This window comes from Curtobacterium sp. ISL-83 (assembly GCF_018613895.1).
GTDB lineage: Bacteria > Actinomycetota > Actinomycetes > Actinomycetales > Microbacteriaceae > Curtobacterium.
The window spans coordinates 1-56127 of record NZ_JAGGPH010000017.1 but is presented as its reverse complement, the minus strand read 5'-3'; the positions used below and the strand labels follow the sequence as shown (position 1 = coordinate 56127).

At 71.2% G+C, this 56127-nt stretch carries 56 protein-coding genes and 2 tRNA genes (1 of these 58 only partly in view); 22 read left to right on the top strand and 36 right to left on the bottom strand.

Going from position 1 to position 56127, the window contains the following annotated elements:
• The 8 genes from J7E22_RS16115 to galU all read right to left on the bottom strand — a co-directional run.
• Positions 1-77, bottom strand: partial view of a hypothetical protein gene (locus J7E22_RS16115; RefSeq protein WP_251009274.1) — the 5' end (the start) only. It extends 457 nt beyond the left edge of the window; the window shows 77 of its 534 coding nt (coding positions 1-77); the start codon lies at positions 75-77; the stop codon falls past the left edge of the window.
• Positions 78-384: 307 nt separating this feature from the next.
• Entirely contained in the window at positions 385-921 is a 537-nt protein-coding gene (locus J7E22_RS16110; RefSeq protein WP_308159284.1) for a hypothetical protein, read from the bottom strand.
• Positions 922-937: 16 nt separating this feature from the next.
• A complete protein-coding gene (locus tag J7E22_RS16105; RefSeq protein ID WP_214982853.1) occupies positions 938-2809 on the bottom strand; it encodes an alpha/beta hydrolase in 1872 nt (623 codons plus the stop codon).
• Entirely contained in the window at positions 2806-3189 is a 384-nt protein-coding gene (locus J7E22_RS16100) for a hypothetical protein (RefSeq protein ID WP_214982852.1), read from the bottom strand. The genes J7E22_RS16105 and J7E22_RS16100 overlap by 4 nt, the downstream gene beginning before the upstream one ends.
• A 47-nt stretch (positions 3190-3236) precedes the next feature.
• Positions 3237-3309 (bottom strand) — tRNA-Ala (locus tag J7E22_RS16095).
• Between the two features lie 73 nt (positions 3310-3382).
• A complete protein-coding gene (locus J7E22_RS16090; protein ID WP_214982851.1) occupies positions 3383-4489 on the bottom strand; it encodes a hypothetical protein in 1107 nt (368 codons plus the stop codon).
• A gap of 98 nt (positions 4490-4587) precedes the next feature.
• Entirely contained in the window at positions 4588-5247 is a 660-nt protein-coding gene (locus J7E22_RS16085; RefSeq protein ID WP_214982850.1) for a GNAT family N-acetyltransferase, read from the bottom strand.
• 88 nt (positions 5248-5335) lie between these two features.
• Positions 5336-6226 (bottom strand): UTP--glucose-1-phosphate uridylyltransferase GalU, encoded by an 891-nt coding sequence (gene galU / locus J7E22_RS16080; protein WP_214982849.1) that lies wholly within the window; start codon positions 6224-6226, stop codon positions 5336-5338.
• 113 nt (positions 6227-6339) lie between these two features.
• Between galU and J7E22_RS16075 the strand changes: the two genes are divergently transcribed.
• The 3 genes from J7E22_RS16075 (at position 6340) to mscL (ending at position 7859) form a co-directional block, all read left to right on the top strand.
• Complete coding sequence (locus J7E22_RS16075; protein ID WP_214982848.1) at positions 6340-6924, top strand: 5-formyltetrahydrofolate cyclo-ligase; 585 nt, start codon at positions 6340-6342, stop codon at positions 6922-6924.
• A 1-nt stretch (position 6925) separates the two neighbouring features.
• A complete protein-coding gene (locus tag J7E22_RS16070) occupies positions 6926-7291 on the top strand; it encodes an FmdB family zinc ribbon protein (RefSeq protein ID WP_214982847.1) in 366 nt (121 codons plus the stop codon).
• Between the two features lie 67 nt (positions 7292-7358).
• Positions 7359-7859: a large conductance mechanosensitive channel protein MscL gene (gene mscL, locus J7E22_RS16065; RefSeq protein WP_214982846.1), complete on the top strand. Its 501-nt coding sequence runs from the start codon at positions 7359-7361 to the stop codon at positions 7857-7859.
• Between the two features lie 176 nt (positions 7860-8035).
• Here mscL and J7E22_RS16060 read toward each other — a convergent pair whose 3' ends face one another.
• Together J7E22_RS16060 and J7E22_RS16055 are read right to left on the bottom strand one after the other, a co-directional pair.
• Positions 8036-8620 (bottom strand): CDP-alcohol phosphatidyltransferase family protein, encoded by a 585-nt coding sequence (locus J7E22_RS16060; RefSeq protein WP_214982845.1) that lies wholly within the window; start codon positions 8618-8620, stop codon positions 8036-8038.
• A 450-nt stretch (positions 8621-9070) separates the two neighbouring features.
• Positions 9071-12955 carry an AAA family ATPase gene (locus tag J7E22_RS16055; RefSeq protein WP_214982844.1) on the bottom strand — a complete coding sequence of 1295 codons (3885 nt, stop codon included), beginning with the start codon at positions 12953-12955 and terminating at the stop codon, positions 9071-9073.
• 152 nt (positions 12956-13107) lie between these two features.
• On the opposite strand from J7E22_RS16055, the gene J7E22_RS16050 reads away from it, so the two are divergent.
• The 8 genes from J7E22_RS16050 (at position 13108) to J7E22_RS16015 (ending at position 20866) form a co-directional block, all read left to right on the top strand.
• Entirely contained in the window at positions 13108-13980 is an 873-nt protein-coding gene (locus tag J7E22_RS16050; protein WP_214982843.1) for a CoA ester lyase, read from the top strand.
• 10 nt (positions 13981-13990) lie between these two features.
• Complete coding sequence (locus J7E22_RS16045; RefSeq protein WP_214982842.1) at positions 13991-14449, top strand: DUF6264 family protein; 459 nt, start codon at positions 13991-13993, stop codon at positions 14447-14449.
• 89 nt (positions 14450-14538) lie between these two features.
• Complete coding sequence (locus J7E22_RS16040) at positions 14539-15459, top strand: hypothetical protein (RefSeq protein WP_214982841.1); 921 nt, start codon at positions 14539-14541, stop codon at positions 15457-15459.
• A 110-nt stretch (positions 15460-15569) separates the two neighbouring features.
• The gene (locus J7E22_RS16035) at positions 15570-16835 is read left to right on the top strand and encodes an FAD-dependent oxidoreductase (protein WP_214982840.1); all 1266 of its coding nucleotides are present in this window, start codon (positions 15570-15572) and stop codon (positions 16833-16835) included.
• Positions 16820-17002, top strand: coding sequence for a hypothetical protein (locus J7E22_RS16030; protein ID WP_214982839.1), 183 nt, complete (start codon positions 16820-16822; stop codon positions 17000-17002). Before J7E22_RS16035 ends, J7E22_RS16030 begins: the two co-directional genes overlap by 16 nt.
• Positions 16999-17877: an aldo/keto reductase gene (locus J7E22_RS16025; protein ID WP_214982838.1), complete on the top strand. Its 879-nt coding sequence runs from the start codon at positions 16999-17001 to the stop codon at positions 17875-17877. The genes J7E22_RS16030 and J7E22_RS16025 overlap by 4 nt, the downstream gene beginning before the upstream one ends.
• 86 nt (positions 17878-17963) lie before the next feature.
• Positions 17964-19802 carry a hypothetical protein gene (locus tag J7E22_RS16020; RefSeq protein WP_214982837.1) on the top strand — a complete coding sequence of 613 codons (1839 nt, stop codon included), beginning with the start codon at positions 17964-17966 and terminating at the stop codon, positions 19800-19802.
• Positions 19803-19900: 98 nt separating this feature from the next.
• Positions 19901-20866, top strand: a complete 966-nt coding sequence (locus J7E22_RS16015; protein ID WP_214982836.1) for an NAD(P)H-quinone oxidoreductase — start codon at positions 19901-19903, stop codon at positions 20864-20866.
• A gap of 134 nt (positions 20867-21000) precedes the next feature.
• Here the strand turns inward: J7E22_RS16015 and J7E22_RS16010 are convergent, their stop codons facing one another.
• From J7E22_RS16010 to J7E22_RS15980, 7 genes are all read right to left on the bottom strand, one after another.
• Positions 21001-21717, bottom strand: coding sequence for an amino acid ABC transporter ATP-binding protein (locus J7E22_RS16010; protein WP_214982875.1), 717 nt, complete (start codon positions 21715-21717; stop codon positions 21001-21003).
• 110 nt (positions 21718-21827) lie between these two features.
• Entirely contained in the window at positions 21828-22706 is an 879-nt protein-coding gene (locus J7E22_RS16005) for an amino acid ABC transporter permease (protein WP_214982835.1), read from the bottom strand.
• A 4-nt stretch (positions 22707-22710) separates the two neighbouring features.
• Positions 22711-23529, bottom strand: a complete 819-nt coding sequence (locus tag J7E22_RS16000) for an ABC transporter substrate-binding protein (protein ID WP_214982834.1) — start codon at positions 23527-23529, stop codon at positions 22711-22713.
• 103 nt (positions 23530-23632) lie between these two features.
• Positions 23633-24130, bottom strand: coding sequence for a cupin domain-containing protein (locus J7E22_RS15995; RefSeq protein ID WP_251009273.1), 498 nt, complete (start codon positions 24128-24130; stop codon positions 23633-23635).
• Entirely contained in the window at positions 24127-25626 is a 1500-nt protein-coding gene (locus J7E22_RS15990; RefSeq protein ID WP_308159283.1) for an amidohydrolase family protein, read from the bottom strand. Before J7E22_RS15990 ends, J7E22_RS15995 begins: the two co-directional genes overlap by 4 nt.
• Positions 25623-27332 (bottom strand): adenosylhomocysteinase, encoded by a 1710-nt coding sequence (locus tag J7E22_RS15985; protein WP_214982833.1) that lies wholly within the window; start codon positions 27330-27332, stop codon positions 25623-25625. Before J7E22_RS15985 ends, J7E22_RS15990 begins: the two co-directional genes overlap by 4 nt.
• Before the next feature lie 58 nt (positions 27333-27390).
• Entirely contained in the window at positions 27391-28359 is a 969-nt protein-coding gene (locus J7E22_RS15980; protein ID WP_214982832.1) for a PrsW family intramembrane metalloprotease, read from the bottom strand.
• A gap of 74 nt (positions 28360-28433) precedes the next feature.
• On the opposite strand from J7E22_RS15980, the gene J7E22_RS15975 reads away from it, so the two are divergent.
• Both J7E22_RS15975 and J7E22_RS15970 read left to right on the top strand, forming a co-directional pair.
• A complete protein-coding gene (locus J7E22_RS15975; protein WP_214982831.1) occupies positions 28434-28703 on the top strand; it encodes a glutaredoxin family protein in 270 nt (89 codons plus the stop codon).
• 138 nt (positions 28704-28841) lie between these two features.
• Complete coding sequence (locus J7E22_RS15970; RefSeq protein ID WP_214982830.1) at positions 28842-29117, top strand: GlsB/YeaQ/YmgE family stress response membrane protein; 276 nt, start codon at positions 28842-28844, stop codon at positions 29115-29117.
• A gap of 169 nt (positions 29118-29286) precedes the next feature.
• Here the strand turns inward: J7E22_RS15970 and J7E22_RS15965 are convergent, their stop codons facing one another.
• Positions 29287-30237 (bottom strand): aldo/keto reductase, encoded by a 951-nt coding sequence (locus J7E22_RS15965; protein WP_214982829.1) that lies wholly within the window; start codon positions 30235-30237, stop codon positions 29287-29289.
• Positions 30238-30392: 155 nt separating this feature from the next.
• Between J7E22_RS15965 and J7E22_RS15960 the strand changes: the two genes are divergently transcribed.
• A complete protein-coding gene (locus J7E22_RS15960; RefSeq protein ID WP_214982828.1) occupies positions 30393-31106 on the top strand; it encodes a GAF and ANTAR domain-containing protein in 714 nt (237 codons plus the stop codon).
• A gap of 75 nt (positions 31107-31181) precedes the next feature.
• Here the strand turns inward: J7E22_RS15960 and J7E22_RS15955 are convergent, their stop codons facing one another.
• The 5 genes from J7E22_RS15955 to J7E22_RS15935 form a co-directional block, all read right to left on the bottom strand.
• Positions 31182-31913, bottom strand: coding sequence for a GAF and ANTAR domain-containing protein (locus J7E22_RS15955; protein WP_214982827.1), 732 nt, complete (start codon positions 31911-31913; stop codon positions 31182-31184).
• On the bottom strand, positions 31913-32629 hold the full coding sequence (locus J7E22_RS15950) for an ANTAR domain-containing protein (protein WP_214982826.1): 717 nt from the start codon (positions 32627-32629) through the stop codon (positions 31913-31915). Before J7E22_RS15950 ends, J7E22_RS15955 begins: the two co-directional genes overlap by 1 nt.
• Positions 32622-33401: a helix-turn-helix domain-containing protein gene (locus J7E22_RS15945; RefSeq protein ID WP_214982825.1), complete on the bottom strand. Its 780-nt coding sequence runs from the start codon at positions 33399-33401 to the stop codon at positions 32622-32624. The genes J7E22_RS15950 and J7E22_RS15945 overlap by 8 nt, the downstream gene beginning before the upstream one ends.
• A gap of 69 nt (positions 33402-33470) precedes the next feature.
• Complete coding sequence (locus J7E22_RS15940; protein WP_308159282.1) at positions 33471-34127, bottom strand: TetR family transcriptional regulator; 657 nt, start codon at positions 34125-34127, stop codon at positions 33471-33473.
• A 58-nt stretch (positions 34128-34185) separates the two neighbouring features.
• The gene (locus J7E22_RS15935) at positions 34186-36276 is read right to left on the bottom strand and encodes an MDR family MFS transporter (protein WP_214982872.1); all 2091 of its coding nucleotides are present in this window, start codon (positions 36274-36276) and stop codon (positions 34186-34188) included.
• Between the two features lie 333 nt (positions 36277-36609).
• Between J7E22_RS15935 and J7E22_RS15930 the strand changes: the two genes are divergently transcribed.
• A complete protein-coding gene (locus J7E22_RS15930) occupies positions 36610-37032 on the top strand; it encodes a hypothetical protein (RefSeq protein WP_214982824.1) in 423 nt (140 codons plus the stop codon).
• Positions 37033-37127: 95 nt separating this feature from the next.
• Here the strand turns inward: J7E22_RS15930 and nadE are convergent, their stop codons facing one another.
• The 7 genes from nadE to J7E22_RS15895 all read right to left on the bottom strand — a co-directional run bounded on the left by nadE (position 37128) and on the right by J7E22_RS15895 (position 41823).
• A complete protein-coding gene (nadE, locus tag J7E22_RS15925; RefSeq protein WP_214982823.1) occupies positions 37128-37961 on the bottom strand; it encodes an ammonia-dependent NAD(+) synthetase in 834 nt (277 codons plus the stop codon).
• 98 nt (positions 37962-38059) lie between these two features.
• On the bottom strand, positions 38060-38725 hold the full coding sequence (locus J7E22_RS15920) for a hypothetical protein (protein ID WP_214982822.1): 666 nt from the start codon (positions 38723-38725) through the stop codon (positions 38060-38062).
• A gap of 112 nt (positions 38726-38837) precedes the next feature.
• On the bottom strand, positions 38838-38975 hold the full coding sequence (locus J7E22_RS15915; RefSeq protein ID WP_214982821.1) for a hypothetical protein: 138 nt from the start codon (positions 38973-38975) through the stop codon (positions 38838-38840).
• 330 nt (positions 38976-39305) lie between these two features.
• Positions 39306-39380 (bottom strand) — tRNA-Arg (locus J7E22_RS15910).
• A gap of 13 nt (positions 39381-39393) precedes the next feature.
• Positions 39394-40497, bottom strand: coding sequence for an epoxide hydrolase family protein (locus J7E22_RS15905; RefSeq protein WP_214982820.1), 1104 nt, complete (start codon positions 40495-40497; stop codon positions 39394-39396).
• A 52-nt stretch (positions 40498-40549) separates the two neighbouring features.
• Entirely contained in the window at positions 40550-41623 is a 1074-nt protein-coding gene (locus J7E22_RS15900; RefSeq protein ID WP_214982819.1) for an AraC family transcriptional regulator, read from the bottom strand.
• On the bottom strand, positions 41623-41823 hold the full coding sequence (locus J7E22_RS15895) for a hypothetical protein (protein ID WP_214982818.1): 201 nt from the start codon (positions 41821-41823) through the stop codon (positions 41623-41625). The genes J7E22_RS15900 and J7E22_RS15895 overlap by 1 nt, the downstream gene beginning before the upstream one ends.
• Before the next feature lie 217 nt (positions 41824-42040).
• Between J7E22_RS15895 and J7E22_RS15890 the strand changes: the two genes are divergently transcribed.
• On the top strand, positions 42041-42790 hold the full coding sequence (locus tag J7E22_RS15890; protein ID WP_308159281.1) for an ABC transporter permease: 750 nt from the start codon (positions 42041-42043) through the stop codon (positions 42788-42790).
• Between the two features lie 72 nt (positions 42791-42862).
• Here J7E22_RS15890 and J7E22_RS15885 read toward each other — a convergent pair whose 3' ends face one another.
• From J7E22_RS15885 to J7E22_RS15875, 3 genes are all read right to left on the bottom strand, one after another.
• Positions 42863-43357: an HNH endonuclease gene (locus J7E22_RS15885; RefSeq protein ID WP_214982816.1), complete on the bottom strand. Its 495-nt coding sequence runs from the start codon at positions 43355-43357 to the stop codon at positions 42863-42865.
• Positions 43358-43741: 384 nt separating this feature from the next.
• Complete coding sequence (locus J7E22_RS18040; RefSeq protein WP_214982815.1) at positions 43742-44716, bottom strand: C40 family peptidase; 975 nt, start codon at positions 44714-44716, stop codon at positions 43742-43744.
• 255 nt (positions 44717-44971) lie between these two features.
• A complete protein-coding gene (locus tag J7E22_RS15875) occupies positions 44972-45667 on the bottom strand; it encodes a metal-dependent transcriptional regulator (protein ID WP_214982814.1) in 696 nt (231 codons plus the stop codon).
• A 176-nt stretch (positions 45668-45843) separates the two neighbouring features.
• Between J7E22_RS15875 and serC the strand changes: the two genes are divergently transcribed.
• Positions 45844-46959 carry a phosphoserine transaminase gene (gene serC, locus J7E22_RS15870; RefSeq protein ID WP_214982813.1) on the top strand — a complete coding sequence of 372 codons (1116 nt, stop codon included), beginning with the start codon at positions 45844-45846 and terminating at the stop codon, positions 46957-46959.
• A 119-nt stretch (positions 46960-47078) separates the two neighbouring features.
• Here the strand turns inward: serC and J7E22_RS15865 are convergent, their stop codons facing one another.
• Together J7E22_RS15865 and J7E22_RS15860 are read right to left on the bottom strand one after the other, a co-directional pair.
• Positions 47079-47909: a DUF3027 domain-containing protein gene (locus tag J7E22_RS15865; protein WP_214982812.1), complete on the bottom strand. Its 831-nt coding sequence runs from the start codon at positions 47907-47909 to the stop codon at positions 47079-47081.
• A complete protein-coding gene (locus J7E22_RS15860; RefSeq protein WP_214982811.1) occupies positions 47909-48286 on the bottom strand; it encodes a cold-shock protein in 378 nt (125 codons plus the stop codon). The genes J7E22_RS15865 and J7E22_RS15860 overlap by 1 nt, the downstream gene beginning before the upstream one ends.
• Positions 48287-48342: 56 nt before the next feature.
• Between J7E22_RS15860 and J7E22_RS15855 the strand changes: the two genes are divergently transcribed.
• The 5 genes from J7E22_RS15855 to J7E22_RS15835 all read left to right on the top strand — a co-directional run bounded on the left by J7E22_RS15855 (position 48343) and on the right by J7E22_RS15835 (position 54902).
• The gene (locus tag J7E22_RS15855; protein WP_214982810.1) at positions 48343-48642 is read left to right on the top strand and encodes a hypothetical protein; all 300 of its coding nucleotides are present in this window, start codon (positions 48343-48345) and stop codon (positions 48640-48642) included.
• 31 nt (positions 48643-48673) lie between these two features.
• The gene (locus J7E22_RS15850) at positions 48674-50470 is read left to right on the top strand and encodes a helicase-associated domain-containing protein (protein WP_214982809.1); all 1797 of its coding nucleotides are present in this window, start codon (positions 48674-48676) and stop codon (positions 50468-50470) included.
• A gap of 140 nt (positions 50471-50610) precedes the next feature.
• Positions 50611-52305, top strand: a complete 1695-nt coding sequence (locus J7E22_RS15845) for a DNA repair helicase XPB (protein WP_214982808.1) — start codon at positions 50611-50613, stop codon at positions 52303-52305.
• Positions 52306-52428: 123 nt separating this feature from the next.
• Positions 52429-53124 carry a response regulator transcription factor gene (locus tag J7E22_RS15840; RefSeq protein ID WP_071298388.1) on the top strand — a complete coding sequence of 232 codons (696 nt, stop codon included), beginning with the start codon at positions 52429-52431 and terminating at the stop codon, positions 53122-53124.
• Between the two features lie 68 nt (positions 53125-53192).
• A complete protein-coding gene (locus J7E22_RS15835; protein ID WP_214982807.1) occupies positions 53193-54902 on the top strand; it encodes a cell wall metabolism sensor histidine kinase WalK in 1710 nt (569 codons plus the stop codon).
• 63 nt (positions 54903-54965) lie between these two features.
• Here J7E22_RS15835 and J7E22_RS15830 read toward each other — a convergent pair whose 3' ends face one another.
• The gene (locus tag J7E22_RS15830; protein WP_214982806.1) at positions 54966-55901 is read right to left on the bottom strand and encodes a hypothetical protein; all 936 of its coding nucleotides are present in this window, start codon (positions 55899-55901) and stop codon (positions 54966-54968) included.
• Positions 55902-56127 lie beyond the last annotated feature (226 nt).

Here is a 56127-nt window from a genome sequence, read left to right as displayed (position 1 = left end):
TGGCTCGAAGGCGCGCGGCTGCCTGTGTCGGCGCAGCCGACGAACAGGAACGGCGCGATACCGAGACCGATGACCATGACGGCCCAGTGTCGAGCGCTCCGACTCACTCCGTGACGCCTCCTCACGAGGGTTCAGCCGACTTCGGGTTCAGCGGCGTTCCGAACTTGGGCGGTGCCCCTGGCACGCAGTGTCCGTAGATGATCGTTCCGGCGTAGTTCGGGTCAGCGTGGAGTTGCAGGCCGAAGCCATCGTCGGCGTTTCTCCCGTTGAACCCATTCGGGTACCCTATGTCGGTCCGAGGCGGGGTCATCGAAAGGGCCCGCTTCCTGATCGCAGTGACGAGTAGCACAGAGTACGCAAATGCGGGACTCTTCAGTAATTCCCTTACGGCAGGTCGGTGGGACGTGGGTTTAGGGGCGTCCCGAACTTCGGTGGTGCCCCTGGCACGCAGTGCCCGTACACGATGATGCTTGCGAAGTCAGTGCCCGATTGGAATTCGAACCCGAATCCGTCCGCCGCCGTGCCACCGTTGTATCCATTCGGGTAGCCGATCACCGTACGTCGCGGGGTCAGGGTCGCATCGTGTTGGACTCGCAATCCGAGGAGGCCGACCTTCGTGTGCAGTGCCTCTGCAACACGCGACGTGATCTCCTCAGGTTGGAGGGGCAGCGGCCGCTTCCGGATGGAGGTGAGGTTGAACTGAGCACTTTTCCCACCGCTTGACGAGCAGCTGAACCAACCCGACGCCGTCCCGGAGTCCCATCCGTCCTCACCCACCACCGACTTGACGGCGGCGAAGATGTCCATCACGTTCTGGTGTGACTGTTCAAGCGACATCGTGGGGTCCTTGCTCGCGGATGAATGGGGGTCGGCGCCAGCGCAGCCGGTGATCAACAGCAGGGTGACGCCGATCGCAACCACCGCTCCTGCCCGTCGTCTAGAGAATCGGGCCACCGGGGAGTCCTGTCTGCCAGTCGAACATCAACAAATTGTCCTTCGTCTGCCGCTGCACGCGATCGAGTGGGTTGCCTTGCTCGGGGATCGTGTTGCCCTGCCCCATGGTCGCTCTCGCAGTGTTGTACTGCGCGGTGGTTCCGTTGTCGAAGTACGAGTACTTGCCGTTGCTGTTCTTGCCGTCGTACGGGCCGTGGTTGGTGATGCCGTGGAGAGTATCTGCGCCGCGCCCTTGTGTCTCGGAGCTGAAGTCGTGGGCGCCCCAGGACGGATCGGTGGGGTCCTGTCGCCGGGAGAGGTTCTGACCGATGACTGCCCACCCGTCCTTCGCACCCTGACTGGCGAACACCTCCCCCTTCGGCACGTCGAGGGCCGACGCGGAAGGCGCAACGTCGGTGACGCCCGCTGACCCCAGCAGGACGACGTGGTCGGCATGGGTCCGCGTCAGCGCGATGGTCGCGACGTCCGTTCCGTAGGAGTGGCCGACCACGGAAAGGTCCGCGTCGTGACCAGACGCCGCACGGGCCGCATCGAACCCGTTGAGATCCTTGACCAGTAAGTCCGCTCCCGCGTGGGCGCGACCGTCTCCTCCGACATCGATGAACGACGAATCATCTGCCATCGGCGGGTGGTATCCGATCCAGGACACCACAGCCAAGTCCATTGGGGGGACATTCCCGACGGCAGCCTGCTTCGATCGCAGACCCTGAGCGATGCCGGCGTAGTTCTGCACGGTGTCGTCTTGGTACGTCGCAGTGTCCATGCCGGGCACGATGTACGTCACGTGCGCGGCCGTGTCGAGGTCCCCCGAGACGATCTGCGCCAGCGGCGGCCGATCATCGACCAGAGCGATGAGCGAGACGGGGCTGGAATCAAGGGTGTCTTGGATGTTCTGGTACGCGTCCCGCTGGCGTTCCCAGATCGCGAGGTGCGAGCGGGCGTCCGCCGCGGCAGCAGGGCTCCGCGCGGCATCCTGTTCCCTCTTCCAGTGCGCGGCTTGCCGTTCCGCCTCCGCGAGTTTCCTCGACAAGACGACCGAGTTCGCCTTCGCCCGTGCCCAGTAGGCGACACCGTTGAGGTTGCCCAACGCAGCCGGGATCGCTCCCACGAATGCATCCTGTGCCGCGGAGTGCGCACCACCCGGCCCGGACATCGCGTTCCACCACGACGCCACGTCCTTCGCATCCAACCCGGCGAGCCGTGCTGCGATCTTCGGATCGCTCTTCAGGGACGCGATGGTCTCAGGATCGAGGGTGCCGAGCCACGTCAGGAACTGCCCGTCGCTCATCGCGGCGACGGTACGTGCTGACACGAGCTTGCCGACGACGGACGGGCTCTCCAATGCGGATGCTGCTCGTTGATCAGCTGCGGCTCGTCGTGTCACCAACTCGTCCCACTGGACGGACAGTCGCCCCTGCAACCCGGCGAGACCGGCCGCCCCGCTCTCCAACTGCTGCAACCGGACCGTGTCGGACTCGACCGCATCGGAACTCTGCACGGTGAGCGTCGCAGCATGGATCGCACGGGCGTTCTCGGCGGCGTCGTCAGCGGCGTTCTTCTGCGCGGTCTGCAGCCGCTTCGCTTCGTCCTGGATCTGCTCCACCTCGCGTGCGTAGGCATCCAGCGCTGTTGCCGCCGCATCGAGCCGGGCAGCGATTCGCTGCGCGCTCGCTGGGACCGTCGCGGCTTTGGCGATGAACTGCTGCTGCGCCTTGCCGGTCCATCCCGTCGACGCGGCCTCGGCCGCGCTGATGATGTGCCGACTGCCCGTCCGCACGGCGTCCGCGCGCTGCGAGTGCAGCCGAGCGACCCGGCGGATGCCGGACGGGTCACCCGCGGTCGGATCGGCGGTCACCGCGTCTTCCTCGCCAACGCGCTGTCCGTGTCGATCATCGTCGATGCGGCCTCCTCCACGTACGAGGCAAGCGTCACCGCGTCCGCGCCCAGCGACGTGATCGCAGCATCGTGGGCAGCTGCCGACGCCGCGAACGCTCCTGCCACCGCATCCGACCCGAACACCCCCGCGTCCGCGGCCGACAACGGACGCTCGGCAGCGAACGCCGCATCAGCTTGCTTCGCCTGCGATGCCACCCCGTGCATCGACCCCAGGTCGATCGTCAAATCCCCCAACACAGCCCCCCTCGTGACCACACCCACGATCACTCCCACCGACACGATACCGCTGGCGGGACCGACCCCGGTCACTCTCGACCAGGTCGCCGTCGGCGTCGCCACGGCATGAGAAAACCCCCTCTGTTCCGCAGAACAGAGGGGGTTACCGGTGGAGCTAAGGGGATTCGAACCCCTGACCTTCTCATTGCGAACGAGACGCGCTACCAACTGCGCCATAGCCCCAGGGACTCGTCAACACTAGCACCGAGTCACGGCCGATCCGAAATCGGTGCGGACAAGTCGGGCGTGCCGTCCGTCAGACCGCGCGTCGGCGCCGCATGATCGCGTCGAGATCGGCCTGCTGGTAGGCGTCCTCACCGAGGACCCCCATCCCCGCCCACTTGCTCGGCGGGGCCGTCGGCGCCGATTCCGGCACATCGGTCGTCCCGGCGCCGGTGGCCGCGGCACGTCCGGTCGCCCCGGGAGCGCGGAGCCCCAGACGCTCGGCGAGCCGACCCTGGTCGTGCGCGGAGAGCGAGGCCGCGGCCTCCTCGACGTCCGACCGCAGACGGGACACCCGCGCGAGCGTCGGATCCGACTCCCCCGCACGCATCGCGGCGGCCTCGGCCTCGGCTTCCGCCTTGGCCTCGGCGACGCGGTCCTTCAGACGCGCGGCGAGCTCCGCCGACGACTCGGGAGATGGAGCGGGAGCGGTCGGCCGCTCCACGTACAACGGCTTCGGCACCCGTGCCGGGGTCCAGCTGCGGTCCTGCGCGGACACGGCGGGCACCTCCGTCGACAGGGGCGGCGCCGGGTCCGTCCACGTGGTCGCCGGTCGGGAGGCGCGGGGAGCGGCCGTCACGGACGCTGCGGCCCGCTTCTTCCGGGCCGTCGCGACCTGGTGCAGCTGTGCGAGCACCGTGGCGGCGCCGCCGACGGCCACCAGGCCCGCGACACCGATCAGCCACGCACCGGGCGCGGCCACGAAGACGACGAGGGCGACGACGAGTCCGAGCGCACCGAGGAGCGTGGCGCCGAGGCGCGACCGACGCATCCGCATCGCGGTGAGCGCCGGGACCGAGGAGACCTGCGCGAGCACCGGGGCCTGCTCGGCGAGCCGGCGGGTGATCTCACGCTGCCGAGCGGCCTCGTGGGCACGGACGATCGCGGCGCGCTTCGCCTCTTCCGACTTCGCGACCCGCTGGGCCTCGGCGAGGGATCGTGCGTTCATCTCGATGCGCACCTCGTCCGGCAGCTCGGAGGTCTGCGCGAGGATGCGGAGCGTCTGCTGCAGCCGGATCGCGTTCCGCTCGGTCGCGAGGTACTGGCGTCGAGCAGCCCACGACGGCATGAGGTAGACGAGCCAGAGCACGGCCGCGATGAGCAGGACGATGCCGCCACCCCACGAGCCGATACCTGCCATGGGGCAACGGTAGGGGCGCGGGTTCCCCGGGCCGGTGATTGCCGGACGCGTGTTGCGCGTGTCGCGACGGAATCACGTGACGCGGGCCGCGCCTCCCGTCAGAGCCGTGGGGTGGTGTGGATCGGCAGGGCCGCCTCGTCGCGGGCCGCGAGCGGCACGCTGCCCGCGCCCGGCGGCACCTGGCCACGCACCCAGCGCTCGAGGACGCCCTCGCGGACCTCCTCGGCCACGAGGGCGAAGCAGAAGTGGTCGCGCCAGTCGCCGTTGATGTGGATGTACCGGCGCCGGAGGCCCTCGTACCGGAACCCGAGCTTCTCGACCACGCGCAGCGACGGGCCGTTCTCGGGACGGATGCAGATCTCGATGCGGTGCACACCGACCACCTGGAAGCAGTGGTCGACCGCCAACGCCACCGCGATCGGCGTGACGTTGTGCCCGGCCGCGTCCTCGACCACCCAGTACCCGATGGAGGCGCTCGCCAGTGAGCCGTAGGTGATCCCGGACACGTTGAGCTGCCCGACGAAGCGGCCGTCGAGCTCCATCGCGAACGGGAGGCCGAGACCGGCACGGGCGTTCGCCTGGAGGGCGCGGATGCTGCCGCGGACGTCCGTCGAGACGTGGCCGGAGGGGTTCGTGGCCTCCCAGGTGCGGAGCCACGAGCGGTTGCTCGCGAGCGCGACGTCGAGGTCTCGGGTGTCACGGAGGCGGAGGGGCCGGATGGTGACCCGCCCGTGGGACAGGGTCGGGATGGTCGTCATCGGTTCAGGTTCCTCCGGTGCCCCGGCTGATCCCGGGGCGGGTGTCCCCCGCGGTGCCGGATCGCGGCACCGCGGGGGATGGGTCGACTCATTCGCCCGCGTTGAACTCCTTGAGCCACGACTTGAGGTCGGGGCCGAGGTCCGCGCGGTCCGAGGCGAGCTGCACGATCGCCTTGATGTAGTCGAGTTTGTCACCCGTGTCGTACCGGCGTCCACGGAACACGACGCCGTACACGCCACCGGTCCATTCCTCGGCGTTCGCCATCTTCATGAGCGCGTCGGTGAGCTGGATCTCGCCGCCCTTGCCGGGCTCCTGCTTCTCGAGGACGTCGAACACCTCGGGGCGGATGACGTAGCGGCCGATGATGGCCAGGTTCGAGGGCGCCTCGCCCTGGGCGGGCTTCTCGACGAGACCCGTGATCTTCACCACGTCGTCGACGTCGGTCGGCTCCACCGTGGCGATGCCGTAGAGGTGGGTCTGCGACTCGGGGACCTCGAGGAGCGCGACGACGGTCGCGTTCTTGTCGCCCTGGACCTCGATCATGCGCTTCAGGAGCGGATCGCGGGCGTCGATGATGTCGTCGCCGAGGAGCACGGCGAACGGCTCGCGGCCGACGTGCATCTTCGCGCGGAGCACCGCGTGGCCGAGGCCGAGCGGGTCACCCTGGCGCACGTAGTGCATGTCGGCGAGGTCGGTCGACTGGTTGACCTTCTGCAGCTTCTCGTGGTCACCCTTCTTGCGGAGGGTCTCCTCGAGCTCCGACACGTGGTCGAAGTGGTTCTCGAGCGCGTTCTTGTTGCGCCCGGTGATCATGAGGACGTCGGTGAGGCCGGCGTCGACCGCTTCTTCGACCACGTACTGGATGGCCGGCTTGTCGACGACGGGGAGCATCTCCTTCGGCATCGCCTTGGTCGCGGGGAGGAAGCGCGTGCCCAACCCTGCGGCGGGGATCACCGCCTTGGAAATCTGGAAGCCCATGCCCTGACCGTATCCGATGGCCCCCGTCGGGGGCATGTCAACGGAACGGGGGACACGGCTCTTCGGCGGCTTCCCGCACGGACCACCGTGGGGGCCTCGTTAGACTCCAGCGCATGATCGCCGATCTCGGGAACGAGAAGCGCGCCCTGCGAGCCGAACTCCGGCAACGCCGGCGCACCCGGACCACCACCGAGCGCGAGGCCGACACCGACTCCCTCACCGCGACGCTGCAGCGCTTCGCCGAGGAACGTCAGGTCCGGTCCATCGCGCTGTACCTGTCCGCCCCGGACGAACCGAACGTGCGGCCGTTCCTGAACTGGGCCTGCGCCGAGGGCATCCGGGTCCTGCTGCCGGTCACCCGGGAGGACGGGCTGCTCGACTGGGCCGTCGGCGACGGGGAGACCGAACGCGAGGGCGTGTACGGCGTCCCCGAGGTCGTGGGCGAGGTCCTCTCCCCACTGGCGATCAACGACGTCGACGTGATCTTCGCGCCCGCCGCGGCGGTCGGGCACGACGGGGTCCGGATGGGCTGGGGGCGCGGCTACTACGACAAGACCCTCGGGTCCATGGCGAACCGCCCGCCCGTCTATGCTGTGATCTTCGACGCGGAGTACCTCGACCAGGTCCCGCGCGAACCCCACGACGAACCCGTGGACGGCATCATCACGCCGTCGCGCATCATCACGTTCCGGAGCTGACGTGCCCACCTACTCGTACCGCTGCACCGAGTGCGGCAACGCCTTCGACATCAAGCAGTCGTTCACCGACGCGACCCTCACGGAGTGCCCGGTGTGCGGTGGTGTGCTGCGGAAGGTGTTCTCCCCCGTGGGCGTCACGTTCAACGGTGGCGGGTTCTACCGCACGGACTCGCGGGCTGCTCCGAAGGGCGAGGGGTCGTCGGCTCCGGCGACGTCGTCCGAGTCGGCCGGGTCGAAGCCGTCCGAATCGAAGAAGTCCGAGTCGAAGCCGTCCGGTTCGTCGGGTGCCGGTTCGTCGGGCGCCGGTTCGTCGGGCGCCGGTTCCTCGGGCGCCGGTTCGAAGCCGAGCGCGCCCGCCGCGTCCTGACGGCTCTGCTCCTTCAGTAGCTTGAGGTGTCGCCGACCGGCGGCCGTCCTCGACCGGAAGGGGTCCCGTGAAGGGATTCAGGGAGTTCCTGCTCCGCGGCAACGTCATCGACCTGGCCGTCGCAGTCGTCATCGGTGCGGCGTTCACCGCGATCGTCACCGCCATCGTCACGAGCCTCATCAACCCGCTGATCGGCGCGGTGTTCAACGCGTCGAGCTTGGACAAGGCCCTCGTGACCGCCATCCCGACCGTGTCGGGAGGGCACGCGAAGCTGCTCTTCGGCGCGGTCCTCGGGGCGGTCATCAACTTCGTCATCGTCGCCGCGGTCGTGTACTTCGCGCTCGTGCTCCCGGTGAACCACCTGCGGAAGGTCGCGTTCGAGCGGGTGAAGAACGACGCTGAGCAGACGCCGCAGGACGTCCCGCCGACCGATGTCGAGGTGCTGCTCGAGATCCGTGACCTCCTCCGCTCCCAGAACGGCATCAGCGCGTCGACCGGCGGTGGGGCGCACGTGGCGCCGTCGAGGGCACCCGAGGGCCCGGGGATCGCCGGCACGACGAAGCTGTAGCGGCGGCGGCGGCACGCTTCGCCGCGCCCCGCTTCCCGGCGGATCAAACCACGAAACCGACGTCGAACCAGCCCGCGGGGTCGGTTCGACGTCGGTTTCGTGGTTCCAGGGGTGGCCCGGGCCCCGGCCCGGCGACGGCGCGGACCCGGTGACGCGACGCCGCGCCGACCGCGCTGTCAGGCGGCGGCGACCCGACGGCGCTTCGCGAACATCGCGATGGCGTACTGCGTGCCCGCGACGACGTGGCCGACCGTGCCCAGGTACACGAACACGAGCGCGACCGTCCGGACCCACGGAGCCCCGTCCGCGACGACGTGCACGGAGGAGAACAGCAGCACCGGCAGCCCGACGAACAGCAGCGCGGAGCGGATCTTGCCGGTCCAGGTCACGTCGAGGTCCGGGTTGCCGTGGAACAGCACGCTCGACAGGATCACGAGCACCAGGTCCACGAGCACCACGACGGCGACGACCCACCACGGCAGCAGCCCGACGAGCACGAGGGACAGCACGATCGCGATGATCGCCAGCCGGTCGGCGACGGGATCGAGTGCCTTGCCGAGCTCGGACCCCTGGTCGAAGCGTCGGGCGATGAAGCCGTCCGCCCAGTCACTCAACCCGAGGACGACGAGCGACACGAGCGCCCATCCGGGGTGCCCCTGCACGACCAGGCTGATGTAGACGGGGATGAGCGCGAAACGGAACAGCGTGATCAGGTTCGGCCACGTCTGCCAGTCGGGGCGCTGCTTCACGGTGTCGCTCATCGCAGGCCAGGCTACCGGCTCACCAGTGCGGGGGGACGTCCCGCAGGAGTTGGTCGTCGTTCTCGCCGTCGCGGTGGCGCGCCGGTTCCGGCGCCGGGGCGGGGTCGCTGCCCGGCGCCGGCTGGGTGGTGACGCGCCTGTGGCGGCGCGTCGCGCCTCCCGGCTGACCGGCGGGAGTCCGGACGACGTCCGGTTCGGGACGGACGGGAGGCGCGGCTGACGGCTCGTCGTCGGCTCGCGTCCACGTGCCCACCAGGTGGTCCGTCTCGGGCGTCACCGGCCCGGCGGGCCGTGCAGCCCGACGGCTCATCGGCGGACGCGGGCGCCGCCGGGATCCGGCGCGCTCATCGGCGGGCGGGGCCCGTCGTGGGCACGCCGGGGTGGAGATCCGGCGTGGTCATCGGCGCGCGGGGCCCGTCGCGGGCACGCCGGGGTGGAGATCCAGCGTGCTCATCGGCGGGCGGGGATCGGGGGGATGGAGATCTCCTGCGTCGCGCCGCGGTCGACGCCGAGCACGGCGGCGACCGTGTTCGCGACGCGGTCCGGGTCGGAGAACAGCTGGAACGCGTGCACACGCACGTAGTGCCAGCCGAGTCGCCGCAGCACCTCGGGACGCAGCCGCAGGGACTCGCGGAGCGACCCCTTCACGAGCGACGCGTCGGTCTCGATCGTGACGCAGACCCCGCCGTGCGCGGCCACGAGGCCGAGCTTCCCGCGGTGTCCGAGCGCGACCGGGATGCCGCGCATCTCGAGTCGGCGCGCCAGGTCCACGAGCAGCGGGTCGGAGTCGTCCGGCACGTACTCGGCGCTGGTGCGGGCCCGGACCTCGGCGAGGATCTCCGCGAGCGCGACCGTGCCGTGGCCCATCCGCTCGGCCTCGATGTCAGACGGCTGGAAGCAGGTCACGATGACCATCGAGCGCCGGGCGCGGGTCATCGCGACGGCGAGCAGGCGCTCACCACCAGGCTTGCCGAGCGGGCCGAAGTCGCGGAGGACCCGGCCGTGCGGCGTCCGGCCGTAGCCGATCGAGAACACGACGCGGTCGCGGCTCTGGGCGACGGACTGCTCGAGGGTGGCGACGATGAACGGCTCGGCGCGGTCACCGATGACGAACTCGGTCAGGTCCTTGTGGCCCTGGGCCGCGGTGAGCACGGCCTGTTCGACCCGGACGGCGTGCTTGGCCGACGCGGTGATGACCATGAGTGACTCGGTCGGGCGGGTCCGGGCGTGGTCGATGACCAGCCGGACGACCCGGTCGACCTCGGCGTCGACGCTCTCGACGGCACCGGACTCGGGGTCCGGCACGGCCTTGCCCTCGCTGACGTAGTCGAGCGCGATGGAGCCGTGTCCGAGGAACGAGCCGGCCCAGGGCAGCGACTCGATGCGGCCGCCGTAGAAGCGTCGGTTGACGAGCTCGGCCAGGTCCTCGCCGCCGGCGCGGTACGACCGGGTGAGGGAGAGCGTCGGCAGCAGCGTGGACAGCTTCGCGAGTGCGGAGTCCGCGTGGAAGGCGTCGAGCGTCTGCTCGTCGACCTGCAGCGCGCGGTGCTCGGGGTCGACGGCGATGCGGAACGGCGACGGAGTCTGCGTGACCGGGTCACCGAAGACGACGGTCTGCCGGGCGCGGCGGACGGCACCCACGGTCTCGGCGATCGTCACGGCGCCCGCGTCCACCAGGATGACCGTGTCGAACGGCATGGTGTCGGCGATCTGCGCGACCTCGTACGGCGACGCGAGCCACACCGGCGCGATCGACCGGGACAGGTGCGGGGCAGAGTCCTGCAGCAGGCGCGAGGTGATCGCGCCGTCCCGCAGCTGGGTCTTCAGCGCCGTGGCCTCTTCCGGCCAGTCGACGAGTCCGACCTTCCAGTTCTCGGCGAGCTGCCATGCCAGACCCTGCGAGACCCCGGCGGCGTGGGCGTCGTCGACGAGCCGGAAGTCGGCCTCGACCCGGTCGAGCATGTCCGTGTTCGCCCCGAGCAGCGCACGGTCCGACTCGAGCATCGTCTCGAGGGCGGACTGCCACCAGGCGAGCTCGAGCTCGGCGGGGACCTGGGTGTCCGGCACGTGCCGGTTCGCCAGGTCCGTGATGAGGGGTTCGAGCTGCAGGTCGCGCAGGGTCTGCATGAGCTCGGTGCGCTCCTGCAGGTTGTGCAGGACGTCCGACTCGGCAGCCAGCTCGGCGACGAACGGCACGAGCCGGTCGATCGACAGGTTCGCGAGCTGCTGGTCGCGGTCGGTCCGGCCGAGCGGCTCGTCGAGGCGCGCGAGGTCCTCGGCGACGTTCGAGAACAGCACCTGGACGTCCGCGATGCCGGTGGGGACCTCGGGGTTCACGCCGGCTGCGACGTACCGCTGCCAGAGCACGCGCTGCTGCTGCACGCGTGTGAGTGCCTCGTGCAGGTCGGACACGTGCACGCCGGGGCGGACGTACTCGCGGGCGAGCTTCTTCAGCCGGCGACGGTTCGTGCTCGACATCGGGGCACCCTCGCCACGGGGTGCGGTCGCCGCGACGAGCTCCGACACGGAGCGGTCGAACACCACGGGCAGGAACCGGTCGAGCGTGTCGCGGATCTCGGTGAGCAGGCGGAGGTAGATGCCGAGCTCGTTGATCGTCGTGAACTGCCGCATGTGCGTCGAGCTGACGAGGTCACGGGCGCGGCCGAGCAGCGTCGGCAGGCCGTCGGCGTCCAGGTCCTTCGCGATCTTGTGGGCGCGCTGTGCTCCGTCGCTCGACGAGAACTTCGCGCCGTACCAGGGCGAGTCGTCGGGGCCGTAGCGGAACTCGCCGAGGTTCGCCGCGCTGACCATCGTCTCGGCGACGCGGGAGCGCCCCTCGACCATGGACGAGACCGAGCGCTTCGAGAGTCGTGCGGTCGTCGACGGCGCGATCGGCAGCAGGGACAGTCGGGAGAGTTCGACCAGGCAGTCGAGCACGGACACGCGGAAGTCGGGGTCGATGCGGGTCAACGAGCCGCGGTAGTCGGTGAGGACCTTGCGCAGGCGGACCAGGGCGTCGTCGACCTCACGGAGGTTCGGACGGCTGGCCTTCTCGTTTCGGGCGATTGCACGGACGATGTCCCGACGGAGCGTCGACGGGGTGACGGCCACGCCGGGCAGCTGCACCTCGCCGAAGCGGGCCGCGATCCCGCGGAGCGTCGCACGGCGCGGGCTGACGACGAGCACGCGCTTGTTCGCGGCCACCAGGCCGCCGAGGGCGTTCACGATGGTCTGGGTGCCACCCGTGCCCGGCAGGGTCTTGACGACGATCGAGTTGCCGGCCGTGATCTGCGCGATCACGTTCTCCTGCTCGTCGTCGGCGTCGAGCAGCAGCGTGTCGGTCTCGGGGCTGCGCTCGTCGGACGGGGTCTGCTCGACGGGACGGTAGGACTGCTCGACCTGCCACTTCGCGCTCGGGTTGCCCGCGAGGGCGTCGAGCACGGGGTGGGCCAGGTCCTTCGTGTCCTCGGCCAGGCCGGTCGCGACCTCGGCGAAGGTCGAGACCACCAGACGGGCGTGCACGGAGAAGCCGGGGATGTGCGCCGTCAGTCCACGGAGCCGATCGATCACCGGGTTCGGCGTGAACGAGCCGTCCTGCTGCGCGAGGGCCACGAAGGACTGCGCGTCGAGGGTGATGCCGTACTGCTCGCGCAGGGCGTCGGCGAGCGCCGGGTTGAGCACCGGCTCGCCGAGCAGGCGGACCTCGAAGTCGCGGCCGTGGCGGCGGATCGCCAACGGTCGCAGGAGCACCGGTCCGCGGAAGTGCTCGTCGCCGTGCTGCCAGTCGGCCATGCCGATCCCGAGCCTCACGGCGTCGATGCCGCGCACGGTCGCGAGTTCGGTGCCCTTCGCCTCGACGTGCCCGGCAGCGACACGGGCCGCGCGCAGGGCGACCTCGTCGCGGATCAGGCTCGACAGCAGCGTGGTCTTGCCGGTGATGAACTGGGCGAGCCCACCGGGGTGGGTCGTCGAGAGCTCGATGCGGGCGCGCGGGTGGTCCGCGAAGTGCGTCAGGGGGCTCGTCCCGCCGACGCCGACGAGCTGGGTGCGCCAGGCTTCCCAGATCGGCTCGGCCGCGTTCCCCGCGGTCAGTCGGGGGTCGCCGAGGCTGATGGCGTGCGGGCTCGTGACCTGCAGTTCGGGTCGGAGGCGTCGGTCGGGCTCGTCGTCGAGTCGGCCGTCGGCCTGTTCGTGGGCTCGGGCGTCGGCCTGTCCCTCGCGCTGTTCGGAGGCCCCGCTCGCGGCATCCGCGGTCGTGTCGGCGCCGTCGTCCGGGCGCGCGTCACCGCCCTCGACGGGGACGTCGTCGTTCACGTCGTCCTCACCGTCGGTCACCCTGTCCGCTCGCCACACATCCGACACTGTAGGCGGAAGCGGGCGACCTCTCTGGCAATGAACCGTGGTTTCGGGGTTTCCGACCGCGCGGACACGCGGGCGACGGCCCGCGGGAGCGCTCCCCGGATGGTCGATGTGGTACCAACGTGGACATGGCCATCGACGACCGCACCACTCCGTCCACCCCTGCGCCGAACCGGCGTCGATCGGTCCCGCCGGAGATCTCGCGCTCCTGGCTGCTCGTCGCCGGCACCGCTGCGGACAAGTTCGAGCGCGCGCAGCGCTCCCGCGCCGACCAGATCATCCTGGACATCGAGGACGCCGTCGACCCCGCCGCGAAGCCGGCTGCACGCCAGACCGTCGCGTCGTGGCTCGCCGGTGGCGGTGAGGCCTGGGTCCGCATCAACGACGTGACGACCGAGTTCTGGGCGGACGACGTCGAGGAGCTCCGCGGTCTGCCGGGCCTGCAGGGCGTGATGCTCGCGAAGACCGAGGCGCCGGCACAGGTCACCGACACCTGGCACCGTCTCGGCGGGCAGATCCCCGTGATCGCGCTCGTGGAGTCCGCCGTCGGGATCGAGGACGCGACGAGCATCGCGAAGGCCCAGGGCGCGTTCCGCCTGGCGTTCGGGTCGGGCGACTACCGCCGCGACACGGGGACGAGTGCGGACACCCTGGCGATGGCCTACCCGCGGTCGAAGCTCGTCGTGGCCTCGCGCGTCGGCAACCTGCCCGGCCCGATCGACGGGCCGACGGTGGGGTCGTCGCACCCGATCCTGCGCGAGCAGTCGCAGGTGGCCGTGTCGCTCGGACTCACCGGGAAGCTCTGCCTGGACACCGAGCAGCTCCCCGTCATCAACGAGGTCATCTCGCCGACCCCGACCGACGTCGCGTGGGCGCAGGACTTCCTCGACGACTTCGAGGCACGCGGGCGCGTCATCCGCGACGGCTCGGACCTGCCCCGGCTCGGCCGCGCGCAGAAGATCCAGCGCCTCGCCCAGGCGTTCGGCGTCGAGGCACGGTAGGACGGACGACATGACCTGGTCGAACGTCCCCGGCGGACCGCCGCAGCACACCCCGTCCGACGCGGAGCGACGGGCCTGGGAGCAGGGCGGCACCACGCTGTTCCCGGCCGCGAAGCTCGCGGACCGCATCACGACCGTGCTGCTGCTCGCGTTCGGCGCGATCATGACGGTCATCACGGCCGTCGTCGGGATCATCGCCATCCTCTCCGCGACCGCGAACTGCGACGCGTCGGCCGGGTGCACCCCTGGTGGGTACTTCGGTGGCGCGGCGATCGCCATCGGGGGTTCGTTCGTGATCGGCGTCGCGACGATCGTCCTGGCCGTGGGCGCCTGGATCCGTCGGCGGTCGTCGTGGTGGATCGCCGCGATCGGCTTCGTCCTGGCGATCGGCGTCATCAGTTGGGGTGGCGTCGTCTTCGCGCAAGCCGCCGACGCGGGGTCGTCCGCTTCGGTCAGCAGTGCTGCGTGATCGAATTCATCGCGCTCAGGATGAGACCGATATAAGGAATACTCGGCGGTTAAGGTGAGCGGACTTGACCGACGACAGAAAGGGACCTCATGGCTCCTTCGATCCTCCGCAGCCGCCGCACGCTCGCCGGTGTCGCCCTCGCCGCGGTCGCGGGCGGCTTGGTCGCCGCCGCGCCCGCGAACGCCAGCAGCGGCTACCCGATCATCTTCAGCCCGTACATCACGTTCGTGCAGTGGCACTCGGCGTCGGAGACGCTCGACGGTCGCGCGGTCTTCTACGCAGACAAGACCGAGGTGCCGGTGCTGGTGCACGCCGAGCCCGGCGACCTGACCCTGACCGACGAGGACGGCAACGTCCTCTGCACCGTCTCGAAGGAACGCTTCCCACACGACACCTGCGACATCGTCGGGATGGTGGCGGGTGAGCACACCGTGAAGGGCACCATCAGGAACAACCACGGCGTGCAGCAGATCCCCGCCGTCACCGTGGTCTCCTTCGCGGAGGAAGCCCCCGACACCGCGGTACCCGCCCCTGGCGAGGTGGACCCGGGCTTCGCCGTGCACAAGCCGGTGGTCGCGCAGCCGAACCCGGGCGAGACCGACCCCGGCTTCACCATTCCGATCGTGGCACAGCCGAACCCAGGCGAGACCGACCCCGGGTTCACCGCTCCGCAGCCGGTCGTGGCGCAGCCCAACCCGGGCGAGACCGACCCCGGCTTCACCGCCGGCAAGCCGATCACCCTCGCCGACACGCACCTCGACGACGACGGCTCGCTCACCGTCGCCGAGTTCATCGGCAAGCCCGGCCAGCAGTGGAGGGCGAGCTTCCCCACCGCCGACGGACCGATCCAGACCACAGGAACCATCGACGAATCCGGCCGCTTCGCCCTCAAGCTCCGCATCAAGGCCGGCAAGAACTCCCCGGGCACGATCGTCATCACCAATCCCCGCACCGGAACGCCTGAGCGGTACAACTTCACGATCGCGTCGGCGAGTTCCGGCACCGCCTGACGGACGTCCGCCGGCTGGCGGTCCCGGCCCGCGCCTCCAGACCGACCGTGGTCACCACACGGCGGACTGGAGGCGCGTCCTGCGTCGGTCGCCGCGCGTAGCGTGAGCGCATGGTGACGGTGAGCAGGACCACGGTGGCCGTGATCGGCGGCGGCCCGGCCGGCGTCGTCCTCGGGCTGCTGCTCGCGCGAGCCGGCATCGCCGTCCGCGTGATCGAGAAGCACGGCGACTTCAACCGGGACTTCCGCGGCGACACCGTGCACGCGTCGACCATCCGGTTGCTCGACGAGCTCGGTCTCGGCGAGCGTTTCCGGGCGCTCCCGCAGTCGCGGCTCGACGACTTCTCGCTGCCGATGCCCGACGGCTCCCGCTTGCTGCTCGGGGACTTCTCCCGGCTGCGACCCCCCTACGACTACGTGGCGATGGTGCCGCAGTGGGACCTCCTCGACCTGCTCGTCACCGCAGCCAAGGCCGAACCGTCCTTCTCGATCAGCATGGGGCTCGAGGCGACGGACGTCATCGTGGAGAACGGCGTGGTGTCCGGCGTGCACCTTCGGCCGTACCGCCGGGGCGGTGACGGGGACGACGTCGCCGCTGTCGAGGAGCTGCGTGCCGACGTCGTGATCGCGTGCGACGGGAGGGACTCAGTACTCCGAGCAGCCGCCGGGCTCGTCCCGAAGGCCTTCGACGTGCCCTTCGACACGTGGTGGTTCCGGCTGCCGAAGGAGCCGGGTGATGCCGATTCGGCGCTCGTCCCGGCGTTCTCCGACCACGACGTCGTGCTGAGCTTCCCGCGGCCGGACTACCACCAGGTCGCGTACTTCGCGCCGAAGGGTTCGGACGCCGCGTTGCGAGCCGCAGGCGTCCAGTCGTTCCGGGACCGGATCGCGCGGAGTCGGCCGGACTTCGCGGATCGGGTCGACACGATCGGCTCGATGGACGACGTCCACGTGCTCGACGTGTGGATGGACCGCCTGCGGCGCTGGTGGCGACCGGGCTTGCTGTGCATCGGGGACGCCGCGCACGCCATGTCACCCGCCGGGGGCGTCGGCATCAACCTGGCCGTCCAGGACGCGGTCGCGACGGCGACGATCCTGGCGCCCGCGCTCCGCCGGGGTCGCAGCGGGGACGCGCTCGGGGTCACGCTCGCCGCGGTCCAGCAGCGTCGGATGCCGCCGGCCGTCCTCGTGCAGGCCGCACAGAGGGTGCTGCACCGCGTCGTGTTCGAGCGGGCGTTCTCGGGCGCACTACGGGACGGACCGCCGCTGCTGCCCGTGCTGCTCGCGCGGTGGGTGCCGCCGGTGCGGGGGCTGTACGCGCGCGGGATCGCGTTCGGGCCGTTGCCGGAGCACGCGCCGAGTTGGGCGCGGCGCTGACACTGGCGGTGCGGGTGCGGGTGCGGGTGCGGGTGCGGGTGCGGGTGCGGGTGGGGGTACGGGTGCTGGTGCTGGGTCTGGCTCTGGTGCTGGTGCTGGTGCTGGTGCTGGTTCGCTTTGTCGATCCTGAGCGCGCGGACCGTGTCGGGCGCATGCTGGGGCGATGAAGCAACGAGTCATCGGAGACGTGTCCGTCAGTGCCATCGGTCTCGGCGGGATGCCGATGTCCATCGAGGGGCGACCCGACGAGCGGCGCGCGATCGCGACGATCCACGCGGCCCTCGAAGCCGGCGTCACCCTCATCGACACCGCCGACGCATACCACCTGGCCGCGCATGACGAGGTCGGCCACAACGAGCTCCTGATCGCCAAGGCCGTTCGGGAGTTCCACGGCGACACCTCGGCGGTGCTCATCGCGACGAAGGGCGGGCACCTGCGGCCGACAGCGGGCCCGTGGGCGCAGAACGGTCACCCGGAGTACCTGAAGGAGGCGGCCAAGGCGTCCGCGAAGCGCCTCGGCGTCGAGACGATCGGGTTGTACCAGTTCCACCGCCCGGACCCCGCGGTCCCCTACGCCGAGTCGGTGGGTGCGCTCGGCGAGCTCCTGGACGAGGGCGTGATCCGCATGGCGGGCATCTCGAACGCGGACCTCGACCAGATCCGCACGGCGAACGAGGTCTTGGACGGACGGCTCGCGTCGGTGCAGAACCAGTTCTCGCCGGCGTTCCGCTCGAGCGAGCCCGAACTCGAGCTGTGCGACGAGCTGGGCATCGCGTTCCTGCCATGGAGCCCCCTCGGCGGCATCGCGAACGCGTCCGGACTCGGCTCGACCTACCAGGACTTCGCGGTCGTCGCGCGGGAGCACGGCATCACGCCGCAGGTCGTGGCGCTCGCGTGGGCACTCGCGAAGAGCGACGTCGTCGTACCGATCCCCGGGGCATCGCGTCCGCAGTCGATCCTCGATTCGATCACGGCGGCCACGGTGCGCCTCCGGCCGGACGAGATCGCGCGGCTCGACGCAGCGCGGGCTCTGACGCCGTGAACGCCTCTCGCTCGGAATAGATTCGACATACGGAATATCGGTTCGCTACGGTGTGCAGGTCCTGTACACCGAACGAAAGCGAGCTCATGGCTCCCTCGATCTTCCGCAGCCGCCGAGCGCTCACCTGTGTCGCCCTCGCCGGCATCACCGGTGGCCTCATCGCCGCCACCCCCGCGAACGCCACCGAACGCGGCGCGAACCTCTTCAACCCGACCATCGCCTACGTGCAGTGGGCACCCGCGTACACGCAGCAGGACGGCCGCGCGGTCTTCCAGGTCAACCAGACCGACGTCCCGGTGCTGGTGCGCGCCGAGCCGGGTGACCTCACGCTGACGGACGACGACGACAACGTGCTCTGCACCGTCGCCAAGGCCGACTTCGAGCGTGACACGTGCGACATCCACGGGCTGCCCGCGGGCGAGCACACCGTCAAGGGCACGATCATCAACAACCACGGCCTCCAGCAGATCCCGGCCGTCACGATCCTGTCCTACGCCGACGAGGCCCCTGCCGACTCCGACACCGCCGTGCCGGCGCCGGGCGAGGTCGACCCTGGCTTCACGGCGCCGGAGCCCGTCGTCGCCCAGCCGAACCCGGGTCTGCCCGACCTCGGGTTCACGTTCCCGGTCGTGGCGCTGCCGAACCCGGGCGAGACCGACCCCGGCTTCACCGCACCCGAGCCCATCGTCGCCCAGCCGAACCCCGGCGTCACCGACCCCGGCTTCTCGGCCGGTGCCACCAAGATCTCCCTCGCTGGCACCAGCCTCGCCGAGGACGGCGTCGTCACGATCGCCGAGTTCGCCGGCACCCCCGGCCAGCAGTGGCTCGCCAGCTTCGACGGCGTCAACCAGCACGTCTGGACCGGCGGGACCGTCGACGGCTCCGGCCGCTTCACCCTGAAGCTCCGCATCGCCGCCGGCGAGCAGTCCCCGGTCACCTTCACCACCACCGACCCCCGCACCGGCGAAGAGGAGCGCTACGACGTCACCGTCGCCTCCGCCGTCACCCCCGAACCCGTCGTCGCGCAGCCGAACCCTGGCGAGACCGACCCCGGGTTCACCATCCCGGTCGTCGCCCAGCCGAACCCGGGCGAGACCGACCCCGGCTTCACCAAGCCCGAGCCCGTCGTCGCCGAGCCCGTCGTTGCCCAGCCGAACCCGGGCGTCACCGACCCCGGCTTCTCGGCCGGTGCCACCAAGATCTCCCTCGCCGGCACCCACCTCGCCGAGGACGGCATCACCGTCGCCGAGTTCGCCGGCACCCCCGGCCAGCAGTGGCAGGCCGACTTCGACGGCGTCAACCAGCACGTCTGGACGAGCGGGACGGTCGACGACTCCGGCCGCTTCACCCTGAAGCTCCGCATCGCCGCCGGCGAGCAGTCCCCCGTGACCTTCACCACCACCGACCCGCGGACCGGCGAACAGGAGCGCTACGACGTCACCGTCGCCTCCGCCGTCGCCCCCGAGCCCGTCGTCGCGCAGCCGAACCCCGGCGAGACCGACCCCGGGTTCACCGCACCCGAGCCCGTCGTCGCGACGCCGGCTCCCGGTGACGTCGACCCCGGCTTCACCAAGCCCGAACCCGTCGTCGCCGAGCCCATCGTGGCCCAGCCCGCCCCCGGCGACGTCGACCCCGGCTTCTCGCCCGTCGGCGACGTGAAGCCCGGCGCTGACCTGGAGGTCGTGGACGTCGAGACGTCGAAGTTCTTCGGCGGCATGGCGACCATCACGCTGCACGACCCGTCGGTCCGCTCGGCCTACACGGTCCAGCTGTTCAGCGGTTCGACGTTCCTCGGCTACGCCACGGTCGACGAGAACGGCGACCTGACCACGAAGGTCTACGGCATCGGTCTCGGCGCCCAGACCATCACGGTCAAGGTGAAGGGTGCCACCGTGCTCGACATCCCGGTCACGGTCCAGGTCTGATCGCACCAAGCACGACAGGAGCGCCCCGGAGCCACAGCGGCCCCGGGGCGCTCCCGCGTTCCCGGTCGCCCCGCAGTCCGGTGAGTAGCGTCGGTCCCATGCGTGCCATCACGACGACCGACGGTTCCCTCGACGTCACCGACTTGCCTGACCCCGTCCCCACGGCCGACGAGGTGCTCATCACCGTCGCGGCCGCCGGGGTCAACAACGCCGACCTGCAGCAGCGCGCCGGGCACTACCCGCCGCCTCCCGGAGCGTCGGACATCCTCGGCCTCGAGGTGTCGGGCACCATCGCCGCCGTCGGCGACCGCGTCACCGGCTTCGCCGTCGGTGACCGGGTGTGCGCCCTGCTGTCCGGCGGAGGGTACGCCTCGCTCGTCGCGGTGCCGGCGACCCAGGTCCTGCCGGTCCCGGACGGCGTCGACCTGATCCAGGCCGCGGGGCTGCCCGAAGCCGCCTGCACGGTGTACTCGAACCTCGGGATGATCGCCGGCCTCCGCCCGAGGCAGGTCCTCCTGGTGCACGGTGGCACCGGTGGCATGGGCTCCCACGCGGTGCTGTGGGCGAAGGCCCTCGGCGCGACCGTCATCGCCACCAGCGGGGGCGAGCGGAAAGTGCGGGCTTCCCAGGCGCTCGGCGCCGACCTGGTGATCGACCACCGGTCCGAGGACTTCGTCGAACGCACCCTCGCGTTCACCGACGGGCACGGCGCCGACGTCGTGCTCGACGTGGTGGGCCCCGACTACCTGGAGCGGAACCTCGCCGTCCTCGCGACGAACGGGCACATCGCGGTGATCGCCTCGGGCAGCGGCCGGACGGCGACGCTCGACTTCGGCACGCTCATGCGCAAGCGGGCGACGATCAGCGGGACCACCCTGCGCGCACGCCCCCGCGACGAGAAGGCAGCGATCGTCGCAGCCGTCCGCGTCGACGTCTGGCCGTTCGTCGCCGACGGCCGGATCCGTCCGGTGATCGATTCCGTCCTGCCGCTCGCGGAGGCTGCCGAGGCCCATCGCCGGGTCACCGACGGCGAGGTCATCGGCAAGGTGCTGCTGACGCCCTGACCGGGCTGATTGCGGCGTCGCCGTGCCGCCGACCCGTGCGAGGTTGATCGCCCGGTGCGCGGCTGGCGCGACGCACGGGCCGACCAACCTCGCACCGAGCGCCCCGCCGCCGCTACGCCGCCGCTCCGCCGGCGCTACGCGTGCACCCGCGCCAGGAACTCCACGAGCGCCGGGTGCTGCGGGTGGTCGAGCACCGCGGCGGGGTCGCCCTGCTCCACGACCTCGCCCTGGTGCAGGAACACGATCCGGTCGGCGACGTTCCGGGCGAAGTGCATCTCGTGCGTCGTCATCAGGATCGTCGACCCCTGCTCCTTCAGCTCGGTCACGAGGTCCAGGACCTCACCGACGAGCTGCGGGTCGAGCGCGCTCGTCACCTCGTCGAGCAGCAGCAACTCCGGGTCGGACGCGATGGCCCGCACGATCGCCACGCGCTGCTGCTGGCCGCCGGAGAGCCGGTCCGGGTACGCCCGCGCGAAGTCGGCGAGCCCGACACGTTCGAGCAGGCGCATCGCCGTCGCGGACGCGTCCGCCCGGCTGACGCCGTGCACCTGCCGGGAGGCGAGGGTCACGTTGTCGAGCACCGTCATGTGCGGGAACAGGTTGAACTGCTGGAACACGACACCGATGCGCGCGCGGGTCGCGTCGACGTCGACCCGCGGGTCCGAGATGTCCGCACCCTGCAGGAACACCTGGCCGTCGTCGATGCCTTCGAGCAGGTTGACCGTCTTGAGCAGCGTCGACTTGCCGGAACCCGAGGCGCCGATGACGCAGATGACCTCGTGCCGGTGCACGGCGAGGTCGATGCCGCGCAGGACCTCGTGGTCGCCGAAGCGCTTGCGCAGGCCGCGCAGCTCGAGGACGGGACCCGACGTCGGCGACGGACCCCGTGCCTCCTGGCCGGGTCCGGGACGGGAGGCGCGGTCAGCGCCCGCCTCGCCGCTCCCGGTCTGCGTTGCCTGGTTCACACGGTCCCTCCGATCTGCTCGCGGCGCTGCTGACGCCGGGCGATGGCATCCGTGACACGGATGAGCGGCAGGCTGATCACGACGAACAGCAGTCCGGCGACGAAGTACGGCGTGAAGTTGTAGGTCTCGGCCTGCGCGATCTGCGCGGACCGGACCGCGTCGACCGCCCCGAGGATCGAGACGAGCCCGACGTCCTTCTGCATCGACACGAAGTCGTTCATGAGCGCCGGGGTCACCTTCCGGATCGCCTGCGGCAGCACCACGAGACGCAGCGTCTTCGCATGGGACAGGCCCAGCGACCGGGCTGCGAGGCGCTGGGAGGGGTGCACGGCCTCCATGCCGGCGCGGAGCACCTCGGCGATGTACGACGAGTACGTCAGCGTGATCGCGATCGTGCCCCAGACCTCGGCCGGGAGGCGCGGGAAGACCCCGAGTCCCGGGATCCCGTAGCCGACCAGGTACAGCACGATGATGAGCGGCAGGCCGCGGAACAGGTCCGTGTACCCGGTCGCCAGCATCCGCAGCGGGAAGAACACCGGACTGCGGAGGCCCCGCACGACGGCCAGGAGCGTGCCGAACACCGCGACGCCGATCGCGCTGAAGAACAGGATCCGGATGTTCAGCCACAGGCCGAGCAGGATCTCCGGGAAGCTGTCGACCGCGGTCTGCGGGTCGAAGAACGACTGCTGGACCGCGGCCCAGCCCGGCGTGTTCACGACACCGAAGTAGACGACCGCCACGACGACGAGCGTCGACACGACGCTGATCGTGATCGACCGGCGCCCGCGCGAGCGACGGTACAGCTGCCGCTCGACCTCGACCTGACTGGGAGCCGGGGCGAGGACAGGGGTGCCGGAGCCGGCGGGGATGCTCACCGTGCTACTTCAGGACCGGGGTGTTCGTTTCCGACGACAGCCACTTCGTCTGGAGGGACTTCAGGGTGCCGTCCGAGTCGAGCTTCGCGATGGCCTTGTCGACCTTGCTCGTCAGACCGGACCCCTTCGGCAGGACGAACCCGAACTGGTCGCCCTTGCCGTCGGCGGGGAACTGGGCGGACACCGTCCCGTTGTCGAGCTGCGCACCGGCCATGTAGAACGCCGTCGGCAGGTCCGTCACGATGGCGTCGATCTGGCCGGACTTCAGCGCGAGCACCGCGTCGTCGTTCGAGTTGAAGACCTGCGGCGTGACGCCGAGGACGTCCTTCACGCTCGTGATGCTCGTCGAGCCCGTGGCGACACCGATGGCATCCTGCTTCAGCGTGGCGATCGTCGTGTCGTGCGCGGCCTTCGACTTCGACGTCGTGACGACCGCCTGCGTGGTCGTGTAGTACGGCGACGACATGTCGACGGCCTTCTTGCGCTTGGCGTCGATCGAGAACTGCTGGATGTTGAGGTCCCAGTCCTTCGGACCAGGCGCGATCGCGCTGTCGAACGTGCTGCGCTTCCAGACCACGTCGGACTTGGCGTACCCCATCTCCTTCGCGACGGCGTAGGCGACGGCGGACTCGAAGCCCTTGCCGGACTCCGGCTTGTTGTCCGAGACCCACGGGGAGTACGCCGGCTGGCCGGTGGCGATGGTGAGCTTGCCGTCGGTGATGGTGCCGGAGGCGGAGCTGCTGCCGGAGGAGCACGCGGCGAGCGCGAGGGCGGCCGCCGCGGCGGTGGCGACGGCGAGGGTGAAGCGGAGGGAACGGGTCACGGTCAGGCCTTCGTGCTCGGGTGCATGGGCAGGGGGCAGTGTACTTCGCACTGGTGTACCACCGCGAGACGGTGACACCGCGAGACGCTCGGGATCGGTGCGGTCACTCGGCGAGGGTGAAGTCCTCGAACGAGAACCCCGGCGAGACCAGGCAGCTCAGGAGCACCTCGCCCGCGGACGGGATCGTCCGCTGCCACACGCCCCCGCGGACGAACGCCTGCGCGTCGTGCACGCGGTGCCGGCCGGCGTCGGGACCGAGGGTGATCCGGTCGCCGGGCTCGGGCTGGTCACCGGAGCCGCCGAGCTCGAGCACGACGGTGTCCGGCCCGTGCCACATCCAGATCTCGTCGCTCGTGACCCGGTGCCAGGCGGAGGACTCCCCCGGCGGCAGCAGGAAGTGGATGAGGGTGGCGGCCGGACGCGGGCCGGCCGGGGTCGTCACGGTCGCCGGGGACGTCCACGTCCGGACGTACCAGCCGCCCTCGGGGTGCGGCTCCATGCCGAGCGCGGCGGCTCGCTGTGGGACGTCGAGCCACTCGAGCAGATCGCCGTCGACGGTGCGTCGGGCGACCATGCCGGGTCGGGGTGCGGTGTCGGTCATCGGTGCTCCTGCTCGTCGGGGGCGGCGCGGTCGTCGGGGGCGGCGCGGTCGTCGGGGGCGGTGCGGTCGTCGGGTGTGGGGTGGCGAACCGCGTTCGACACGAGCGCACCGTCGGTGGCGCGGACGACCCCACGGATCACCGTGCCGACGGCCCGGCCGGCGCCGTCCTCCACGAGTTCGGCGAGCGCGTCGACCACGGTGCGGGCGTCCACGTCGAACACCGCCAGGTCGGCACGGGCACCGACCGCCAGGTGTCCGATCCGGTCCGACCCGACGGCGAGGCCCATCGCGTGCGCGCCGCCGAGGGTCGCCGCGGCCAACAGCCGTTCGTGCAGGTCGCGCTGCCCGTACCCCTGGGCGCGGGCGATCCGGTGCAGCGCGGTGACGTCGGCCATCAGGTCGAGGGACGGCGACGACGACAGCGAGTCGGTGCCGATCGCGATGGGACTCCCCTCCCGCAGGTAGTCCGCGACGGGCGGCGGGTCGAGCCCGATCACGGCGTTCGAGCGCGGGCAGAGCGCCACCGCGGTGCCGCGGGCGCGCAACAGTGCCCGGTCGGCCGCCGTCATGTACACGCCGTGGGCGATGTGGCAATCGGGTCCGAGGACGCCGAGCCGGTCGACGAAGCTCGTCGCACTGGCCCCGAAGCCGAGAGCACGCATCGCGCGGAAGGACGGCGCGTTCGCGAGGTGCCAGTCGGCTCCGTGCCCCACGCCGTCGACGCCGTCCAACCCGGGCACGGGTTCCAGGGCGGTCCGCTCCCCCTCGAACGCGGCCTCGCCGAGGTGCAGGTGCAGGCGGAGTCCGCGTTGCCGCACGATGTCGGGCAGTTCGAGGAGCGGCGCGACGTCGAGCGAGTACGGGGCGTGCGGGGAGAGTCCGGCACCGGGCGTCGACGGGATCCGTGCGAGTTCGTCGAGGACCTGGTCGCGCCCGTGCGCCTGCCACGCCTCGTTCTCCCAGTCCATCACCTCCCAGTAGGCGATGCCGCCGAGTCCGGCGTCCTCCAGTGCGGTCGCGGCCTCGATGTCGGTGACGATGTCGGCGATGCTCGTCACCCCCGCCGCGATGGAGGCGCGTGCACCGTCGGCCGCCTCGGCCCGCCAGTCGTGCGGCTCGGAGTACACCCGGTTGAAAGCGGTCGCCCAGTCCTCGAAACCGGTGTACTGGTGCTGACCAACACTGGCCATGCCGGTGTACTGCAGGTGCGAGTGCGCGTTGACCAGGCCGGGCAGCAGGGCTCCCCGCCACCGCCGTTCCGAGAACGCCGTGCCGGCGCCGGTCAGCTGGTCGAGCACCCACGACCGGTCGCCGACGTGCAGGATGCGCCCGGCGCTGACGGCGACGGCGCCGTCCGCGATGGGCGGCGCGGTCATCGGCACGACGATGCGCGCCGAGTGCACGACGACCGGGTGGTGCACGACAACGGGTTGGTGCACGACGACCGGGTGGTGCACGACGACCGGGTGGTCGGTCCCGGCGCGACCCGCGCTCACGCGGGGGCTCCGAAGCGATGGGTGCGGACGTCCGGGTCGCGGCCGGTCGGGCCGTCCGACGACGGCACGACCCCACCGGCAGTGCCGGATCCGGGAGGCGCGACACGGTTCCCGAACGCGGCGAGCGCCGTGCGGGCGGTCGCCTCGTCGACAGCAGGGTCGATCGGGACGACGTCGCGCGCGAGCTCGTCCCCGTGCTCGAGGAGCATCCGCACCGCGCCGAGCTGCACGGCGAAGGACAGGTCCATGATCTCGACGGGATTGCCCTCGGCCGCGGTGATGTTGATGCACCCGCCCCGGTCGAGCACGACGACGTGGTGGCCGTCGTCCCACGCCAGTCGGTCGGCCTTCGGTCCGATCGGCGACGACACGGCACCGGACCCCGCGGCCGCGTCGAGCGCGACCTCCTGGTCGACACCCCCTGCGACGGCGATGACCGCACCCGGGGCGCACGACCGGAGCACGGCGAGGCTGATGGTGTCCGTCACGCCCGTGGCGCTCACCACCAGGTCGGCATCGCGGACGGCGTCGTCGAGCGGCGCGACCGCGTGCCCGGCGAAGAGCGCCTGCAGGGCGCGGACCGGATCGGTCTCGGCGACGACGACCCGGAACCCCAGCGCGCGGAGGACCAGGGCGACCCCCTCACCGACGTGCCCGAACCCGGCGACGACCGCCGCGCCTCCCGCCCGAGCGCGGTGCGCGTCGGACGGCAGTCCGTCGAGCAGGTCGAGCGTCGCGAACACGGTCGACTGGCCGGTGCCGTACCGGTTGTCGAAGAAGGTCTTGGTGCGGGCGTCGTTCACGGCGATCACCGGGATGCCGAGCTCGCCGTGCGACGCCAGCACACGCAGCGGGCGCAGGCCGCTGGTGGTCTCCTCGGCCGCACCGAGCATCGTCGGCAGCAGGTCGGGGCGCTCCTGGTGCGCGAGACGGATGAGGTGCGAGCCGTCGTCGAGCAGGATGTGTGGTCGGGTGTCGAGCATCGCGAGCGCCAGCGTCTTCTGCTCCGCCGTCGTCGCCGTGCTGCTCGCGTGCACGGGGAGTCCGGCACGTCGGAGCGCGTCCGCGACGGCGTCGTCGGTCTCGTCGGCGTGGGCGTAGACGGCCACCTCGGCACCGGCGTCCCGGAGCAGCAGACTGAGGACCGCGGTCTTCGGTTCCAGCACCATGCTGACCCCGATGCGGGTGCCGCGGAGGAGACCGCCGTCCCGGAGCTCCGCGGCGACCGCGCGCGAGACGGGCATCGACCGACGCGCCCAGCGGAGGCGGGCGTCGGCTGCGGGGTCGTCCTCGGGGTCGCGGCCGGTCGACACGAGGAACACGTCCTCGGACAGCATCGGCACCCCGAGCACCCCCGGGCGGACCGGGGCGACGGGACCGAAGGCGTCTTCGTCCACGGCGGGCAGGTGTCGCCCGGCGTCGATCACGATCAGCGTGGCACCGGCGGGCCGGTCGGCCTCGCGTTCGATGACGACCGTGCTCTCCTCGGGGGTCCCGAGGCACCAGAGCTGATCGACGGGCTCGTGGGGCGCGGCCCGGCGGGCACCGAGTCCCGTCAGCAGGGCGTGCAGTGCAGCGGCGTCCCGGACGTCCCCGCCGAGGATCCGGAACCGACGTGCGGCGACGAGCAGGTTCGTGGCGCCGGCGAAGCGTCGTACCGCCGCCGAGGCCCAGCGCACGGTGTCGGGATCGGGTGCTGGCGGCATGGGGTCATCGTAGGGCGGCCGGGGAACCGTCCGGTGCCGCCGGGTGGGCCCGGCGGTGTCAGCGGAGGGGCGGGGTCCCGTCCCAGCCGGAGACCGGCGCACCACCGCCGGGGAAGCCCGGACCGTCCAGCGCGGCGGCACGGCGAGCGCGACGGCGGTAGTGCAGCAGGACCGCGATGAGCACGACGACACCGATGAGCGTCACGACGAGCAGCCCGATGACGTAGAGGATCGTCACCACACCCCCGAGCACCGCCGGGACCGTGCCGTTCTGCGCCGCGGAGAACGGCGTGCCCGTGATGATGAAGGCCAGCAGCGTGGAGATCGTCGAGTTCGAGTCCCACAGGCCGTGCAGCACCGAGACGACGACGTACGTGATCACCACGGACCACGTCCAGCGGAACCGCTCCCGGCCGTGCGACGCACCGAAGAGCACCGCTCCGAGGATCGCGGTCCAGAGCACGTGCCCGACCGGGGACAGGATCGCGCGGGCGACCTCGGTCTGCAGCAGCGACGCCAGGTCGATGCCACCCGTCGTGATCGCCGCGTTGAAGGCGTACCCAGCCGACTCGAACGCCGCGAACCCCGCGCCGATGGTGGCGCCGAGCAGCGCACCCTGCCGCGCGGTCTTGGGGTGGACACGCCAGCCGACGATCACGAGCAGGACGGCCTTGACGAGCTCCTCGACGAAACCGACGATCACGTACAGCGTGGCGTCCTGGCGCAGGTTCACCTCGAGCAGGGACGCCCCGAGCACACCGAGGATCCCGCCGACGAAGAACGCGCTGACCAGCTGCATCGTGCTGACCGACCCGGTGACGCGCTCGATCACGAAGAGCACGACGGTGAAGGGCACCAGGAAGCTGCCGAGCAGGATGATCGTCGGCACCAGGTTCGTGTTCTGCGTGAAGACGGTCACCACGATCGTCACGACCCAGAGGACGAACCCGACGAGCAGGGTCTTCCACCACCATCCGTGGTGGTGGTGCGGGTGTGGGACGTCGACCGCCGAGGGCAGGGTGCTCATCGCCCCATCGTGCTCCGACGTGCAGCGGACAGTGCTCGGGAATGCCACGACGCGCGCGGACGTATCCACTGGGCATGGGTAACGAGACGAACGAATTCGACCGCGTCACGATGTTCGGCGCGGACTGGTGCCGCGACTGCCGCCGGTCCAAGGCGCTGCTCGACTCGCTCGGCGTGGACTACGAGTACGTCGACGTCGAGGCGGACCTCTCGGCGGCTGACCGTGCCGAGGCCATCAGCGGCCGGAAGAACATCCCCGTCGTCGTCCTGCCGAACGGCAAGCACTTCGTCGAGCCGTCGGATGCCGAACTGCGCGGCGAGCTCGAGGCCGCTGGCGTGCTCTGACGCCTGGCTCTGAGCACGTTCCGGCGCCAGTGCAGCCGCGGATGCGAACGCTGTCAGGAAGCTGCGTGTTCACTCGGGTCCTGATCGGAGTCCGGCGTGTTGCCGGGCTCTTACCGCTCGTATCACCAGGAGGAAACCGTGATCGGTCTCATCATCAGCTTGATCATCGTCGGGCTCATCGCAGGGGCGCTTGCACGGCTCGTCATCCCCGGCAAGCAGCACATGTCGATCCTCATGACGATCGTCCTCGGGATCATCGGCTCGTTCGTGGGTGGGTTCCTCGGATACCTGATCTTCCACCACGACGCCTCGAACGGCTTCTTCCAGCCGGCCGGCATCATCGGGTCGATCATCGGCGCGATCATCGTGCTTTTCATCTACACGCGCTTCAACCGCGGCGCTCGCACCCGCTGACCCCAGCGGATGCGCCGGCTCAGCCGGCACCGGCGCACCGACGTCGGCCCGGACCACGCCATCGCGTGGCCCGGGCCGACGTTTGTCGTCCGGTGGCCACCAGGTCCGGTGGCCATGGGGTCCGGACGCCACCCGTTCTGGAGGCCACCGGGTCCAGCCCCTCTGCGGGTCACGCTCCGAGGAGCCCCGCTGCCCGCAGGTCCGCCCAGACCGCATCCGGCACCGACACCGCAGCCCGCGCCGCGTTCTCCCGGACCTGCGCCGCGGACTGCGCGCCGAGCGCGATCGCACGCACCGCCGCAGCCCGACGCGGGAACGCGACCGCCGCCTCCGGCAGGGACACCCCGTGTCGCTCGCAGACGTCCGCGATCGCGTTCGCGCGGTCGATCACCGCCCGCGGCGCCTCGGCGTAGTCGTACGTCGTGCCCGCCACGGGTCGCGGCGTGCTGAGGAGCCCGGAGTTGAAGACACCGACCGCCACGACGGCCACGCCGAGCGCGGCGCACCGCTCCACGAGCGATGCCGCAGGCTGCTCGAGCAGCGTGTACCGCCCGGCGAGCATGACCACGTCGCACAGCCCGGTGTCGACCGCCGCTGACAGCGCAGCCACCGAGTTCGACCCGACGCCGACCGCGCGCACCACACCCTCGTCACGGAGCGCAGCGAGTGCCGGCAGCGCCTGCGACAACCCTGCGGCCAGGTCGTAGACGTCGGGGTCGTGCAGGTAGGCGACGTCGACGTGGTCGAGGCCGAGACGGCCGAGCGACTCGTCGAGCGAACGGCGCACCCCGGACGCTGACGGGTCCCACTGCCGGACGAGGTCGTTCGGCACCGCGAAGCCGTCGTCGTCCGACCCGTCACCGGGCCCGGGCACCAGCAGTCGCCCGACCTTCGTCGAGACCAGGTAGGCGTCCCGCGACCGGCCAGCCAGCGCAGCACCGAGCCGTCGTTCCGACAGGCCGAGCCCGTAGTGCGGCGCCGTGTCGAAGCCGCGGACGCCGACGTCCCAGGCGGCATCGACGGTGGCGTGTGCGTCATCGTCGCTGATCGCGTGCTGCAGGTTCCCGATCCCGGCACCGCCGAGCCAGAACGGCCCTGCGTCGAAGTCGACCTCGGTCATGACTGTCCTCCCACGGGCCGGACCGGGCGGTTCCCCGGTGCCGCACCGCACGGTAGTCCTCGGCCGCGCTCAGGCGGACCAGGGACAGCACGGGTGCCGCGATCCAGTCCACGCGGGCGAGTCGGTGACCAGGGGCACTCGGGTATCTTCGCGGCATGTCCAACCAGGGTGTGCTGACGGTCCTCCGGGAGCTCCACGGCATGGTCGTCGACGACGACCTCGCCGAGACGATGCTGCGCGCCGTGGAGCTCGTCGTCGCCACCACCTCGGCCGCCGGGGTGGGAGCCGTCCTGGTGAACGCCTCGGGGGACCTGCAGGTCGTCGCGTCGTCGAGCGAGCGCGCCGCCGAGGTCGAGGAGGCCGAGGTCGGCATCGTGCAGGGTCCCTGCCTGGAGGCCTTCCGCACCGGCACCGTGAAGGACGTCCCGGACCTCCGCCCGCACGCCGACGAGTGGCCCGACGTTGTCCGGATCGCCGAGCAGCGCGGGTTCGGCGGGATGTACGCGGCCCCCCTGGTGCTCCGCAGTCGGACGCTGGGGAGCCTCTGCGTGTTCTTCGCCGGCCACGACGGGCCCGACGACCACGACGCCGCCGTCATCCAGCTCGTCTCGCACACCGTGGCTGCGGTCATCGCCGCGCAGACCCGTCGGGAGTCCGATCCCACACCGGAGGAACTGCTGGAGGCGGCACTCACCGTCCGGGACACCATCGACCAGGCCAAGGGCGCCGTCTCCTGGCGGCAGGGGATCGGGATCGACCACGCGTTCCGCGTGATCCGGGACGAGGCACGGGAGGCGGGACTGACGGTCGGGCAGGTCGCCGCACGGATCGTGGGGACGCAGACCGACGGCGGGGCCGTCGCGGGCTGAGCCCGCGTCGCAGCACAGCCGCCCTCATGGCGTCCGCGCTGCTCCGGGCTGCGCCCGGCGTCGCGGGCCGCGCCGTCAGAGTGTGAGCCGTCGCTCCACGACGTCACGGGCCACGTCGGAGAGCCCGCGACCCGTCAGGTCCGCGTGCTGCCGGAGCACCTCGTACGCGGCGTCGATGGGGACGTCCTTCGTGAACGACACGACTCCCTTCGCCTGCTCGATCGTCACCCGCGCCGCGAGGGTGCGCTCGAGCTGTTCGCGGACCGCGTCCTCCTGACGGACGGTCCGTTCGTGCAGGATGCCGACCGTCGCGATGTCGGCCAGGGCCTTCGCGGTCCGCGCGTCGCCGTCGCTCGGCGTACCGGGCTCGCCACGCAGGAACGTGAACACGCCCACGACCGTGTCGCGGAGGCGCATCGGAACGGCGTACGTCGAGCACACGGACAGTCGGACGGCGCGACGGGCGAACCCGGGAGCGGCCGAAGCGGGCTCCTCGGCGGCCGCGCGGGCCAGGTCGGCTACTGCGACCGGGGCCCCCGACCGGAACGCGGCGAACGCCGGCCCGGACTCGACGTCCGTCTGCAGCAGGTCGACGACGGCCGCGTCCTCGGAGGTCGACGCGACGAGCTCCAGGCGTTCCGAGCGACCGTCGATGACCGCGATGCCCGCGTGCTCCGCACCGAGCACCTCTGCTCCGGACCCGGCGAGGGTCTCGAGCAGCGCGACGACGTCGTACGCGTCGACCATCGTGTCCGTCAGCGTGAAGAAGGTCTCGAGGACTCGAACACGACGCTTCTCCGGGGTCATCAGACCTCCTCGATCTGGTCGCCGTGACGCTCGAACCGGAGGTGCCCGGCGATGATCTCGTGGGCCACCTCCCGCATCGACGTGTGGCGGGTGAACGCGTGCCCCTGGATGAGCAGGTGCGCGTCGTCGGGCGTGATGTCCAGCTGGGCGAGCACGACCCCGGTGGCCTGGTGGACGACCCGGCGGGAGAACGGCCCGAGGTCGAGCCCCTCGCCCTCGTCGCCGATCGCTGCGACCGCGCGGTGGAGCAGTCGTCGACCGAGGGCCGCGGCGAGCGCGCTGGCCTGTTCGACCTGCGCGGGTGCGAGGGTCGTCGGCCGGACCTCGTAGGCGTCCATGGCGCCGAGCCGGAACGGCCCGAATGCGATCGGGAACGCGAACAGGGCCTGCACCGACGGCTCGGGCTCGTTCCGGAGCGCGTCCGTGAAGGCGGGCCACTGGTGGTGCGGCCGCCCGAGGAAGTCGGACTCGAGGACCGGTGCGGCGGTGTGCTTCGCGTCCCAGCACGGCCCCTCGGCCAGGTCGAACTGCAGCTCGTCGAGTCGGGACGCGACGTCGTCCGTGGCGGACACCGTCTCGTTGCCCGCCGGGTCGCCGAACGTTGCGATGGAGATGCCCTCGACCGGGAGCGCGTCGAGGATGACGGCCCCGACCTCGGCGAGGGGCACATCCGCGGACCGTACCGCGCGGATCGCGCGTTCGAACGCGTCAACCATCGGGTCCCTCCCTCGGATCGCCCGATTCTACGGCGAGCAGGTCGTCCGCTTCCACAGGCGGACTCCCCGACCAGGCGGGCAGCTCGGCGGGGGCGTACCCACCCTGCACGTCGGGCAGGCGGAGCATCGGGTTGACGGCGCGCAGGGTGACGCCGTCCACGCCCAGGACGGCTCGCCGCACCGCGCTGCTGAGCGTGTAGGACAGCAGGTCCTCCGTCGTGCCGCTCGGGCGGTACCCACGCCACGCGCCGCTGTCCGTGGTCGTCGACTCGTCGATGCTCGCCTGGAGCGCCTGGGGGTCCTCGACGTCGACCTCGCAATCGAGGACCAAGCGGAAACGACGTGTCCGGGGCGCGTCCACGTCGGTGACGGGGTCGCCCTCGGGCGTGCGACGACCCTGGAGGAACCGCAGGGTCGTCGACGGCGCCGTCCCGTACACCTGTCGGTACTCCGCAGACATGCGCCCGACGTTGGAGAATCCCCACGACCGGGCGACCTCACCGATCGTCACGCGGGTTCCGGGCTCGGCTTCCTCGAGCGCCCGGCGGACGCCCTCGAGCCGCAGCCTGCGGTGGTACGCCATCGGCGTGGTGCCGAGCTCGCGACGGAACGCACCCTGCAGCCCGCGGGCGGTCATCCCGGCGGCCTCGGCGGCGTCCTCGACACGGACCTCGGATCGGCCGGCGTCGCGGAGGAAGCGCACCGCGGCCTGGACGCCGGGCGAGATCGGGCGGAGTCCGTTCCCGCCCTGCACCGCCCGCGCATCCGCCATCATCACGACCGTAGGACGTGGAGGCGGTGGATCGGCGAACATCCTGCGCTCGTCGGACAGAACCGCACGTCAGGACGTGGCGAGCCGTCCCATCTCACCGACGACGGCGCGGAGTCGGTCGGCCAGCTCGGCCGGGCTCCCGGCGGTGAACCGGTGGGCCGTCTCGATGACGGCGGCCATCACGAGGGTCACGGCCGTGCGCGCCGAGTCGGGGTCCGTCCGCTCCGCCGCGACCGTGACGATCGCGAGCCGTGCCTCGGCCATCGACTGCAGCATCGTCGGGACCATCTCGGGCCGCGCCTGCACCAGAGCCTTCATCCGCTGCCGGTCGGCGGGCAGGTCCATCGACCGGGCGACGAGATCGCAGAGGTCGGACACCAGGGATCCGCCGGCGGCGAGGAACCGTGCGCGGGCGTCCTCCGGGACCGCGGTGCCGGAGAGCCCCAGCGCCGCGTGGCCCTTCGACGGGAAGTAGTTGAAGAACGTGCGTGAGGACACGCCGGCCGCGGCGCAGATCTCCTCGACGGTGACGCCGGCGAGCCCGCGGTCGGCGACGAGGTCGAGCGCGGCCCCGTGGATCGCGAGCCGGGTCTGCAGCTTCTTCCGTTCACGGAGGCCCGAGTCGACGGACGGCGCCGCGATCGGACCCTTCCCGGCCGACTGCTGCCCGTCGGACGGTGCTCCGCCGGGCACTGCCCCGGCGATCGGTGCTTCGGTGGTGCTCACGTGCTGCTCCTGGTGTGGGACGGGGCCTCCCGCCGTTCGGCGGGAGGCCCCGTGTGCCCTAGACGGCGGACCGGTCCCGCTGCACCGGGATCGACCCGGTGCCGGGTGCCGTCGGCGATCCCATGGCGTCAGCGGCCGCGGTCGCCTGCACCTGGAGGTCGTCAGCGGTGCGGGCGTCGTCGGCCTGTTCCTGCAGCGCCGAGCTCTTGCGGAGCGCCGGCACCTTGAAGAACCAGCTCAGGATGAACGCCAGCAGGATCACGCCGAAGCCGACCCAGTAGACGGTCACGGCGGACGTGTTGAAGCCCGTCATGAAGGGCCTGGTGAGCGCCGGCGTCGCACCCTTGAGGTACGAGGTGTCGCTCGTCTCGCTGGCCGAGCTGCTGGAACTGCTCGAGCCGCTCTTCGCGGTGATCCGGTCCGAGAGCTTCGGCGCGAGCTGGTCCACCCAGTACGCACGCTGCGAGGCGTTCGACCAGTCGACCGAGACCGCGTCGCCCTGCACCGAGGCGTGGGCCTTCTGCGCCACGGCCCGGAGTGCGGCGGACTGCGCCGTCGGAGTCGCCGCGGCGACCTGCTGCTGGATCACGGTCGGCGCTGCGGCCGCGGGGATCGCACCGGCGGCGACCTGCTGCTGCACCGCAGTCGTCACCTGCTTCGTCACCGCCGCGGCGGCGGCCTGCTTCGCCGCCGTCGTCGCGGAGTCGAGCGTCGACTGGACCTGCTGCTGCACCGGGGTGACGATCGGGTTCCAGATCTGGTCCATCACGCCACGGTTCTCCTTCGCGCCGGCGACCGCCGGGTTGAGCGCGGCGCTGAGCGCGGGCGTCAGGTTCGCCTTGTCCGCCGTCGCGTGCAGGATGTTCGTCGGCATGATCGAGAACAGGATCGAGAGCAGCACGGCGGTACCGAGCGTCCCGCCGATCTGCCGGAAGAACGTCGCGGAGCTCGTGGCCACGCCCATGTCACGCGGCTGCACCGAGTTCTGCGAGGCGAGGGTGATGCTCTGCATGAGCTGCCCGAGCCCGAGGCCGATCAGGAACATGCCGATCATCAGGAACCAGAGCGGCTTGTCGATCGTCATGCGCGTGAGCACGACGTACCCGAGGGACACCAGGGCGGTGCCGATGACGGGGAAGATGCGGTACTTGCCGGTCCGGGCGACGATCTGCCCGGAGGCGATCGACGCGATCATCAGACCACCGATCATCGGCAGCGTGGCGAACCCGGACTCGGTCGGCGTTAGGCCGGTGACGATCTGCAGGTACAGCGGGATGGTCAGCATCGCACCGAACATCGCGAAGCCCACGAGGAAGCCGAGCATCGTTGCCATCGAGAACACGCGGGAGCGGAAGAGCTTCAGCGGGATGATCGCGTCGTCCTGCATCAGCGTCTCGATGACGAGGAAGGCGACGAGCCCGAGGGCACCGATCACGTAGCAGGCGATGGCGGACGCCGAACCCCAACCCCACGTGCGGCCCTGCTCTGCGACGAGCAGGAGCGGCAGCAGCGTGACGACGACGCTCGTCGCGCCCCACCAGTCGATGCGGGGCTTGGCCTTCGCCTCACCGAACTTCGGCAGGTGCAGGAACGCGATGACCATGAACAGCGCACCGACACCGATCGGCACGTTGATCAGGAAGACCCAGCGCCAGCCGGTGACGCCCAGGATCGAGCTCGCGCCGGCGAACAGACCACCGATGAGCGGGCCGATCACGGACGAGATGCCGAAGACGGCGAGGAAGTACCCCTGGTACTTCGCGCGCTCGCGGGGAGCGAGGATGTCGCCCATGATCGCCAGCGGCAGCGACATCAGCGCACCGGCGCCGATGCCCTGGAAGGCACGGAACCCGGCGAGCATGATCATCGACGTCGAGAACGACGAGAGCAGCGACCCGACGATGAACACCGTGATGCCGAAGAGGTAGAGCGGTCGGCGGCCGAAGACGTCGGAGAGCTTGCCGTAGATCGGGGTGGTGATGGTCGACGCGATCAGGTACGCGGTCGTGACCCAGGCCTGCTGGTCGAGCCCGTGCAGGTCGTCGCCGATCGTCCGGATCGCCGTCCCGACGATCGTCTGGTCGAGCGAGGACAGGAACATCCCGGCCATGAGGCCGTAGATGACGAGGAGGATCTGGCGGTGCGACATGATCGGCTTCCCCGGCGTGTTCGCCGGGGAGCTCTGTCGTCCGCGCTGCACCTCGACCGGTGCGGTGGCAGTAGACAATGCGTGTCCTTCTTCGAGAGCTTTCCGTGCCGCCGAGCGGTGGCTCGACGGAGTCGGCCTGCGGGACACCGGATCCTGTGACGGGGAACCGGGTCAACCTTGCAGACGCTGCAACATTACACCCTCGGCACCTTTGCCGCCAGCGCAAGTTTTCCCTCTGTGCACGTCAGTGAACGCATCCACAGGTCGGCGGTGTCCGCTCCGTCGCCACTCCGCCTCCGAACGCCCGCGCGGCCGGAGCGTACGGTTCCCCGCATGACCGACGAGCACGCCACCCACCGTCCGGAGGACGACGCCGCACGACTCGGACTCGTCGTGGTCGGAGAGGCAGCCGCGCTGCACTCCGGCGACGATGCTGCGCTGGACGCGAGCGAGGAGAACATCCGCGAGACCATCGAGGAGCTGATCGACGAACCCCTGACCCCGCGCCAGGAGGAAGTGGTCGAACGCCTCGCGGCGGCCGGCGGTGCGCTCACCGCGGGGCTCGGCGGCGCACTCGCGGCCCAGAGCGGCCGCAGCGTGGACGACGTGTTGACGGGAGCGGCCCGGAGCGTCCTCCGCCAGCAGCAGCTGGCCAGCCACCGCGAGGACGTCGGACGCGACCGGACAGCAGACCACCGGAGCGGCGAGTACCGGAGCGCCGACACCCGGCAGGACGACGGGCACGCGCGGGACTGATCCGCGACGGCCGCAGGGCCGTCACTCCTGAGCACGGAACGACGGGAGGCGCGGTGCAGGTCGGACCTGCACCGCGCCTCCCGTCCGCCGTCGCGTCAGCGACCTGCGTCGGCTCGCCACCAGTCGTCGAAGGGCGTCGCCGGCACCTGTCGCTTGTGCTCCGTCGCGCGGTACCGCGTCTCGATGGCCTCGGCCACCTCGACCGGGACGTCGTGCCCCTGCAGGTACGCGTCGATCTCAGCGTAGGCGAGCCCGAGGTTCGCCTCGTCGGTCTGGCCGGGGGTCTCGTCGAGCAGGTCCGCCGTCGGGGCCTTCTGGTACAGACGGGCCGGGGCGCCGAGGTGCTCGAGGAGCTGGCGGCCCTGGCTCTTCGTCAACCCGGTGAGCGGCGTGATGTCCACACCGCCGTCGCCGTACTTCGTGAAGAACCCGGTGACGGCCTCAGCGGCGTGGTCGGTGCCGACGACCAGGAGCCCACGCTGCCCGGCGACGGCGTACTGCGCCACCATCCGCATGCGCGCCTTCACGTTGCCCTTGACGAAGTCGCTCAGCTCGACGCCGGAGGCGGCCGTGTCCTGCACGACCCCGTCGACGCCGTGCTCGATGTTGACGGTGATGCCCGGTTCGGCGGCGATGAAGCCGAGGGCGAGCTGCGCGTCGTCCTCGTCGGCCTGCACCCGGTAGGGCATGCGCACGGTGACGAACTCGGCGGCGTGCCCGTCGGCGTGGAGCGACTCGACGGCGAGCTGGGTCAGGCGCCCGGCGAGCGTGGAGTCCTGCCCGCCGCTGATGGCGAGCACGAACCCCTTCGCGCCGGTCGTGAGCAGGTAGTCGCGGAGGAACCCGACACGGCGGGCGATCTCCTGCTCCGGCTCGATGGTCGGCTGGACGTTGAGGTCCGCGGCGATGGCGGCTTGGAGTTCACGCACCACCCCAGTATCGCCCCGTCGGGCGCACGAGGACAGGCTCGATTTCACGAGCGGTCCCGGGTCCCACATGCTGGGAGGCGTGCGGAGGCGGGCGTGCCTCAGCCGGTCGCGACCGGCACGCCGGCGGAACCGGCCACCGCACGCACACGCTCGGCCAGTTCCTCGCCCCGGAGCGTCTTCGGGAAGCCGAGCACGGTCCGGTACACGGGGAAGTCCACCGCGACCGGCGCTCCGGTGCCGACGAGGACCCGGAGCGCATCGACCTTGCCGAACGCGTACCGGCCCGCAGCCGAGGTCTCGCCGTCCGCCACGGCCTGCACGGCCGGACGGGGCACCCCGAGGAGGAGCCGCGGCTCCGCACCGCCCGTGTACAGGCCGATGCCGTGGCCGTCGGCGACGAGGGTGGCGTACCCGCGGCGCGGCACGTCGGGCAGGGCCTGTCCGAGCACCCCGGCAGCGTGCCGGAGCTGCTGCCCCAGGTCCTTGTGCACCAACACCGGGACGAGGTGCGCCGTGGGGTGCTGGACGATGAGGGCCGCCTCGCGCCGCCGCGTCCGCGCGTGGTGCACGGCCAGCGTCGCCTCCGCGACGACGACGACGAGGGCGGCGAAACCGATCACGCTCAGCACGATGCCGCCGGTGGACATCCCGCTCTCGTGCTCGCGCCATGCGAGGAGCCCGAGCCGCAGTGCCAGGTACCCCACGACGATGACCGCGGTGATGGTGCCCCCGCGACGGCGGTTCCTGCCGTTCTCGTTCCCCATGCGGTCAGACTAGGACGAGCGACGCCTCGAGCGCGTGGTCGGGTCCGAAGCTGCGCGGATGCTCACCGCAGCGGCGGGATCGACCTGATGGTCGGATCAGACCTGCGTCGGATCAGACCTGCTCGCCGAGGAAGTCCGCGTAGGACGGTTCGTCGGACGGCCCCGCGGGCGTCGAGGCACCACCCGTGGCAGCGGCGCCGGGCGACCGGAGGACCTGACGGTGACCCGCTTCGGGGAGACCGGCGCTCACGCGAGCACCAGCGACTCGGTGGTCGCGAAGACGGGCGAGCGGGGGTTCCGCGGCGCCCCGGCGGAGTGCTCGATGACGGTGGTGCACGGTCGGTTGCTGGCGGTCACGGCGACCGGCCCTTCGTCGGAGTGATGCGCACCCCGGATCTAGCCGGACCGTCCCGCGGTGCCAGACCCCGCAGATCGCGAGGTGCATCGTGACGACAGGACCCTGTACTCGATCCGGTGACCCCAGCATAGGGTTGTCCACTCTGCGCGGCGAACCGGGTGCGGGGACCGGATCACGCGATGCGCCGGGCGTACCATGCCGGGCCGAGCACCGAGCGGACTGTGGTGCCCCTGGAGGGACTCGAACCCCCAACCGTTTCCTTAGGACGGAACTGCTCTTCCATTGAGCTACAGAGGCTGGCCCGTCCACTCTATCGGCGGAACGGGTCCAGGAACGTCCGGAGCTCCTCGGTGAACAGCGCCGGCTGCTCGAACGCCGCGAAGTGTCCGCCGCGGTCGAGGACCCGGACGGACACCAGGTTCGTCGTCCGCTCGAGCCACTCCCGCGGAGCCCGCAGGATGTCGCCCGGGAAGAACGAGAACCCGCTCGGGACCTCGACCCGTCGCGACAACTGGTCGGCCGGGATCGCAGCGTTCGCGTGGTACATCCGCATCGACGACCCGATCGTGCCGGTGGCCCAGTACTCGGTGAGCAGGGCGAGGACCTCGTCACGGGTGTAGACGCTCCAGAGGTCGCCGTCGCAGTCACTCCACGCGCGCAGCTTCTCGACGATCCACGCCGCGAGCCCCGCGGGGGAATCGGTGAGGCCGACGGCAGCCGTCTGGGGCTTGGTCCGGTGCACCATCGCGTACGCACCCTCGGCGGTCCGCCACCGAGCGGTGGCGTCGATGTACGCGCGCTCTGCGGGGGACAGCGACGACGGGTCGATCCCGGGCCACGGCAGGCCGCCGTCCGTCCGGTGCACGGCGACGACCCGGTCGGGGTGGTCGAGCGCGAGGTACCGGGCGACGTGCGTGCCGATGTCGCCGCCGGACACCGCGAACCGGTCGTAGCCGAGCTCCGTCATCAGCCGGGCCCACAGCCCCGCGACCTGCCGGGCGTCGAGGACCTGCGGCGGGACGTCGGAGAAGCCGTACCCGGGCATGTCGGGGACGATCACGTCGAACCCCGCGTCGACGAGCACGGGGAGCACCTTGCGGTAGCGCCAACCGGAGTCCGGCCACCCGTGCGCCAACAGGACGGGGAGCGCGTCCGGACGGGGAGCGCGGGCGTGGAGCAGGTGGACGCCGATGCCGTCGAGGACCACGCGTCGGCTCGGCAGCGCGGCGAGTGCGTCCCGGTGTGCGGCGAAGTCGAACCCGTCGGCCCAGTACGCGACGAGCGCGCGGAGCTCCTCGACGTCCACCCCGAGCGACCAGCCGCTGCCCGCGGGGGCGTCCGGCCAGCGGGTGGCCCGGAGTCGGGCACGGAGGTCCTCGATGGTGTCGTCGTCGATCCACGTCGGCTCGGTCATGGGCGTGACGCTACCGCCACCCGGGGACGGTGTCGACGGGTCGGCCGCCCGTTCAGCGTGTCCGGCGGAGGGTGTGGCTCGGTCGTTCCCCGAACCGTTGCGCGTACTCGCCGGCGAAGCGTCCGAGGTGCGAGAAGCCCCACCGTCCGGCGATCGTGCCGACGGAGGACAGGTGCGGGTCCGCAGCGAGCAGGTCGGCCCGCACCCCGTCGAGCCGGACCTCGCGCAGGTAGAGCATCGGCGTCGTCCCGAGCACGTTGCGGAAGTTCTCCTGCAGGCTCCGGATGCTCGTGTTCGCCGCACAGGCGATCGCCCCCACGGTGAGGGGGTCCCGCGCGTGGGCGTGGATGAAGTCCACCGCGCGGCGCAGGTTCGCCCGGTCGGGCTGGCTCAGCGCGTCGTGGAACGCGTCCAACCGCGGCGGGTAGAGCTCGAGCAGCGCCGCCGCGACCCCGCGGGACGCTTCGTGCCAGCGCAGCGATCCGGCGCCGCCGGTCCGGAGCGCAGCCGAGGCCGCGCGGACCGCGGTGAACCACCGCTCGGTGGCAGCCGGGGTCGGTTCCGCGGTGTGGTCGAACAGGAGTGCATCGCCCCCGCCACCGATGGACTCGAGGTCGTACCGTTCCGACGCCACGTCGAGGACGAGGTCGCGGTGCACGTGGACGAGGCGTTGGTCCCAGTCCTCGGACACGAAGTCGAAGGGGCGCCCGGGCGGGAAGAGTGCGGGCTGGTGTGGTCGCTGGACCACCTCGTCACGTCCGACGTCGATGCGCGCCGCACCACGGTCGATCCACTCCACGACGAAGTCGTCACCGGTCGCGACGTCACCCCTGAGGGCTCCGTGCATCTGCGAGCGGCGGAGCGACAGCTCGGTGTCGCCGAGCGCGGCGTACCGGAACCAGAACGGGCCGTCGGTCGGCGCCGCGTGCCACCGCTTCCCCGCGTACAACCCGGCGAGGGCCGCGATCGCGTGGTCGGTGTCGGTCCCGGCGATGGACTCGCGGACCGGGTCGGCGAGGCTCGTCACGTCCGCGACGAGGGACGCGTCCGACGGGAGCGGGTCGACAGCGCGGAAGCTGCAGGCTGCGGCGGGCTGGACCGGTCGCGTCGTCAGCGCGGTGGTCATCAGACACCCACCGTCATCACGAGCGCGAGCCCGCGGAGGTGCGGTCCGTCCGACGGGCCCGTCGGTCGGCGCGCAACGGCGGCCCCCGCGATGAGGCCGTCGCGGCAGGCCGGGTCGCCGAACGCCGACGGGACGCGCTGCTCGCGGTGGTTCCTCGTCGACCCGGGAAGCATCCCCGATCCCTGTTCGTGGCGTGTCACGATGTGTCCCTGCTCATGTCGAGGTCCTGTCCTGGTGCCGGTCGCGCCGCGGGTGCGACGCTGTGCCGGTAGACAGAAACGGTACGTCGGAGACGGAACCAGTACGAGGGGATCGACTCGAGACCGCGGATGGTGTATACGTCGTGCGTACTCCGGCCCGACGAGCCACACCGCGCTCCCGGTACGATGCCGCCATGACCGGCTCCGTGCTCCGCCCGTGACCGCGGACGAGATCGTCCGCACCCTCGTCGGGGTGCTCCTGCTCGTGGCCGTGGCGACGACCGTGCTGCTCACCGCCCGTGCAGCGTCGCCCTGGGCGCCGGCGGCCGCGATCCTCCGGGGCGTCGTGCAGCTCGCGGCGATCAGCCTGGTGCTCACCGGGATCATCCGGTCGCCGCTCCTCATCGCGCTGGCCCTGACGGTGATGTTCTCCGTGGCGGCCACGACCGCGGCACGACGACTCGGTGGCCTGCGGACGGGCCTCGCCCCGGTGGCGGTCACGATGGCCGCGGGCATCCTGGTGAGCGGCGTCGTGGTGTTCGGTTCGGGCGCGATCGCGTTCAGCCCGCGCTACGTCCTGGCGGTCGGCGGGATCGTGATCGGCAACGCGATGTCCATCGCGACGATGGCCGGGCGACGCTTCCGTGAGCTCGTCGACGACCGGTGGGAGGAGGTCGAGGGCTGGCTCGCACTCGGCGCCACCCCGAGACGCTCGACGGTCGACCTCGTGCGCCGGGCGGTCAGCGCCGCCCTCATCCCGACGGTCGACCAGACGAAGACGACCGGTCTCGTCACCCTGCCCGGTGCGTTCGTCGGTGCGATCTTCGGCGGGGTCTCACCGCTCGAGGCCGGCCGGTTCCAGATCGTCGTCCTCGCCGCGATCATGGCCACCGGCAGCGTGACCGCGGTGCTCCTGACCAGGTGGCTGGCCCCGGTCCGCACCCGGCCGTCCCTGCGCGAGCGGTAGACGGACAGGAGGCGCGGTGCCAGCTGGCACCGCGCCTCCCGTTCGTCGCGGGTCAGGGCCGGATGATCGCCGCTACGCGGCCACCAGGTACTCGTCCCAGTCCGCCTCGGGCCGTTCGATCCCGCGCACCACCCACGATGCCCCGTGCGGAGCGCGCGGCCGGAACCGGAGCCGCCACCCCATCTCCTGCGGCGTGCGGTCGCCCTTGGCGTTGTTGCACGCCAGGCAGCAGGCCACCAGGTTCTCCCACGAGTCCTGCCCCCCGCGTGACTTCGGCTGCACGTGGTCGATAGTCGTCGCATGCCGGTCGCAGTAGGCGCAGCGGTTCGCGTCGCGACGGAGCACCCCGCGACGGGACACCGGCACGAGTCTCGACTGCGGGATCCGCACGTAGCGGGTCAGGATGATGACGGACGGACGGTCGTAGCTCGACGTCGACCCGGTGACCGGGTGGTCGGCGTCCGCTGCGACGATGGCGGCCTTCTGGTTCATGACCAGCACGAGGGCCCGACGGAACGAGATCACCGCGAGGGGCTCGTAACCGGCGTTGAGGACGAGAGTGCGCATGGGTTCCCTTCCGACGAGCCTGGACGGCTTCCAGGCGGTGCGGGTGCGTCGGGCCGGAGACGGCGGGCGGGGACCACGAGCCGAGCGTGCACGACCCCTGAACCACGAAGAGCACCACCCGTTGCGGGCAGTGCTCTCGTCATGCAGGGGCGTGCTCGTGCACGCAGGCTGTGGTCGACCGTATGTCGACGTGCGCGCGCCAACCCGTGGTGCGGGTCGTGCGGAACGCTGACATGAGGTCTCCCTGTCCGGGCGGGTTCGGACCGTTGCAGCGCCAGGGTACGTCAGAAACCGGCCCGGCACGAGGGTGCGCGGGCCGGTTCCGGCGATGTTCACGGATTCGACGGCGTCCGGTCGGGACGAGCGTCGGACCGGTTCAGGTCGTCAGATGCCGAAGCGGACGATGTGGTAGTCGCTGGTCCAGATCGGGCGGATCGAGATCGCGCCGCCCGGCTTGGGGGCGTCCATGATCATGCCGTTGCCCATGTAGAAGCCGTCGTGGGCCTCGCTGTTGAAGATGACGACGTCGCCCGGCTGGGCCTCGGACTCGGGGATCGTGGTTCCCGCGTGGTCCTGCAGGGGCACGGAGTGCGCCAGGTTGATGCCGTACTGGGCGTAGACGAACATGACGAAGCCGGAGCAGTCGAAGCCCGACGGGTCGGCGCCACCGAAGACGTAGGGGGTGCCGATGTACTGCTTCGCGGTCGCGACGACGGCCGGCAGCGAGAACGGGGTGTTCGCGGCCTTGGCGGTGGCCACGTAGTCCGAGGCGGTGGGGCCCGTGTACGAGGAGAACTGCTTCGCGGTGGCGGCCCGGGCCGCCTGGGTGGCGGCGGCCTGCTTCGCGGAGGCAGCTGCGGCCGCGGCTGCGACAGCGGCGGCCTGCTGCGCCTTCTCGGCGTTCAGGGTCGCGGTCGAGGTCGCGCCGTACCCGTCGCGACTGGTGCCGGCGAGGGCGACCGCGTCGGAGACCGAGAAGTCCTGGCTCTGGGTGGTGCGGATCTGACGCTCGGCGGTGGCGGCGTTCGACGTGCTCGACGGCTGCGTTGCCGCGATGGCCGGGGCGACGGCGACGGTCCCGAACATGCCGACGGCGACGGTCAACACGACCGGCGCGAGGAAGCGGCGCTTCTTGGCGGACGCGGTGGACTTCGCCGTGGCGGCGGTGCGGGCTGCAGCGGCCTGGGCGGCACGACGGCCTCCGGGCAGCGGGGCCTCGCGCACGGGCGTCACCTTGCGGACGGAGCCGGTGTCGGCCTGGCGGAGCGCACGCCGGGTGAGCGGAGCGTCGGTGGCGGTCTCGGTGTTCGTCGGGTGTGCGGGCGTGAGGTCGCCCGCGGCGGAACCGGTCTGCGTCAAGAGTGGTGTCTCCGGCGCCTCGTCACCACGTCGCGGCCAGTGGCCGGTCGGTGCAACCCCATCCGTTCGTCATCGTTTCCGATCGAGGCAGGAGACGGGTGTCGAGACGTCCTGCCACGGGTCCTCGGGGCCGTGATCCCGGGGACTCGTCGAGTGTACGGGGCCACCGTTACCTTGTCGAGATGAAACCGCCCGTTTGTAACGGAACGATTAAGAACCCCTGGTCAGCGGCGAGAAACTGATCAGCTCGAAGAATCAGTTCGTCTCGATGTAGACGTGCTGTGCGACCTCGGCGGGCAGTTCGATGCCGGACTCTTCACCCTCGACCCGCACGGCGACGTACGCCCCGGCACGCTGCACGCTCGCGAGTCGGCCGGGCATCACGCCGGCGGTCCGCAGCTGGTGCAGGAGCTCCGGTTCGAACTGGACGGGCTCCCCGAGGCGACGGATGACCCCCGTGGCGACCTGGTCCGTGCCCTCGGTCGCGACGACGATGTTGTGCACACCCGCCAGGAACGGCTCGGCAGCGGGGCCGCCGATCTCGGCGAGGCCCGGGATCGGGTTGCCGTACGGGGACTCGGTGGGGTTGCCGAGCATCTCGAGCAGCCGGACCTCGACCTGCTCGCTCATGACGTGTTCCCAGCGGCAGGCCTCGTCGTGGACGAACGCCCAGTCGAGTCCGATGACGTCGGCGAGGAGCCGCTCCGCCAGCCGGTGCTTGCGCATCACGTGCGTGGCGCGCGAACGTCCCTCGTCGGTGAGTTCGAGGTGCCGGTCCCCGGAGACCACGACCAGGCCGTCGCGCTCCATGCGGGCGATGGTCTGCGAGACCGTCGGCCCGGAGTGCCCGAGGCGCTCGGAGATGCGCGCGCGCAGCGGGACGATCCCCTCTTCTTCGAGGTCCAGGATGGTCCGCAGGTACATCTCCGTGGTGTCGACGAGATCGGTCACGGTCCGCCTCTCATGTCCGGGGTGCAGCGCGCCCCACCCTACTTGTTCACGGCGACGGGCACCGAACGGTGCCACGCCCCTCGAGATGCCAACAGCCGGGAGGCGCGGTGCATGCCCGCCCCGTCCGGCCGGTGCAGGGTCGCCTGGGTTGGGATACCACTCGGTAGGATCGGCGCATGGCAGACATCGTCATCCCCGCCGAACTCCTCCCGACCGACGGACGCTTCGGATGCGGCCCGTCCAAGATCCGTGGCGCGCAGCTCGAGTCCCTCGTGACCCGCGGCGCGACGATCCTCGGGACGTCGCACCGGCAGAAGCCCGTCAAGGACCTGGTCGGCAGCGTCCGCTCGGGTCTCGCCGACCTGTTCGACCTGCCCGACGGGTACGAGGTCGTCCTCGGCAACGGCGGTTCGACCGCGTTCTGGGACGCTGCGGCGTTCGGGCTCGTCGAGCACCGTGCCGAGAACCTGTCCTTCGGTGAGTTCGGCTCCAAGTTCGCCAAGGCCGTCGCCGCGCCGTGGCTCGAGGCCCCGCACGTCATCGAGGCACCCGGTGGGTCCCTCGCCGCGCTCGAGCCGGTGGAGGGCGTCGACGTCTACGCCTACCCGCACAACGAGACCTCGACCGGTGTGATGGCCCCGGTCGTCCGCGCCGTCGGCGACCCCGGCGCCCTGACCGTCGTCGATGCGACCAGTGCCGCGGGCGGTGCCGCGTTCGACGTCAGCGCGACGGACGTCTACTACTTCGCCCCGCAGAAGAACTTCGCGTCGGACGGCGGGCTGTGGCTCGCGCTGTTCTCCCCCGCCGCGATCGAGCGCGTCGAGCGGATCGCCGCATCCGGCCGCTACATCCCGGAGTTCCTGTCGCTGAAGAACGCGGTGGACAACTCGCGGTTGAACCAGACGCTGAACACCCCGGCCCTCGCGACCCTGCTGCTGCTCGACGACCAGGTGCAGTGGATCAACCAGTCCGGTGGCCTCGCGTGGGCGGACCTCCGCACGAAGACCTCGTCGGCGACGCTCTACGACTGGGCCGGCTCGGTCGACTACGCGACGCCGTTCGTGACCGTGCCGGAGCACCGGTCGCAGGTCGTCGCCACGATCGACCTCGACGACTCCATCGACGCGAAGGCCGTCGCCGCGACCCTGCGGCAGAACGGCATCGTCGACACCGAGCCGTACCGGAAGCTCGGCCGAAACCAGCTGCGCGTGGCGACGTTCACCGCGATCGACCCGGACGACGTCGCGAAGCTCGTGCGCGCCATCGACTACACGGTCACCGCGCTGCGCTGACCCGCCGACCCGGCACTGCCTCACCGCGGAACGGACGCAGCACCACGGGATCCCGTGGTGCTGCGTCCGTTCCGTGTCTCTCGCGCTGCGCGGTCGCCCACCGGGGCGCCCCGATCGCGTCAGGAGGAGTGGAACTCCGGGTCGACCTCGCTCGCGTCGAGCCGGTCGGCCTCCAGGTCGTCGTCCGGGTCGACCGGACGGACGCGGCGGGAGCGACGTCGAGCAGCGCGGGCCGGAGGCGCCGGGGCCTCGTCGTCGTCGTCATCATCGTCGTCGTCGTCGTCGGAGTCGTCGTCCGCGGGGTCGAGCTCGTCGACGTCGACCCCGTCGATGTCGTCCTCGGTCTCGTCGAGGTCGTCCTCGTCGGCGTCGAACTCGTCATCGTCGTCGTCGTCGTCATCGGACTCGTCATCGTCCGACTCGTCGTCGTCCTCGTCCGAGTAGTCCGAGTCGTCGTCGGAGTCGTCGTCCTCGTCCGAGTCGTCATCCTCGTCGGATTCGTCGTCGTGCTCCGCACCGTCCTGCGCCGCGCGGTAGTCCGCGAGCCGCTCGGACCACGGGACCCACTCCGGCGCCAGCAGCGAACCGTCGCCCGGCATGAGCTCGACCTCGAGCACGGTCGGCTCGTCGTCACCGATCTGCGCGACGCTCACCGTCCACCGCCAACCGGGGTAGCCGGCCATCCGGTTCGAGAACTGCACGGAGACGACGCCGTCGCCCTCGTCGACGGTGCCGACCGACGAACCGACGGTCTCCTCCGGCGTCACCTCGAGCAGCGCCGTCCGGGCGAGCGCGGTGTACTCGGCGAGTTGTGCAGCGGTGGGCGCCGGACGCGGCGGCGCCGGAGGCGTGGGCGCCGGCTGCGTCGACTCGGACCCGTCGGACAGCGCGTCCGCGGGAGCCTCGGCGTTCGGTGTCGGGTCGACGGGGGTGGGCTCGATGTCAGTCATCACGCATCCAACTGGTCTGCGACGTGGCGCAGGATCGCGGCGGTCCGGGCGCCGTTCTTCGGGTAGTGGCCGTGGCGGAGGTCACCGCTGATCCGGTCGAGCTCCTTCACGAGGTCCTCGACGATGACGGCCATGTCGTCCGCGGAGCGGCGGGACATCTTCGCGAGCGACGGCTGCGGGTCGAGCAGTCGGACGGACAGCGCCTGCGAGCCCTTCTTGCCCTGCACGACGCCGTACTCCAGGCGGGAACCGGCCTTGACCGTCGTGACGCCGTCGGGCAGCGAGGACGCGTGCAGGAACACCTGGTCGCCGTCGTCGCCGGTGATGAACCCGAACCCCTTGTCGTCGTCGTAGAACTTGACCTTGCCGGTGGGCATGCGTTGGACTCCTCGAGGTCGTGGAACAGCCGTGGTGCGTCGGATATCCTGGGCCGATGGCCAAGCCGACCCGTCCCACCGGGAACTCACGCGAATCCGCGGACTCCCCGGTGACGTTCAATCGTACCGAACGTGCTCTCGCGTTCATGGTCGGCGGGATCTTCGTCCTCGGCCTGCTGTGCTTCGTGGCGATGATCATCATGTGGTTGACCGCCCCGGGCGCCGAAGGACAGATGCCCTGGCCCGTCGTCATGGCGATCCCGCTCGTCGGGTTCCCGATCGGCATGGTCATGGTCTTCGTGCTCCTGGCGATCACCTGGACCCGCCGCGCCCGCGAGAACCGACAGGCGCGCTGACGTCCGCCGGACGTCACGCAGCCACGGGTCGATGACGACCACCGCCGATCTGGCCGCCCGACTCCGGGCCCTGCCGGACGACGCCCTCGAACGCCTGGTCCTCGCCCGGCGGCTCCCCACCGCCGTCCTCGCCGAGACGGGCTCCCAGCGCGTCTCCGACTTCTTCGACCTCGCCGAGGCGCTCCGCACGGACGACGCCGTGGACGCCGCGATCGAACACCTGCCGCGGCGCACACTCATCGCCCTGCAGCACGGCGGCGACCCGGACGCGCTGGTCCCCGCGGTCGAGCTCGGGCTCGCCGACGCGGACGGCGGCGTGGACGACGCGGTCGCCTCGCGCCTGGCCGCCCACTCGGAGCTCGCGGCCCTCGTGCCCGGTGCCACGACCGACGACGGCCGGCCGGGAGGCGCGGGGCAGGTCCGTCCCGCCGGCTCAGCAGCCGACCCCGCCGACCAGGACCGCGCGCGGGCCGCCGGCGCCGAGCACGCCTTCGAGACCATGACGGTGTTGGCCGAGCTGCTGCGCGCCGTGGACCACGGCACGGTCCGCGAACTCGTGAAGGGCGGCATCGGCGCACCGCTCGCCCGCACCCTCGCCGAGCGAGCCGGCGCGGACGCCGACGTGATCCCGGATCGGCTGTCCCTGCTCGACGGCGTCGGCTTCGCCGTGGTCGAGGACGGTGCCTGGCTGGCCACCGACGCCGGGAGCGCCTGGCTCACGGCGGGGTGGCCGGACCGCTGGACCTCGCTCGTCACCGCGTGGCGCGAGCGCCTGGACACGGCCGTGCACGAGGTCCTCGCCCTCGCCGGCGACGACCTCCGCGACCTCGTCGCCCTCGGCCGCTGGGCGTACCCCGCCGGTGCCCGCTGGCTCGACGCCGTCCTGCTCGACGCCGCCGGCACCGCCGGAGCGCTCGGCCTGACGGTGGACGGGCACGTGACGCCGACCGGTCGTGCGCTCCTCGACGACGCACCCGACGCCGCCGCGCACGCGATCGCCGACCTGCCGAACACGGTCGACAGCGTCTACCTGCAGCACGACCTGACCGTGATCGCGCCTGGGCCGCTCGCGCCGGCGGACGACGACGCCCTGCGCGCGGTCGCCGACCTCGAGGCACCGGGGCTCGCGGCCCGCTACCGGATCTCCGAGGACTCCCTCCGGCGCGCCCTCCGTGCCGGACACACCCGTGACGAGGTGGTGGGGCTGCTGGAACGCCTCGCCGCCACCGGCCTGCCACAGCCCCTCGCCTACCTGATCGACCAGGTGGCGGCCCGCGACGGCGGACTCGTGGTCGACCTCGGGCCGGACGGCGTCGGGACGGTCGTGCACGGCACCCCGGACCAGCTCGACCTGATCGGGGTCGACGCCGAGCTCCGCCAGATGGCGTGGGAACGTCCCGACCTGACGACCCTCGTCACCCGCTACCCGGCGCACGTCGTCCACACCGCGCTCGAGGACCAGCGGTACCCGGCCGTCCTGACCACCGCAGCCCGCCCCGTCTCGCACACCGCGCCTCCCGGCCGCCGTCGCGGAGCGGGACGGTCCCCGGAACAGGCGGCGCACGCGCTGGTGGGGCGCCTCCGCGTCACCACCGAACGCGGTGACGCGGAGCCGGAGCAGGAGTGGCTCGGGCGGCAGATCGACCTCGCCGTCCGCGGTCGCACCCCGATCCGGCTGACCGTCCGGATGCCGGACGGCAGCGAGCGGCCGTTCTCCATCGTGCCCACCTCGGTCGCCGCGGGTCGGGTGCGCGGCCGCGACACGGCGGTGGACGTCGAGCGCACCCTGCCGCTGTCCCTGGTCGTCGCGGTCGAGAGCGACGCCTGACCCGACGGGCGCCCGATACGGCAGAGCAGGCGCGATGCCGCCACCTGCCCCCCGCGACGCGCGCACCGAGCGCTGGTGCCGATGTGCCCCCAGCGGACATCGGGGCGGGAACGCAGCCGCGCCGCCTAGGCTGATCCGTCATGAACGGACCGCTGATCGTGCAGAGCGACCGCACCGTGCTCCTCGAGGTGGCGCACCCCGACGCCGAGGACGCACGGCACGAGCTCTCGGCGTTCGCTGAACTCGAACGCGCCCCGGAGCACGTGCACACGTACCGCATCACCCGGCTCGGCCTGTGGAACGCGCGGGCCGCCGGACACGACGCCGAGTCGATGATCGACACCCTCGAGAAGTTCGCCAAGTTCCCGGTGCCGCAGAGCGTCACCGTGGACATCCGCGACACCGTTTCCCGCTACGGGCGGCTCGTCATCCGTCGCCAGGAACGCCCGGATGCGCCCGCGATCGCGAACTCCCCCGGGGAGGAACTCGAGCGCCAGCCCGTGCTGCTGCTCACCTCGTCCGAACCGGCCATCCTGGCCGAGGTCGTCCGGTCCAAGCGCATCAAGCCGCTCCTGGGCGACCAGGTCGACCCGGAGCAGATCGAGCTGCAGCCGTGGGCCCGCGGGCAGATCAAGCAGGAGCTCGTGAAGCTCGGGTGGCCGGCCGAGGACCTCGCCGGGTACACGCCGGGGCAGCCGCACGAGATCGCCCTCGACACGTCCGAGTGGCACATGCGTCCGTACCAGGAGCAGGCGGTGGACACGTTCTTCGCCCAGGGCTCCGGCGTGGTCGTGCTGCCCTGTGGTGCCGGCAAGACCCTCGTGGGCGCCGGCGCCATGGCGACCGTGAAGGCGACGACGCTCATCCTCGTCACGAACACGGTCTCGGCCAGGCAGTGGCGCGACGAGCTGCTCCGCCGCACCACCCTGACCGCGGACGAGATCGGGGAGTACTCCGGCAGCGTCAAGGAGATCCGGCCGGTCACGATCGCGACCTACCAGATCCTCACGGCCCGCCGGAAGGGCGAGTACACGCACCTGTCGCTCCTCGACGCCCTCGACTGGGGCCTCATCGTCTACGACGAGGTGCACCTGCTCCCCGCGCCGGTGTTCAAGCTGACCGCCGACCTGCAGGCCCGACGACGACTCGGGCTCACCGCGACGCTCGTGCGCGAGGACGGGCGCGAGGGCGACGTGTTCTCGCTCATCGGCCCGAAGCGCTACGACGCCCCGTGGAAGGAGATCGAGGCACAGGGGTACATCTCCCCCGCGTCCTGCTACGAGGTCCGCATCGACCTCCCGCACCAGGACCGGCTGGAGTACGCCGCCTCGAGCGACGACGAGCGCTACCGGCTCGCCGCGACCTCCCCCGCGAAGACCCCCGTCGTCCGCGACCTCATCGAGAAGCACCGCGGCGAGCAGATCCTCGTGATCGGGCAGTACATCGACCAGCTCGACGACCTCGCCGAGCGCCTGGACGCGGCCGAGATCACCGGGGCCACGCCCATCGACGAACGTGAGCGGCTCTACCAGGCCTTCCGCGAGGGCTCGATCGACGTCCTCGTGGTGTCGAAGGTCGCGAACTTCTCGATCGACCTCCCGGACGCGACGGTGGCGATCCAGGTGTCCGGCTCGTTCGGCTCCCGGCAAGAGGAGGCGCAGCGGCTCGGTCGCCTGCTCCGGCCGAACAAGGACGGCCTGCCGGCGTCGTTCTACACGCTGGTCGCGCGGGACACGGTGGACCAGGACTTCGCGCAGAACCGGCAGCGGTTCCTGGCGGAGCAGGGGTACTCGTACACGATCCTCGACGCGGACCAGGTGGCCGAGGCCGCCTGACGGCGGTTCCCGGCTTCCGGACTGGAGGAGCGGTGCCAGCTGGCACCGTTCCTCCAGACTGTCACAGGGTGACGCACGAACCGCTCCCAGGAAATCCTTAGGGAACGGTCAGAAGATAGGCCCATGAGCGATGGCCCCAAGATCCTGATCGTCGATGACGAGCCGAACATCCGCGACCTCCTGACGACCTCGTTGCGCTTCGCCGGATTCGCCGTCCGTGCGGTCGGCAACGGTGCCCAGGCGATCTCCGCCGTGCTCGAGGAAGAGCCGGACCTGATCATCCTCGACGTCATGCTCCCGGACATGAACGGCTTCGGCGTCACCAAGCGCCTGCGGTCGTCGGGGTACACCTCCCCGATCCTGTTCCTCACCGCGAAGGACGACACCGAGGACAAGATCACCGGCCTCACCGTCGGCGGCGACGACTACGTGACCAAGCCGTTCTCGCTCGACGAGATCGTGGCCCGCATCAAGGCCATCCTCCGTCGCACCATGAACGACGAGGAAGACGCGATCATCCGCGCCGGCGAGCTGACGATGGACCAGGACACGCACGAGGTCACCATCGGCGACGCCCAGATCGAACTCTCCCCGACCGAGTTCAAGCTCCTGCGCTACCTGATGCTCAACCCGAACCGCGTGCTCTCGAAGGCGCAGATCCTCGACCACGTGTGGGAGTACGACTTCAACGGCGACGCGGGCATCGTCGAGTCGTACATCTCGTACCTGCGTCGGAAGCTCGACCAGTACTCCACCGAGCCGATCATCCAGACCAAGCGCGGGTTCGGGTACATGCTCAAGGCGTCCAAGGCCTCCTAGGTCCTCGGATCGTCTTCACGGCGGCTGCCGGGTTTCGACCCGCAGCCGCCGTCTATCGTTGGGGCAGCATGCACACGCGAATGAGCCACTGGTGGGACGGGATCTCCCTGCGCACCAAGATCACCGGGATCACGGTGCTGCTGGTGGCGCTCGGACTCCTCGTGGCCGGGCTCGGCACGATGACCGTGCTGTCCACGTACCTGATGTCGCAGCTCGACAACAACGTCAAGCAGACCACCGAGCAGCTCGAGGGTCAGAACATCAGCGACGGCGAGCAGTACTGCAAGCTGTCCGTGGTCCTCTCGCAGAGCGCCTACGTCGCCGCGTACGACGCCCACAGCGCGCAGATCTGCCAGACCCGGGCATCGAGCCGACCCGACATCCGGCAGCTCGACTTCGCCGCCGCGGCCAAGGCCGGCACGCGGTTCTCGCTCTACGACAGCCGGCACAACCACGAGTGGCGCGCACAGGTCATCCCCGCGGCACTGCAGAACCGCACCGACGGCACCACCGAGACCGGGTTCGTGCTGGTCGCGGTGTCCAGCGCCGACGCCGACCAGACCATCGCCCGGTTCACCGTGATCTTCCTCGGGTTCGGCATCTCGGTCATCCTGCTCGGCGCCATGCTCACCCGGCTCCTCGTCACGGCCACGTTCGACCCGCTACGCGACGTCGAGGACACCGCCGCACGGTTCGCCGCCGGGGACTTCAACCAGCGGCTCGAAGCCGACACCCCGAACACCGAGGTCGGTCGTCTGAACCGATCCCTGAACGTCATGCTCGAGCGCATCGACAGCGCGTTCGAGGACCGGCAGCGGACCATCGACCAGATGCGCCGGTTCGTCGGGGACGCCTCGCACGAGCTCCGCACGCCCCTCGTGTCGCTCCGCGGGTACGCCGAGCTCTACCGCATGGGCGCACTCCGCAAGGAAGAAGACGTCGCCCAGGCGATGGAGCGGATCGAGAAGGAAGCCCAGCGCATGGGGCTCCTCGTGCAGGACCTGCTGCAGCTCGCGCGCATCGACGAGTCCAAGCCGCTCGAACTCGGCCCGGTCGACCTCGTCGCGATCGCCCGCGACGCCGCGCTCGACACGATGGCCTCCAACCCCGATCGTGAGATCCAGGTGCTCGTCGAGGACTCGGTGACCGGCGAGAGCATCGCGCAGGCCGTGCGCCCCGCCGCCGACGTCGACAGCGCCCTGCCGCCCGTGTCGCCGACCTCGGCGAACACCACCGGCCCGATCGCGTTCTCGCGGCAGACGATCGCACGCCTGCGGGCCCGGCGCACCCGGGCGATGAGCGTCGACGCCGGCGTACTCACCGACGAGACCACGCCGCTGCCCACCGTCGTGCTGCCGAAGCGTCCGCCGATCGTCCTCGCTGAGGAGAACAAGATCCGGCAGATCGTCACGAACCTGATGGGCAACGCCATGCGGTTCACCGAGCACGACGACCCGATCGAGATCGGCATCGGCGTGGACGACGAGCGCGGGATGGCGCACCTCGACGTCATCGACCACGGTGAGGGCATCCCCCCGCAGCTCCGCGACAAGATCTTCCAGCGGTTCTGGCGCGCCGACACCTCGCGCGCGCGGGACACCGGCGGGTCCGGGCTGGGGCTCGCGATCGTCTCGGGCATCGTCGCGGCGCACCACGGCTCGGTCGAGGTCTTCGACACCGAGGGCGGTGGCGCCACCTTCCGCGTGTGGCTCCCCCTGCTCCCCCGGGATTACAGCGACGCGGCCGCCCCCGGCGCCCCGGAGGCCCCCGCCGCCTGACCCGGCCGCCGGCCGCCGGCGGGCGGCGTATCGCGCGCGGTGCCCCCGAGCGTGCACTTTTCGTCACCCTCGCCCGCCGCGAGCGACATCTTCTGCCCGATGACCGGTCGGCCGACGGGGTGTCCTGCCCGCTCGGTCAGCGAACGCCTGGCGCAGTCGTTCGAACAGGACCGCGGGCCGGGCTGGATCGACAGCGGTCGCGTGGATGACGAGCCAGCCGTTGACGACGAACCCGTTCCCCCGGCGCTGATCGCGGCGGAAGGTCGCCTGGTCCCGGTGATGGTCCCCGTCGTACTCCAGCGCGATCCGGTACTCGGGCCACGCCATGTCCACGCGGCCGAGGAAGTCCCCCGAGCTCCCGTGCACGTCGATGTTGAGCTGCGGTTCGGGGAAGCCGGCGTCCACGACCGCGAGCCGCAGAGCGCTCTCCATCGCAGACTCCGAGCCGACGCGCACACGCTCGAGCGCCGCACGGGCCACCTGCGCGCCGCGGGCTCCGGGCCGGACGGCCGCGGCGAGGTCGTCGACGCTTGCCAGGCCCGCACGGCCGACCATGTGGTCCCCGACCGCGACCAGTTCGGCGACGGTGAGGACACCAGCGCACTCGAACCACGTCCGAGCCGGACTGCTCACCCGCTTCCCTTCGTGCTCGCGCACGTCCGGGTACCGGCACCGGTGACCGATCACGCCGTTCCGTCGCATCGCTGCTTCCGAACTGGACGAGACGTGCACGGTCGTGTCGTCGCGGAGCCGGGCCGGCAAGGGCGCGCTCCAGATCCGAGCAGCGGTCACGTGGCTGAACCACTGGTCCGGTCGGAGGACCACGGCGAGAGCCTCCACCGGCGTGACATCCGAGCACGCGCTTGCCCGGACGCCGTGCACGGGGGTGACCAGGTCACGGCGACGGAGACGTTCACGGGACACGCCATCTGCCACAGCACCCCGGACGCGGAACGGGATCGCGCCGAGCGGGTCGGGGAGCGGTGCTGGTGGAGCCATGCACGGCATCATCCGACGCGCGGTGCGGTCGTCACCCGGCGTCCGCCGCACTTTTGGAGAACGACGCGAGCCACGACTCCTGTGTGGGACGGACGCTTGGAGCGACCGGGCAGGACCCGCCGCGCCGCAACCAGCGACCGAGCGGAACTCGTCGTCAGACGGGCGCCAGCGTGACGAAAAGTGCCCGGTCAGCCAGCCGCCCCGGCCGCCCCGCCCCCCCCCCCCC

Excerpts from the sequence above, each read along its gene's own strand:
- J7E22_RS16090 (WP_214982851.1), bottom strand. The coding sequence starts at position 4,489 with ATGGCAGGTATCGGCTCGTGGGGTGGCGGCATCGTCCTGCTCATCGCG.
- J7E22_RS16085 (WP_214982850.1), bottom strand. The coding sequence starts at position 5,247 with ATGACGACCATCCCGACCCTGTCCCACGGGCGGGTCACCATCCGGCCC.
- galU (WP_214982849.1), bottom strand. The coding sequence starts at position 6,226 with ATGGGCTTCCAGATTTCCAAGGCGGTGATCCCCGCCGCAGGGTTGGGC.
- J7E22_RS16075 (WP_214982848.1), top strand. The coding sequence starts at position 6,340 with ATGATCGCCGATCTCGGGAACGAGAAGCGCGCCCTGCGAGCCGAACTC.
- J7E22_RS16060 (WP_214982845.1), bottom strand. The coding sequence starts at position 8,620 with ATGAGCGACACCGTGAAGCAGCGCCCCGACTGGCAGACGTGGCCGAAC.
- J7E22_RS16050 (WP_214982843.1), top strand. The coding sequence starts at position 13,108 with ATGGCCATCGACGACCGCACCACTCCGTCCACCCCTGCGCCGAACCGG.
- J7E22_RS16045 (WP_214982842.1), top strand. The coding sequence starts at position 13,991 with ATGACCTGGTCGAACGTCCCCGGCGGACCGCCGCAGCACACCCCGTCC.
- J7E22_RS16040 (WP_214982841.1), top strand. The coding sequence starts at position 14,539 with ATGGCTCCTTCGATCCTCCGCAGCCGCCGCACGCTCGCCGGTGTCGCC.
- J7E22_RS16035 (WP_214982840.1), top strand. The coding sequence starts at position 15,570 with ATGGTGACGGTGAGCAGGACCACGGTGGCCGTGATCGGCGGCGGCCCG.
- J7E22_RS16025 (WP_214982838.1), top strand. The coding sequence starts at position 16,999 with ATGAAGCAACGAGTCATCGGAGACGTGTCCGTCAGTGCCATCGGTCTC.
- J7E22_RS16020 (WP_214982837.1), top strand. The coding sequence starts at position 17,964 with ATGGCTCCCTCGATCTTCCGCAGCCGCCGAGCGCTCACCTGTGTCGCC.
- J7E22_RS16015 (WP_214982836.1), top strand. The coding sequence starts at position 19,901 with ATGCGTGCCATCACGACGACCGACGGTTCCCTCGACGTCACCGACTTG.
- J7E22_RS15995 (WP_251009273.1), bottom strand. The coding sequence starts at position 24,130 with ATGACCGACACCGCACCCCGACCCGGCATGGTCGCCCGACGCACCGTC.
- J7E22_RS15985 (WP_214982833.1), bottom strand. The coding sequence starts at position 27,332 with ATGCCGCCAGCACCCGATCCCGACACCGTGCGCTGGGCCTCGGCGGCG.
- J7E22_RS15980 (WP_214982832.1), bottom strand. The coding sequence starts at position 28,359 with ATGAGCACCCTGCCCTCGGCGGTCGACGTCCCACACCCGCACCACCAC.
- J7E22_RS15975 (WP_214982831.1), top strand. The coding sequence starts at position 28,434 with ATGGGTAACGAGACGAACGAATTCGACCGCGTCACGATGTTCGGCGCG.
- J7E22_RS15965 (WP_214982829.1), bottom strand. The coding sequence starts at position 30,237 with ATGACCGAGGTCGACTTCGACGCAGGGCCGTTCTGGCTCGGCGGTGCC.
- J7E22_RS15960 (WP_214982828.1), top strand. The coding sequence starts at position 30,393 with ATGTCCAACCAGGGTGTGCTGACGGTCCTCCGGGAGCTCCACGGCATG.
- J7E22_RS15955 (WP_214982827.1), bottom strand. The coding sequence starts at position 31,913 with ATGACCCCGGAGAAGCGTCGTGTTCGAGTCCTCGAGACCTTCTTCACG.
- J7E22_RS15950 (WP_214982826.1), bottom strand. The coding sequence starts at position 32,629 with ATGGTTGACGCGTTCGAACGCGCGATCCGCGCGGTACGGTCCGCGGAT.
- J7E22_RS15945 (WP_214982825.1), bottom strand. The coding sequence starts at position 33,401 with ATGGCGGATGCGCGGGCGGTGCAGGGCGGGAACGGACTCCGCCCGATC.
- J7E22_RS15935 (WP_214982872.1), bottom strand. The coding sequence starts at position 36,276 with ATGTCGCACCGCCAGATCCTCCTCGTCATCTACGGCCTCATGGCCGGG.
- J7E22_RS15930 (WP_214982824.1), top strand. The coding sequence starts at position 36,610 with ATGACCGACGAGCACGCCACCCACCGTCCGGAGGACGACGCCGCACGA.
- J7E22_RS15920 (WP_214982822.1), bottom strand. The coding sequence starts at position 38,725 with ATGGGGAACGAGAACGGCAGGAACCGCCGTCGCGGGGGCACCATCACC.
- J7E22_RS15905 (WP_214982820.1), bottom strand. The coding sequence starts at position 40,497 with ATGACCGAGCCGACGTGGATCGACGACGACACCATCGAGGACCTCCGT.
- J7E22_RS15900 (WP_214982819.1), bottom strand. The coding sequence starts at position 41,623 with ATGACCACCGCGCTGACGACGCGACCGGTCCAGCCCGCCGCAGCCTGC.
- J7E22_RS15885 (WP_214982816.1), bottom strand. The coding sequence starts at position 43,357 with ATGCGCACTCTCGTCCTCAACGCCGGTTACGAGCCCCTCGCGGTGATC.
- serC (WP_214982813.1), top strand. The coding sequence starts at position 45,844 with ATGGCAGACATCGTCATCCCCGCCGAACTCCTCCCGACCGACGGACGC.
- J7E22_RS15865 (WP_214982812.1), bottom strand. The coding sequence starts at position 47,909 with ATGACTGACATCGAGCCCACCCCCGTCGACCCGACACCGAACGCCGAG.
- J7E22_RS15860 (WP_214982811.1), bottom strand. The coding sequence starts at position 48,286 with ATGCCCACCGGCAAGGTCAAGTTCTACGACGACGACAAGGGGTTCGGG.
- J7E22_RS15855 (WP_214982810.1), top strand. The coding sequence starts at position 48,343 with ATGGCCAAGCCGACCCGTCCCACCGGGAACTCACGCGAATCCGCGGAC.
- J7E22_RS15850 (WP_214982809.1), top strand. The coding sequence starts at position 48,674 with ATGACGACCACCGCCGATCTGGCCGCCCGACTCCGGGCCCTGCCGGAC.
- J7E22_RS15845 (WP_214982808.1), top strand. The coding sequence starts at position 50,611 with ATGAACGGACCGCTGATCGTGCAGAGCGACCGCACCGTGCTCCTCGAG.
- J7E22_RS15840 (WP_071298388.1), top strand. The coding sequence starts at position 52,429 with ATGAGCGATGGCCCCAAGATCCTGATCGTCGATGACGAGCCGAACATC.
- J7E22_RS15835 (WP_214982807.1), top strand. The coding sequence starts at position 53,193 with ATGCACACGCGAATGAGCCACTGGTGGGACGGGATCTCCCTGCGCACC.
- J7E22_RS15830 (WP_214982806.1), bottom strand. The coding sequence starts at position 55,901 with ATGGCTCCACCAGCACCGCTCCCCGACCCGCTCGGCGCGATCCCGTTC.